Origin of the sequence: Curtobacterium citri, assembly GCF_030362955.1 — a bacterium.
Classification (GTDB): Bacteria; Actinomycetota; Actinomycetes; order Actinomycetales; family Microbacteriaceae; genus Curtobacterium; species Curtobacterium citri.
In genome coordinates, this window is sequence record NZ_JAUCML010000003.1 from 224,957 (window position 1) to 281,040 (window position 56,084).

Consider the following 56,084-nt stretch of genomic DNA (forward strand, 5'->3'; position numbering starts at 1 on the left):
ATCCCGCACCGGTCGTCCCGCCGGGCACCACGCTGCCGGTCTCGTCGCCGGTGACCCGGCCGAGGCCGTTGTAGCCGAAGGTGAGCTCCAGGAAGCTGTTCGTCTGCGAACCGCCGACGTACGGCCGCGCCGAGGCCGGCACGAGCTCGACGATCGCGACCCACCACCCGGCGGAGAGCACCACGGCGAGCGCCGCGGCGAGCAGGTGCCCGACCCGTCGGAGCACCGGTCGGGGCGACGCGACGAGGTACACGCCGACCAGGGGCGGCAGCACGAGGAACGCCTGCAGCTGCTTCGTCAGGAAGCCGAGCCCGACGAGCACCCCCGCCCAGACGACCCAGCGCATCCGACCGGACTCGATGCCGCGGAGCGTCAGGGCGATCGCGCCGACCGTCAGCAGGACGAGGAGCGCGTCCGGGTTGTCGTAGCGGAACATCAGGGTCGCCACCGGGGTGGTCGCGAGGACCGCACCGGCGACGAGCGCGGCTCCGGCGGAGAAGCGCCGCCGGACGATCCGGTACAGGACCGCCACCGACGCCACGCCCATGACCGCCTGCGGTACGAGGATCGACCACGAGTTCAGCCCGAACAGGCGGACGGAGATGCCGATCACCCAGAGGAACGCCGGCGGCTTGTCGACCGTGATGGCGTTCGCGGCGTCGGACGAGCCGTAGAAGAACGCCTCCCAGCTCTGGCTGCCCGCCTGCACAGCCGCGGAGTAGAAGGCGTTGGCCCAGCCGTTGACGCCGAGGTTCACGACGTACAGCACGCCGGTCACCAGCAGCAGGCCGAGGAACGCGGGGCGCTCCCACCGCGCGGCGTCCGCACGACCGCGGACCAGCCCCGCCAGGCGCTCGCGGAGGGCACGTGGCCCCGGGGTCGGTGGCGGCAGGAGGCGCGGGCGCTCGGCGGGGATCGTCTCGGTCATGCCCCCGAGCGTGCGACCCCCACGTGCGCGGATCGTCGGCGCAGCCTTGGACGGCCCTAAGGGACGAGCGACCGGCTCCAGGCGACCTCGCGCGCGAGCTGGCCGGTGGAGCGGAACAGCTCGACCTGGGCCGTCCCGGCGAGGACCGTCGCGAGCTCCTGCCGGTCCGCGGCGACGAAGCCGAGACCCTGCCAGAAGGGGCCGGACCGCCGGCTGAACAGCCAGGCCCGCCGTGCGCCGGCAGCCGACGCCTCGGTCATCGCGAACCGGGCGAGCGCCGCCCCGCGGCCCGAGCCGCGCAGCGTCGGTCCGACGGCCACGCTGCGGAGGAGGACGTGCCTCCCGTCCGGCCCGGTCTCGTAGCCCGTGGTGCCGACGACGGTGCCGGCCGCATCACGGACCGTCCAGAGACGGACGCCCGGATCGGACAGGCCCGCGACCGTCAGGTCGCACGCCGACAGGAAGGCGTGCACCTCGTCGACGTCCTCCGGCCCGACGCGGACCGGCGTCGGCTCAGCGAGCCGCACGGACCGGCGCGCCGGACGCGTGCGACAGCGGCCAGCGGCGGTCGAGCCGCGGGCCCATCACGGTGTCGAGCAGGAACCGACCGACCGGGTACCGGACGGCCCAGTAGGCCCCCACGAGCAGGAACACCAGCGCCGACCACACGTGCAGGACGAGGAGCACCACGGTGACGATGCCGAACAGCACACCGAGGGCCGTGGACATCGACCAGAAGCCGGCGGCGAACCGGTCGCGCGCCGCCTGGTCGGACGCTGCGGCCGCCGCCGCTGCCTCCGTCCGCTCGTCGAGACCGCGGACCCCCGCGTCGAGCGCGGCACCGTCCTCCGCCGCGAAGAGCTCGCGCACCGGCACGTCCAGCGCCCGGGCGATCGCCGACAGCGTCTCGAGGCTCGCCTCGTTGCCCCGCTCGAGCCGTTGCACGGTCCGGACGGCGATCCCGCTCGTCTCGGCCAGTCGTTCCTGGGTCCAGCCCCGCTCGCGTCGGAGGGTGGCGATCCGCATCTCGTTCATGGTGCCGAGCCTAGGAACGCCAGGCACGACAGCACCACGACACGGACACGACAGGCTCCCGACACCTCCCCGACAGCAGGCTCACGCGCCGTTCGGGGCGAACCGGTACCCCATCCCCGACTCGGTCACCAGGTACCGCGGGTGCGACGGTTCCGGCTCGAGCTTCCGTCGCAGCTGCGCCATGTACAGCCGGAGGTACCCGGAGTCGTTGCCGTGCGTCGGGCCCCACACCTCGGTGAGGAGCATCTCGCGCGTCATGAGCCGCCCCGGGTTCGTCACGAGGACCTCGAGCAGTCGCCACTCCGTCGGGGTGAGCCGGATCGCGGGCCCGGTCGGCGGCGTGACCTGCTTCGCGACGAGGTCCACCACGAGGTCCCCGATCGTGACGGTCGGGGTCGCGCCGGCGGTGGCCGCCGCGGTCGCCTGCCGTCGCCCGAGGGCCCGGAGCCGGGCGAGCAGCTCGTCCATCTGGAACGGCTTCGTCACGTAGTCGTCGGCACCGGCGTCGAGCGCGTCGACCTTGTCCGACGAGTCGGTCCGGCCGGAGAGCACGAGCACCGGCACCTGCGACCATGCGCGGATGCCCTCGAGCACCCCGATCCCGTCGAGCCGGGGCATGCCGAGGTCGAGCAGCACGATGTCGGGCCGCTCGGTGATCACGGCGTCGATGGCGGCCCGGCCGTCCCGCGCGGTCGCGACGTCGTACCCACGGGCGGACAGCGTGACGGAGAGCGCCCGGACGAGCTGCGCGTCGTCGTCGGCGATGAGGACCTTCGTGCTCACTTGACATCCACTCCCAGGTGTCCGGCGATCGGCAACCGCACGACGACGGTCAGGCCGCCGCCGGGGGTGTCGTCGACCTCGATCGTGCCGCCCATGCCCTCGGTGAACCCGCGGGCCAGGGCGAGTCCCAGGCCGAGGCCGGTGTCGTTGTCGGTGTCCCCGAGTCGCTGGAACGGCTGGAACACATCGCCCCGCCGGTCCTCCGGGATGCCGGGCCCGTGGTCGGCGACGCGGAGCTCCACACCGCCGCCGAAGGCGCTCGCCGCGACGCGGACCCGGGTGCCCTCGGGGGCGTAACGGCTCGCGTTGGCGAGCAGGTTCACCACCACGCGCTGCAGCAGGCCGGGGTCCGCGAGGACGGGCGGCAGGTCCCCGGGCAGGTCGAGGTCCACGTCGTCCGGGCCGAGCTCGAGCTCGTCGAGCGCGGGGGCGACGACCGTCTCGAGCGCGGTCGGCAGCGGGGTCACGGCGAGCACCCCGGCCTGCACGCGGCTGACGTCGAGCAGGTCGGCCAGCAGCACCGCCAGCTGACGGAGGCTCTCGTCGGCGGTGGTGAGCAGCGCCTCCCGGTCGGCGGCCGACAGCTGGATGTCGGCGGCGTGCAGCGTCTGCACGGCGGCCGAGGCGGCCGCGATCGGCCGCCGCACGTCGTGGCCGACGGCCGCGAGGATCGCGCTGCGGACACGGTCCGCGGCCGCGATGCGCTCCGCGTCGACCGCGGTGCGGGTGAGCCGACGGTGCTCGACGGCGGCGTCGAGCTGCTGCTCCACGACGCGCAGCAACCGGCGCTGGGTCGGGTCGTCGGGTGCGCCCGCGAACTCCAGGACGGCGCCGGACGGGAGGCCCGTGGTGGCGTCCGGCTCCCCCGCGAACGTCCCCGACGTGGCCGGGACCTCGTCTCCCTGCCGGATCCGCACGCCGGTGAACCCGAAGGCCTCGCGCGTGCGGTCGAGCAGCGCCTGCAGGGCGTCGTCGCCGCGGAGGACGCTGCCGGCGATGCCGACGAGGAGCCCCGACTCGGCCGCCGCCCGACGTGCCGTTCGGCTGCGGCGGGCGGACCGGTCGACCACGAAGCTGACGAGGACGGCGCTGATCACGTACATCACGAGGGCCACGAGGTGCCACGGCTGCTGGACGGTGACCATGTAGAGGGGTTGCACGAAGAAGTAGTCGAGGCTCAGCCCGGACAGCACCGCGGTGAAGACCGCCGGCCACATCCCGCCCGTGAGCGCGACGACGAGCACGAGCAGCTGGTACGCGAGCACGTCGACCGTGATGGCGTCCGGGTCGTTGCCGAAGGACAGCAGCCAGGTCAGGAGCGGACCGAGCACGAGCGACACGGCGAACGCCGCCACGATCCGCCCTCGGGACAGGCTGCCGCCGAGCTTCGGCAGCGCGAACCCGCCGCCGGCCCGCTCGTGCGTGACGACGTGGACGTCGATGTCGCCGGACTCGCGGACGACCGTGTTGCCGATCCCGGGCCCGGTCATCGCCGCGGCCAGACGGCTCCGACGACTGACGCCGATGACGATCTGCGTGGCGTCGACCGACCGCGCGAAGCGCACGAGCGTCGACGGCACGTCGTCGCCGACCACCTGGTGGTAGGTGCCGCCGAGCTGCTCGAGCAGGGTGCGCTGCTTGCCGAGGGCCCCCGGGTGCCGTTCGCGCAGCCCGTCGTTCGTCGTGACGTGGACCGCGGCGAGCTCGCCGCCGGCGCTCCGTGCGGCGATGCGGGCACCGCGGCGCAGGAGCGTCTCGCCCTCCGGACCGCCGGTGAGCGCGACGAGGACCCGCTCGCGGGTCTCCCAGCGGTGGTCGATGCCGTGCTCGGCGCGGTAGGCCTTCAGGGCGTCGTCGACCTCGTCGGCGAGCCAGAGCAGGGCGATCTCGCGCAGGGCGGTGAGGTTTCCGAGGCGGAAGTAGTTCGACAGCGCGGCGTCGATGCGGGCGGCCGGGTAGACGAGGCCGTCGGAGAGTCGTTCGCGCAGGGACGCCGGGGACAGGTCGACGACCTCGATCTGGTCGGCGGCGCGCACCACGGCGTCCGGCACGGTCTCCCGCTGCACGGTGCCGGTGATCTCGCGGACGACGTCGCCGAGGGACTGCATGTGCTGGATGTTCACGGTCGAGATGACGCTGATGCCGGCCGCGAGGAGCGCCTCCACGTCCTGCCAGCGCTTCTCGTTCGGGCTGCCGGGCGCGTTCGTGTGGGCGAGTTCGTCGACCAGGGCCACGTCGGGCGCCCGGGCGACCACGGCGTCGAGGTCCATGTCGTCGAGGGCCACCCCGCGGTGCTCGACGACCCGACGGGGGACGACCTCCAGGCCGTCGACGAGCGCGGCCGTGGCGGCACGGTCGTGGGTCTCGACGACGGCGACCACGACGTCGCGGCCCTCGGACCGGAGCCGGTGGCCCTCCTCGAGCATCGTGAACGTCTTGCCGACGCCGGGGGCCGCGCCGAGCAGGACCCGCAGTTTGCCTCGCTTCACGGGCTCATCCTCTCGCTGTTCGCTGCTGGTGCGGTGGTGGGTGGCCGGGGTCGTCCGTGGTGCGGGGCGGCCTCGCACAACCGGAAGCACGTCGCGCCACGCGGTTCCGTGGTTCGAGGTGCTTCCGGTTGTGCGCGCTGCTCCGGCGACCAGCGCTCAGCGTGCGGCGGCCAGCGCCAGGTTCAGCTCGAGGACGTTCACGACCGGTTCGCCGAGGAACCCGAGCTGGCGCGACTCGGTGTGCTCGTCGACGAGTCTCCGGACCGCCGACTCCGACAGCCCGCGGGCCTCGGCGACGCGGGCCACCTGCTGCCGCGCGTACTCCGGGCTGATGTCCGGGTCGAGACCGGAACCGGACGCCGTGACCGCGTCCGCGGGGACGTCCGCGGCGGACACCCCGTCGGCCTCCGCCACGGCGGCCCGACGCTCTTCGATCGACTTCACCAGGTCGGGGTTGTTCGGCCCGAGGTTCGAGCCGGACGAGGCGTTCGCGTCGTAGCCGTCCTCGCCCGCGGCGCTCGGCCGCGACTGGAACCACCGCGCGGACGACGACCCGTCGAACGACTGCCCGATGAGGGACGAGCCCACGACCTTCCCGGAAGAGTCGGTCACCATCGAGCCGTTCGCCTGGTCGTGGAAGGCGGCCTGCCCGACGCCCCACACCGCGAGCGGGTAGGCGACGCCGAGGACGACGGTGGACAGCAGGGTGAGACGGATCGCCACACCGGTGGAACGGAAGAAGGAACGGGAGGAGGAAGCCATGGTTCAGAACCCCGGGATGAGACCGACCACGAGGTCGATCAGCTTGATGCCGATGAAGGGGACGATGACGCCGCCGAGCCCGTAGACGAGCAGGTTGCGTCCGAGGACGGACGACGCCGAGGCCGCCCGGTAGCGCACGCCCCGCAGCGAGAGCGGGATGAGCGCCACGATGACGAGGGCGTTGAAGACGACGGCCGACAGGATGGCCGACGCCGGGCTGTGCAGCCCCATGACGTTGAGCGCCGCGAGGCCGGGGAACGCCAGCTGGAACATCGCCGGGATGATCGCGAAGTACTTCGCGATGTCGTTGGCGATCGAGAACGTGGTGAGCGCCCCGCGGGTGATGAGCAGCTGCTTCCCGATCCGGACGACGTCGATGAGCTTCGTCGGATCGGAGTCGAGGTCGACCATGTTGCCGGCCTCCTTCGCAGCGGTCGTGCCGGTGTTCATCGCCACGCCGACGTCCGCCTGCGCCAGGGCCGGGGCGTCGTTCGTGCCGTCGCCGGTCATCGCGACGAGGTTGCCGCCCTCCTGCTCCCGCTTGATGAGCGCGAGCTTGTCCTCCGGTGTGGCCTCGGCGAGGAAGTCGTCGACCCCGGCCTCGGCGGCGATCGCCTTCGCGGTGCGCGGGTTGTCGCCGGTGATCATCACCGTGCGGATGCCCATGCTCCGGAGCTCGGCGAACCGGGCGGCCATGCCCTCCTTCACGACGTCCTTGAGGTGCACGACGCCGAGCAGCGCGACCGACCCGTCGGGCGAGCGGCGTCCGACGACGAGCGGCGTCCCGCCCTGGTCGGAGACCTCGGCGACGGTGGCGTCGATCGACGCGACGACCGCGGCGTCGGCGGGACCGGCCCAGGCGAGCACGGCCGCCGCCGCGCCCTTGCGGATCTGCGACCCGTCGGCCAGGTCGAGCCCGGACATGCGGGTCTGCGCGGTGAACGGCACCTCGACGGCCCCGGCGGGCAGGCCCGTGGCGGCCCCGGCGGCGAGCGCGAGGTCGACGATCGAGCGACCCTCTGGGGTGCCGTCCGCGGCGCTGGACAGTGCAGCGGCGGCGGTGAGGTCGGCCTCGGTCACCCCGGGCACCGGGACGAAGCGGGAGGCCCGCCGGTTGCCGTACGTGATCGTGCCGGTCTTGTCGAGGAGCAGCGTCGTGATGTCGCCGGCGGCCTCGACCGCCCGGCCGGACATCGCCAGGACGTTGTGCTGCACGAGGCGGTCCATGCCGGCGATGCCGATCGCGGAGAGCAACGCCCCGATGGTCGTCGGGATGAGGCAGACGAGCAGGGCGATGAGCACCGGCACGCTGACGGTCGCGCCGACCAGGCCGGCGATGGGCTGCATGGTCAGGCAGACGATCACGAACACGATCGACAGCGAGGCGAGCAGGATGTTCAGCGCGATCTCGTTCGGCGTCTTCTGGCGGGCCGCACCCTCGACGAGCCGGATCATCCGGTCGATGAAGGTCTCGCCGGGCGTCGACGTGATCCGCACGACGATCCGGTCGGACAGCACGCGGGTCCCGCCCGTGACGGCGCTCCGGTCACCGCCGGACTCGCGGATGACGGGAGCGGACTCGCCGGTGACCGCCGACTCGTCGACGCTCGCGATGCCCTCGACGACGTCACCGTCGCCGGGGATCACCTCGCCCGCGACGACGACCACGACGTCGCCCTTGGCCAGGTCGACCGAGGCGATGTCCTCGGTCTCGTTCGTCAGCGCGGCGGCGTCGGCGGCGTCCCAGCGCAGGACGCGACGTGCCGAGGTCGTGGAGCGGGTCTTGCGGAGCGTGTCGGCCTGGGCCTTGCCCCGCCCCTCGGCGACCGCCTCGGCCAGGTTCGCGAAGACGACGGTGAGCCAGAGCCACACCGCGATCGCCGCGGTGAACACGGACGGTTCGACGAAGGCGGTGACGGTGGTGAGCGCGGCGCCGACCTCGACGATGAACATGACGGGGTTCCGCCACATCAGGCGCGGGTCGAGCTTGCGCAGGGCGCCCGGCAGACCGGCCGCCAGCTGGCGGGGTCCGAACGCGGACGAGCGGGTGACCGGCCGGGAGGCGCTGCTCGCCTCCGCCTCGGCGGTCGCGGTGGACGGGGTGGTCGGGGTGGACACGGGTTCGGTTCCCATCAGGAGAGGGCCTCCGCGAGCGGGCCCAGGGCGAGCACGGGGAAGTAGGTGAGTGCGGTGACGATCACGGCGACCGCACCGAGCAGGCCGATGAACAGCGGCCGGTGCGTGGGCAGCGTGCCGACGGTCGCCGGCACCTTGTCCTGCGCCGCGAGCGACCCGGCGAGCGCCAGGACGAGCGCGATCGGGACGAAGCGGCCGAGCAGCATCACGACGCCGAGCGCGGAGTTCATCCACGTCGTGTTCGCGGTCAGACCGCCGAACGCCGAGCCGTTGTTGTTCGCGCCCGAGGTGAAGGCGTAGAGCAGCTCGGAGAGCCCGTGGTTGCCCGGGTTGAAGATGCTCGTGCCGAGGACCTGCTCGCGGACGCCCGGGATCACCAGGGACAGTCCCGTGCCGAGCAGCACCAGGGTCGGCGTGACGAGGATGTACAGCGCGGCGAAGGTCATCTCGCGGGCGCGGATCTTCTTGCCGAGGTACTCCGGCGTCCGGCCGACCAGGAGCCCACCGATGAACACCGTGATGACGGCGAGCACGAGCATGCCGTAGAGACCGGACCCGACACCGCCGGGGCTGATCTCGCCGAGCATCATGTTGACGAGCGCCATCATGCCGCCGGTCGGCGTGAAGCTGTCGAACATGCCGTTCACCGCACCGGTGGAGGTGGCGGTCGACGTCGTGCCGAACAGGGTCGTGCCGAGGATGCCGAAGCGCACCTCCTTGCCCTCCATCGCGGCACCGGCCGCCTGGGTGGCGCTGCCGCCGCCCGCGAGCTCGGCGATCGACATCACCGAGAGCGACACGAGGAAGATCGCGCCCATCACGGCGAGGATCGCGTACCCCTGGCGGTCGTCCCCGACGAGGCGTCCGAAGGTCCGGGGCAGCGAGAACGGGATCACGAGCATGAGGAAGACCTCGACGAGGTTCGTCCACGCCTGCGGGTTCTCGAACGGGTGCGCCGAGTTGGCGTTGAAGTAGCCGCCACCGTTCGTGCCGAGCTCCTTGATCGCCTCCTGCGACGCGACGAAGCCGTCGGGGATGTGCTGGGTGCCGCCCGCGAGCGTCGTGACGTCCACCCCGCCGCCCCACGACTGCACGACGCCGCCGGCGACCAGCACGATCGCGAAGACGAAGGCGCCCGGGAGCAGGAGCCGACCGGTGCCGCGGACGACGTCGACCCAGACGTTGCCGAGCGTGCCCGACCTCCGGCGTGCGAACCCGCGCACGAGGGCGACGGCGACGGCGAGACCGACCGCGGCGGACAGGAAGTTCTGCACCGCCAGGCCCGCCATCTGCACGGTGTAGCCGACGGTGGCCTCGGGCGAGTACGACTGCCAGTTCGTGTTCGCCACGAAGGACGCCGCGGTGTTGAACGCGAGCGCCGGTCCGACGTTCGGCAGCCCGAGGTCACCCGGCAGCACGACCTGGATGCGCTGCAGCAGGTACACGAGCAGGACCCCGACGGCGCTGAAGAGCAGCACGCCGCGCAGGTACGCGGGCCAGGACTGCTCGGCGTCCGGGTCGACACCGATCACCCGGTACACACCGCGCTCCAGGCGGGCGTGCTTCGTCGGGGTGTACACGCGGGCCATCCAGTCGCCGAGCGGTCGGTACGCGACGACGAGCAGCAGGACGAGCGTGGCGACCTGGGCGATGCCGGCCCAGGTGTCGGCAGCGGAGCCCGCCATCAGAAGCGCTCCGGGTGGACCAGTGCCCACACCAGGTAGACGACCGATGCGATGCCGAGGACGGCGGCGGCGATGGTGACGACGATCACAGTCGCTCCACCCCCTTGGCGATGAGTGCCACCACACCGAACACGGCGAGGACACCGGCGACGACGAAGACGTCGAACACGAGGGACTCCGTAACTTGCTGCGGGCCCGACGCCGGGCGGCGCGGACCGCACCACGTGTGGTGCGGAACCGATGCTGGATCCGACGCCGCGCCTCCAGGCCGCTCCTAACGGGATCCTCACGCCCTTCTAGCGGACGCTTGCGCCGTCCTGACGCCCCGCTGCCGACCGACGGGTCCGACGACCGCTCATCGTTGCTGCACCGCTGCTCCTCCGGTAGGATCGATGCATCACGATCGGCCCGCTCGCCTCACGGCTCGGGCCGATTTTCTCGTCTCCGGGGGTGGGGGAAGCGTGCTGACGTACTCGAAACCCTGGTTGTCCGTCGATGACCAGATCGACCTGATCCGAGCTCGCGGTGTCGTCGTCGACGACCACGCCGGGGCAGCGGACCTCCTGCGCGAGGTCGGCTACTACCGGCTGACCGGGTACCTCTACCCCTTCCGTCGTTCCGGTGTGCGGTCACTCCCCGACGGTCGGCGCGAGGTGGTGGTGGACGACCGCTACCGAGAAGGCACCTCGCTCGCAGAGGCCCACGAACTGCTCTCCTTCGATCGTGCCCTCCGAGTGCTCGTCCTCGAAGCGGTGGAACGGATCGAGGTGGCAGTCCGGACGCGCCTCGCGTACGCGATGGGACGACTCTCGCCGTTCGCGCACGAAGAGCCGTCGACCTTCACGTCCGCCTTCACCGGTCCTCGTGAGGCACACGGCGGCGGGAGCGAGCACCAGGTGTGGCTCGATCGACTCGCTGAACGCCAGGCGCGGTCCGACGAGTCGTTCGTGCGGCACTTCCGCGAGCGCTACGACGGCCGGATGCCGATCTGGGTCGTGACGGAGCTGCTCGAGTTCGGGCAGGTGTCCCGTCTCTACGGCGGACTGCGGAACGATCTGGCCACGGAGGTCGCCAACGCGTTCGACGTCCCCACGAAGCAGCTGATGCGGAGCTGGCTTGCGGCGGTGAACTACGTCCGCAACGTCGCAGCCCACCAAGCGCGGCTGTTCAACCGCAAACTCGTCGTCGCACCGAAGCGACCGACCGCACGCCAGGTACCGGCGCTGGCCCACCTGACGTCCGGGAGTGCACCGAAGCAGTTCGGTGTCTACGACGTCCTCGCGGTGATGGCGCACCTCCTCGACTCGGTGCCGTCGAACGTCGACTGGCAGGAGCGGACGGCGGCGCTCCTGCGCGCGTTCCCGGAGACCACCGTCGTCGATGTCCGCTCGACGGGAACCGATCCCGGATGGCTCACCGAGCCGCTCTGGCACCCGCGCCACCGGGAGCGCGAGGGCTGATCAGCGCGCCGCTGCCGCCCGGAGGCGATCCGCGAGTTCCGCGACCGCCCGCCGCAGTTCCTCCGGCCCCTCGACCCGGAACACCACGGTCGACGCGGCGAACGCCCCGGCCAGGCCCTCCCACGACCAGGACCCCCTGGTGACCCGGCACCGTCCGTCGTCGAGCGGCTCGACCACGGCGTCGTCGGGCAGGTACGGGGCCAGCCGTGCGGCGTCCTCCGCCGTGACGACGACGGACCCGGTGCACGGCCACGCATCGTCACGCTCGGAACCCTTGAAGCGTGCGGACACGAACGCGGCGGGGTCTCCTCCGGGGACCGGACGCGGGTCGAAGGCCAGCCGGGTGCGCATCCGCGGTGCCATCCGGTCCACGCGGTGGGTCCGCCAGTCGTCGTGCTCCGGGTCCCACGACAGCAGGTACCACCGGCCGTTCCGGGCGACGACCGCGTGCGGCTCCACCCGGTGCTGGGTGTCCCGCTCGCCATACCCGAAGCGCAGGACCTCGTGCCGGCGCACCGCCTCGCTGACGGCGACGAGCACGTCCGGGTCCACGCGCGGGCCACCCGGCGCCGTCACCGCGTCCACCAGGTCGACGCGGTTCCGCAGGCGCTCGGGCATGACCTGGCGCACGGTCGCGAGCGCCCGCACGGACGCCTCGGCGATGTCCGCACCGGACGCCGGGGCCACCGCGAGCGCGAGGGCGATCGCGACCGCCTGCTCGTCGTCGAACAGCAGGGGCGGCAGGTCGGACCCCGCTGCCAGGCGGTAGCCGCCAGCCGGGCCGCGGACGGACTCGACCCGGTAACCGAGCTCGCGGAGCCGGTCGACGTCGCGCCGCAGGGTCCGTGGGCTCACGACCAGGCGCTCGGCGAGCTCGTCCCCCGACCACTCGCGGTGCACCTGCAGCAGGGAGAGCAGGGCGAGCATGCGGGAGGACGGATCGGCCATGTCTCCCATCCTCGTCCGAGAAGCGGCCACGATCTGACCGCAATGCCGGTCACACTCGTCCCATGAGCATCGAGACCACGACCCACATCAACTTCGACGGACAGGCCCGCGAGGCCCTCGACTTCTGGGCGGCAGCCTTCGGCGGCACCGTGCAGGCGACCACCTACGGTCAGATGGGTGCCTCGCAGGACCCCGCCTGGGCCGACCGGATCGTCTTCGGACAGGTCACCACCGAGGCCGGCTTCCGCATCATGGCGTTCGACGTCTGGCCGGACCAGCCGTACGACCAGGGGGCGAACGCGTTCTACGTCTTCGTGCACGGCGACGACGCCGACGAGGTCACGAGGTACTGGGAGGCACTGTCCGAGGGCGCCGAGGTCCGGCAGCCGCTCGCCCCCTCGCCGTGGGCGCCGCTCGCCGGGCAGCTGCGCGACCGCTTCGGTGTCGTGTGGCAGCTCGACGTCGCGTCCGAGGCCAGCTGACGGCCGTCGTCAGTCGGCGGCCCGGACCGTGAAGGAGCCGGACGCCGCCGCGCAGCTCCCGGAGGTGTCCGAGCAGGGTGCGTCGTCCCAGTCGGCGATGCCGAACACGGCATCGCCGACCGGGAAGTCCCGCGGCAGCGTCACCGACGCCGACCACGACCCGTCGAACGAGTCCGCGCTGCGGACGGCGACCTCGGGCCCGTCCGCCTGCGGGACGGTGGCGACGACGTGCCACCCACCGTCGGGCACCGGGGCGTCGCAGCGGTCCTCGGAGCGGAGCGTCACGGTGTCCCCCGGCTGCACGGTGACCGGTGCGACGGTCAGGAGCGGGACGCACCAGTCGCGTCCCGCGTCGGCGCTCGACGACGACGTGCACGCCGACAGACCGACCCCGGTCCCGAGCGCCAGCAGGCCCGCGACCACCCCCACGACCCGGAACCCCATGGGCCGACCCTAGGGAGTCAGCGCACCGGCGTCCAGGTGCTCACCGTCACGGCCGCGGTGACGGTCGTCGGCGCGAAGGTGCGCTCGGGGTCCACATGGTGGTGGCTCGGGCCCATGTGGACGACGTCGTGCACGTCGTCGGCCGACAGCTCCATCGTCCACGTGCGGTCCTCGGAGGACCGGAGCGCGAACGACGGCGTCAACGAGTCGTGCAGTCGCCGCTCCTTCTCCGGGTCGACCGCGATGGTCGCCTCGGCGAGCTCCGCCAGGTGGCCGGTCCGCGGGGTCACCACCGCCAGCACTCCCTCGGGGTGCAGCACCCGCGCGTACTCGCGCTGGTTGCGGGGCGCGAAGACGTCCAGCACGACGGCGGCCGCGTCGTCGACGACCGGGAGGCGCTCGGTCACGTCCCCGACGACGGCTCCTGCCCGCGCGTGGACGCGTGCCGCCCGTCGGATCGCCACCGCGGACAGGTCCAGGGCGACCCCGAGGCGGGCAGCGACGGCGTCTGTCGGGGCCGGGTCGGGCCTCCCGTCCGGTGTGCCGTCCAGGGCGTGGGCGAGGTAGGTGCCCGGGCCGGACCCCACGTCGAGGACCACCCCGGGTGCGGTCGTGTCGGCGACCACCGCCGCGAGCGCCCGCTCGACGGGCGCGTAGTGCCCGCGACCGAGGAACCGGATCCGCGCGTCGACCATCGCCGGGGTGTCCGCGGTGAGGGCTCGGCGCTTCGCGGGCAGGAGCGTCAGGTGGCCCTGCTTCGCCTCGTCGAACCGGTGGCCGATCGCGCAGCCGACCGTGCCCGCGGCGACACGACCGAGCGGCTCGGCGCAGACGGGGCAGGCGAGCACAGGGAGCAGGTCGTCGCGCACCGACCCAGCGTACGGGCGTCGACGCGGCGGGCCCTCGGCGCCTCGTTCGGGGGACTCGGAGGGAACCGGCGTCTGATTGCAATGTGCAACTTCAACGACGGTCCCCCTGGTCGGCGCTCCTGCCCGCCTCGGTGGTCGTCGCGACGGCCGCACACGACCTGGACGGCCCCCTCACCGACGAGGAGGACGCCGCCGTCGCCACGGCACTGCCGGCACGCCGCGCGGAGTTCGTCACCGGCCGGGTGCTCGCGTGCCGCGCCCTCGCTGCGATCGGCGTGACGTCCGGATCCGTCGGCGTCGCCCGGAGTGGCGCACCGGAGTGGCCCGAGGGCGTCGTCGGCACGATCACGCACTGCGCCGGTCTCCGCGCGTGCGCGGTCGGGCTGGAAGACCAGCACACCGCGCTCGGCATCGACGCGACGCCGGCCGCGCCGTTGCCCCCCGGGGTGCTCGCGCGCATCGCCGACCCGGCGAGCGCGCCCGTCGCGGCCGGTCTCGCCGCCCTGCGGCGGGCCGGGGTTGAGAGTCCGGACAGCGTGCTGCTGGCCGCGTCCGAGGCGGTCGCGAAGGCACGGACGACGGCGCACGGCGGCTGGTTCGGCATCGACGGCGCGGAGATCGACCTGCGGCCGGACGGCTCGTTCGGCGCCGTCGCCCGACGGGGACCCGCGTTCACCGCGGTCGGACGTTGGGCAGTGGACCGGGGGACGGCGCTGGCGGGCACCACGCTCGCCGAGCGCTGACGTGGGGGCGCGGGGGCGCACCCGTGACGAGGAAGGGACGAGGACGATGGACCAGGGACACGACGAGCAGGACGAGGACACGTCGATCGCGACGGTGTTCGCACGGCACGCGGAGCGCCCGGCGCTCCGGCAGCGGACGGGGACGGCCGTGACCGACACGAGCTACCGCGAGCTCTGGGACCGGGCGGGTGCGCTCGCGGCGGTGCTCGCCGAGACCGTCTCGCCCGGGGACCGGGTGGCGGCACTGGGTGCGGTGAGCGCGGACGGCGTGACGCTCGACCTGGCGTGCGCGATCCTCGGGGCGGTGAGCGTCCCGCTCCAGGCGAGTGCACCGGTCGCGGCGCTCCGCGCGATCGTCGACGAGACCACCCCGGTGTGGCTCGCGGTGTCGGCCGAGCAGGCCGCGACGGCGCGGGCGGTCGTCGAGGCGTCGGACACCGGCCTCCGCACGCTGCTGCTCGACGGCGTGGACACCGGGCACGTCGATGACGACGCGACGGCCGCGGTCCCGACCCTCGACGAGCTCGTGGCCCGGGGCGCCGACCTGCCTCGTCCGACGCCGTGGCGTCCCGCGGCCGGGGAGGACCCGCTCGCGCTGCTGCTCTACACGTCGGGCAGCACCGGGACCCCGAAGGGCGCGATGTACACGCACCGGATGGTGGAGCGGCTCTGGCACGCCCTCCGGCCCGACCACCCCGAGGCCGAGGTCGTCGGCTACGCCTACCTGCCGACGAGCCACCTCACCGGACGGGCCGCACTGCTGGCGACGCTCGGCCGCGGGGGCACGGTCGCCCTCGCCACCTCGACCGACCTGTCGACGCTGTTCGAGGACCTGCGGGTGTTCGCACCGACCGAGCTCGTCCTCGTGCCCCGCGTCGCCGAGATGATCCGGCAGGAGGGCGACCGCGAGGAGCAGCGACGCCTCGCAGCGGACACCGACGCCGCCGCGGGCACCGACGCCGCCGCGGTCCATGCCGCCGTGCAGGCGGACCTGCGGGTCCGGGCCCTGGGCGGCCGCGTGCGCCAGGCGGTCTGCGCGAGCGCGCCGCTGACCCCGGAGCTCCGCGCCTGGGTCGAGGGCTGCCTCGGCACCCCACTGCACGACCTGTACGGCTCGACCGAGGCGGGCAGCATCCTGCGGGACGGCGTCGTCCAGCAGCCGCCGGTCACCGAGCACAAGCTCGTCGACGTGCCGGAGCTCGGCTACCGCGTCACCGACCGTCCCCACCCCCGGGGCGAACTGCTCGTGAAGAGCACGGCCGTGATCCCCGGGTACTTCCACCGTCCGGACGTCACCGCGGCCGTCTTCGACGAGGACGGCTTCTACCGGACCGGCGACGTGATGGCGCAGACCGGACCGGACACCTACGAGTACCTCGACCGACGCAACAACGTCATCAAGCTCTCGCAGGGCGAGTTCGTCGCGGTCTCCGCGCTCGAGGCGACGTTCGGCGGGACGCCCGGGGTCCGGCAGGTCGCCCTGCACGGGGACAGCCGCCACGCGTTCCTGCTCGCCGTCGTCGTCCCCACGGACCCTGGGGCCTCGGAGCGCGACGTCCTCGCCGCCCTGCAGCGCACCGCCCGCGAGCACGGCCTCGCCCCGTACGAGGTCCCCCGCGCCGTGGTCGTCGAGCCGGAGCCGTTCACGGTCGAGAACGGGATGCTCTCGGACGCCCGCAAGCTCCTGCGTCCCCGCCTCACCACCCGCTACGGTGACCGGTTCGCAGCGGTGTACGACGCCGTCGCCGAACAGCAGAGCGGCACCCTCGTCGCGGCACTGCGCGAGCACGTCGAGGACGAGACGACCGTCGACACGGTGGTCCGCGCCGCCCGCGAGTTCCTCGGCGCCGAGGTCTCGACGGAGACCGCCGCAGCCGCCCGCTTCTCCGACCTCGGCGGCGACTCGCTGTCCGCACTGACGTTCTCCGGGATCCTCGAGGACGTCTTCGACGCCGAGGTGCCCGTCGGCGTCATCACCGACCCGACCAACGACCTGGCCGCCGTGGCCGCCTTCGTCGAGCGCTCCGCCGCGGACGACCGGCCCACCGTCACCCGCGTGCACGGTGCCGACCCGACGGTGCTGCGGGCGGAGGACCTGCGCCTCGACCGGCTGCTCGGCACGGTGCCGGACCCGGTGGACCGGGCCGCGTGCGACGCCGGTGTCCGGACGGTCGTGCTGACCGGGGCGAACGGCTACCTCGGCCGCTTCACCGTCCTCGACTGGCTCGAGCGTCTCGCCCCCGTCGGCGGCACGCTCGTCTGCGTCGTGCGCGGTGCCGACGACGTCGACGCGCGCCGGCGCCTGGACGCCGCGTTCGCCGCCGACCCGGCCTTCGCCGCCCGCGTCGCCGAGCTGGACGACGCGCTCGAGGTCATCGCCGGCGACGTCAGCGAGCCGCGGTTCGGGCTCGACGAGGGGCGCTGGCGGGGCCTCGCCGCCCGGTTGGACCTCGTCGCGCACGCGGCCGCCCTCGTGAACCACGTGCTGCCGTACGCCGCCCTGTTCGGCCCGAACGTCGTCGGGACCGCCGAGGCGATCCGCCTGGCGATCGCCGCCGGCAGCGTCCCGGTCACGTTCGTGTCGAGCGTCGCGGTCGCCGGCGGAGCCCGTCCGAGCGCCACCGAGGTCGCCGACCCGGACGCACCGGCCGCCCTCGACGAGCGCGCCGACGTCCGCACCACGATCCCGCAGTGGACGCTCGGCGACGAGTACGCGAACGGGTACGGCGCGAGCAAGTGGGCGAGCGAGGTGCTGCTCCACGAGGCGCACGACCACCACGGCGTCCCGGTCGCGGTGTTCCGCTCCGACATGGTGCTGGCGCACCCCCGCTGGCGCGGCCAGGTCAACCTGCCGGACGTCTTCACCCGCCTGGTCTGGAGCGTGCTCGCCACGGGCCTCGCCCCGGCGTCCTTCGTCCGTCGCGACCCGGACGGCGGTGTGCAGCGGTCGCACTACGACGGGTTGCCCGCGGACTTCACGGCCGCGGCCCTCGACGCGATCGGTGCGTCGGTGACGGAGGGGTTCCACACGTACAACGTCGTGAACCCGCACGACGACGGCGTCTCGCTCGACACCTTCGTCGACTGGCTGGTCGAGGACGGCCACGACGTCGAGCGCGTGACCGACCACGGCGAGTGGGTCGAGCGGTTCCGCTCGGCGCTCGAGGCGATGCCCGACGAGGACCGCGCCCGTTCGGTCCTGCCGCTCCTGCACGCGTTCGCCCTCCCCGAGGAGCCGCACGCCGGTTCCGCGATCCCCGCGGACGCGTTCTCCGCCGCGGTCCGGCGGGTCCGTCCGCTCGGGTCGCCGGACGTGCCGTCCCTCGACCACGCGCTGATCACGAAGGTCGCCGACGACCTCGCCTTCCTGGGGCTGCTCCCGCCGGCGCGCGTCAGCGCGCCCTGACGAGCGGTCGGACCGCCGGACGGGAGGCACGGTGCCGGCCCGCACCGTGCCTCCCGTCCGCAGACCGTCGCGACCGGCCCCGTCAGGGCCTGTCTGACCGGGACCGCCGCTGGCAGGATCGATCGGGTGAAGACACTGGAGTTGCCACAGACCGACCTCACCGCGTCCGACGTCGTCGTCGGCCTCATGCGGATCAACGACATGAGCGACGAGGACATCCGCGCGCTGTACTCGGCGTCACGGGACGCGGGCGTCACCATGTTCGACCACGCGGCCGTCTACGGCGTCTGGCACGGGTGCGAGCAGCGCTTCGGCGAGGCCGTCACCCTGTCGTCGTCCGAGCGCGCCGACATCCAGCTGCAGACCAAGGTCGGCATCCGGCCGACCCCGAACGGCGCGTACTTCGACTTCTCGTACGAGCACATCATCGAGTCCGTGCAGGAGTCGCTCGAGGCGCTGCGCACCGACTACGTCGACGTCCTGCTCCTGCACCGCCCCGACGCCCTGGTCGAGCCGGAGGAGGTCGCGAAGGCCTTCGACGAGCTCCACGCCGCCGGCAAGGTGCACCACTTCGGCGTCTCGAACCACACTCCCGGCCAGGTCGAGCTGCTCAAGCAGCACGTCCGGCAGCCCCTCGCGTTCAACCAGGTGCAGCTGAGCATCACGCACGCGAACGTCATCGCGCAGGGCGTCGTGGCGAACATGGGCGCCCTCGACCAGTCGGTCGACCGCGACAACGACATCCTCAACCACGCCCGGATGAACGGCATCACCCTGCAGGCCTGGTCGCCGTTCCAGAAGGGCTTCTTCGACGGCGTCTTCCTCGGCGACCGCGAGCAGTACGCCGAGCTGAACGACGTCCTCGAGGAGGTCGCCGCGGTGCACGGGGTCACCCCGACCGGCATCGCGGTGGCGTGGATCACCCGGCACCCGGCGCACTTCCAGGTCGTGCTCGGCACGACGAACCCGCAGCGCGTCCGGGACTCGGCCGCGGGGTCGGACGTCGTGCTCTCGCGCGAGGAGTGGTACCGGATCTTCACGGCCGCGGGGCACACCGTCCCCTGACCGGCCGCCGCAGCCCGGCCGTTGCCGGGCACGCCCCGCACAACCGGAGGCACCTCGCGCCGCGCGATCACGTGGCGCGAGGTGCCTCCGGTTGTGCACCGGCACGTCGCGCCACGAGATGGCTCCGGCTCTGGCTCCGTGCCGCTAGTCGGCCGTCGGCGCGCTCGGCACGTGCACGTCCGTGGGCGACACCCGCGCCGGGTCGGCCGAGGCGCCACCGACGACGTCGAACGAGATGCCGAGCTCGGCGGCGGTCTCCTCGTCGAGTTCGAGCCCGTCCTGGCTGACCTGGTCCTCTGGGATGGCACGACCCTTCGACGGGTCCCACGAGTTCGCGAACGACATGCGGACGAGCATGCCGCCCGCGGCTGGCAGCGAGGTGGCAGTGCGCCCGGGGTGGCAGTGCGCCCGAGGTGTCAGAGGTCCTCGGGGTGCAGCCGGTCGCCGGCCTCGGGCCGACGGAACACCGGACCGCCGCCGGCCTCGTCCTCGTCCTCGTGGGAGACCGGCGAGACGGCGGGGTCGGCGGAGTCGGGCCCGACGTCGGCGCCGCGGTCCTCCTCGACCTCGACCTCCGTCTCGGTCTCGTCCCGGTCCGGCACCGTCCCGTCCACGGGGAGGTCGGCGCCGGGCTGCTGCGGATCGAACGGTGTGCTCATCGACATGACCGGAGCATGCTCCCGGCGGGTGAACGCGGGGTCAACGCTGTCCGTCCGCCGCGATCAGTTCGAGTTGCGTGAGCGGGATCGACGACATCGCGGTGAACGAGAACACGTCCCCCCGCGCCACGGACCGGAACACCCGGGTCTGCCCCGCGTGCTCGAAGACCGCGTCGTGCACGACCGACTCCCGGTCCCCGAGCGTCGTCCGCCACGAGTACGTCCCCGGCTCGGCGACCGTGACCGTCACGAGCGACGCGTCGGCGCCCGGCGTCGGCACCGACAGGGTCTCGCCGGGTGACAGCACGCGCACCGTCCTGCCGGTGTCGTCGGTCAGGGGCGAGGCACCGGCGGGCAGCAGGTCGACGGGGACGTCCCGGTACCCGTGCACCTCGGACGCGGAGACCGGCCGGGTGTCGGACGCCCATCCGGTCGGTTCCTCGGACAGCGTGAACACGATGCGGGACGCGGCGACGACGACCTCGTGCGGGATGCTCACCGACGTCCAGGGCGAGCCGTCGACCGTCACCGACGCGACGTACGCACCCGTGGAGCCGTCGGCGACCTCGATGATGGTGGGCTGCCCTCCCGGCTGCTGCAGCACCGTCCGCCGGACCGACGGCGGCACGAGCACGTACGTGCCGGTCGACGGCACCAGCGGGTACAGGCCGATCGTCGCGAAGACGTACCAGGCGCTCATCTCGCCGTTGTCCTCGTCGCCCGGGTACCCCTGCCCGAGGTCGGAGCCGACGAACAGCCGTTCGAGGCACTCCCGGACGATCCGGTGTGCGTCGTCGTGCCGTCCCGTGAACATCGGGAAGAACGGGATGTGGTGCGCGGGCTGGTTGGACAGCCCGAGCATGCCCATCCGGACGTCCCGTGCCTCGGTCATCTCGTGGATGGCGAAGCCGTAGGAGCCGGACCGGTCGGTCGCGCCGGTCTCGGGCGTCGCGAAGAACGCCTCGAGCGCCGCGTCGAAGCGGGCCGGGCCGCCGTGCAGGTCGACGATCCCGGCACCGTCGTGCGGCGCCGTGAAGGCGGTCCCCCACGCGTTCGTCTCGGTGTAGTCGTCGCCCCAGTCGCGCGGGTCGAACGCCGCGCCGCCCCGCCACGACCCGTCCGGGTCGCGTCCGATGAAGAAGCCGCGCTCCCGGTCGAAGACGTTCCGGTACTGCAGGGAGCGGCGGGCGAACCACTCCGCCTCGGCCTCGTACCGGCTGAGGTCCTCCGGCGTCGTGGCGCGCGAGGCGAGCAGGCCCGCCATCACCCCGATCCCCCAGTCGTTGATCGCCGCGTCGAGGGTCCAGCTCATCCCCTCGGAGGTCGCCGTGTCGACGTGGCCGCGGAAGGCGGCCGGGAGGCTCCCCTTCCGCCCGACACGCTCGTCCCGCGGGGGGACGGTCGCGTTCCGCACCGCGCTGCGGTACGCCTCCGTCAGGTCGAATCCCGGCACGCCCTTCACCGCGAGGTCCGCGAAGACCGTGTCGCTCGTGGTGCCGGTCATCACGTCCTCGGCACCGGGGGCGCTCCACCGGGGCGTCCACCCGCCGTCGTGGAAGTGCTCGACGAACCCCTGCGCGAGGGCGCCCGCCGTGTCCGGGGTGAGGAGCGCGAGCAGCGGCCAGGCGGTCCGGTAGGTGTCCCAGAACCCGTTCGTCGTCGTGAACGGTCCCTCGACGACCTCGGGCCCGGGCTCGTCGCGGATCGGGTCGACGAGCACCGACCCGTACGGGGAGCGGTGCCGCGGGACGCCGTCGCGGGTGGTCTCACCGGCGTGGTTCGGGTACAGGAAGAGCCGGTACAGCCCGGAGTACAGGCTCGTGAGCTGGTCGGGGGTCGCCCCCTCGACGGTGCACGTGGCGAGCTCCGCCGTCCACTCCTGCTCGGCGTGCGCGAGCACCGCGTCGACGGATCCGGCGGCCGCCGCGTTCGCCCGGGCGTCCTCGATCGAGACGGTCGAGATCCCGACGACCACGTCGGCGGCGCCGGCGGTGCTGATCCAGCCACCGAGCACGTCGCCGTCCACCGTGGTGTGGTCGGCGGTCGCGCCGCCGACGCGCACGTGCAGGTGGTGCGGCGGGGTGCCCGGACGGTCGTCCAGCACGCACTCGACGACCGCGGTGCCGTGCTCGAGCGACACGGTGACGTCGGCGACACGGCCGTGGTGGTCGAGCACGACGGAACGCGTACCGGTGAACCGGAAGCCGAGCGCGAAGTCGTGCGCCGTCATCGTCGCCGTGACGCCCTGGTCGAGGGCGACCCGGTACCGGTGCGGGCCGTCCTCTTCCTCGTCGTGGTCGAAGCCGAGCGCCCGGGCCACCCGGTCGGTGTCCGGGACGTCGAGCGGCGAGGGCATCACCTGGAAGACCCCGCGGTCCCCCATCCAGGGCGAGGGGATGTGGCTCGTGGCGAAGGCCTGCAGCGCGGGACGCACGCGGCCGTCCTCGGTGACGACGCTGTGCTCGTGGTACGCGTACGGCCACCGGTTGCTCGACGCGTCGGTCATCGGCAGGCCGAACACCCCGCCGTGCGGCAGCCCGACGAGCGGAGCGGTGTTGCCGCGGGAGAACCGGGACGAGGCCTGCGTGCCGCGGGTCGTGCGGACGTGCCCGAGCGGGGTGTCGGGGACCGGAGGGGCTGGGGCGATCCGGACGTCGTCGAGCCAGCCGCGCAGGGCGGGCCGCGCGTCGGCGGACGGGGGCAGCGTGGCGGCGCCGAGCCGCGCCTCCAGGCGGTCGACGACCCGTCCCGCGAACGGCGTGAGGTCGACCGCACGACGGTTCCACTGGTCCACCCACTGTGTGCGGGCCGCGGCCTGCGCGTCCGACGTCAGGGCGGTGCCGTACTGGTCCGTCGCGGTGCCGCCGACGCGCGAGCCGTCCGTGAACACGACGTCGACCACGAAGGCGGTGGCGTCCCAGAAGTGTGCGAGGTCGGCCTCGTCCGGTTCGTCGTGGCCCTCGGGCAGGGTGCGCTCGGGGAACCAGACCCACGACAGCTCGTCGCCCACCGCGACGGTCCGTCCGGCGAGCTCCGGGACGACGGCCACGACCTCGTCCGCACCGTCGGGTCGTTCGACCAGCCAACCCTCGGCCGAGGTCCAGCCGACGCCGTTCGGGGCCGCCACGGCCGTCGTCGGGCCACCGCTCCGTCGCAGTTCACGCACCCGGCAACCCTATTTGCTCCACCGTGTCGACGAAAGCCTGACCGAGCCGCGTCAGCCCTTGCCGTGTCCCTTGCCCGGGCCCTCCGTCAGCGACCCCACGGTGGTGTCGACCGTCGTGTCGGCCGCCCCGGTGCCGTCGCCCTTGTCCTTGCCCTTGCCCTTGCCCTTGCCGCTGTTGCTCCCCGGCCCGTTGCCGTTGCCGTTGTTCCCGGTCCCGCCCTGCGGTCCCTGCACGGGGTTCGACGCCGGACCGCCCGGCTGCGGGCCGACCGTCGGGTCGTCCACGGGCTGGCTGGGCTGCTGCTCGGGCTCGCTCGGCTCCTGCGACGGCTCGCTCGGCTGCTGCTCCGGCTCACTCGGCTCCTGCGACGGCTGGCTGGGCTGCTGCTCCGGCTGACTCGGCTGCTGCTCCGGCTCGCTCGACTCGTCGGACGGGGTCGAGGACTGCCCGGACTCGGTCGGGGCGGGGGTGGTGTCGTCCCCGCGGTCCAGGGCGGCCAGCGCGACGCCGATCCCGGCGAGCACGAGGAGCACGACGACGACCGCGGCGATGATCGGCCCGCGGCGCCGCTTCGACCCGTCGTCGGCGGTGGCCGCGGTCCTTCCGGGCCCACCCGTACCGCCCGCTCCCGCGCCCGCAGCCGCACCGCCCGCAACCGCACCGCCGGCGGCGGCACCACCGGCGGCCGCGCCGCGCTGGGTGCCGAGCACCGTCGTGGCCACGTCGTCCTGCCCGGTGGGCCGAGGGGTGGGTGTCGTCCGGTCGTACGCCCGCGTGGCGTCGTCCGGACCGCCCGCCGCGGCCGCGGTGGGCATCGCCCGGGTCGCCTCGTCGGCGGATGCGGCGGCGGCTGCTGCGCCACCGGCGCCGAGAGCGGCACCGCCGACCGCGGCCGCGCCCGCCGCAGCGGGGGTGAGGGCTCCGGGGGCACCGGGCAGCAGCTGCGTGGCCGGCGCGCTCCCGTCGCGCTCGAGGGCCCGCAGGCGCCGTGCCGCCTCGGCCGCGGTCGGCCGCTCGGCGGGGTCCTGCGCCGTCATGACGTGCAGGAGCGTGCGCCAGGCGGTGGGCAGGTGCTGGTCGATGACCGGACCGCGGGTGAGCCGCGCGGTGGCCGACTCGACGGCGGTGCCGGGGAAGGGCCGCTCGCCGGTCAGGCTCTGCAGGAGCATGAGCCCGAGGGCGTAGACGTCGGCCTGGCCGGTGATCTCGCGCCCGAGCACCTGCTCGGGGGCGATGTACGCGGCGGTGCCGATGACGGTGCCGGTCCCGGTGACGCGGGCGGCGTCGCGGAGCAGGGCGATGCCGAAGTCCGCGAGCTTGACGTGCTCGCCGTCGCTCTCCAGGAGCACGTTCGCCGGCTTCACGTCGCGGTGCACGATGCCCTGCGCGTGCACCGCCGCCAGGCCCTCGGCGACCTGCGCACCGACCCGGGCCGTGGTCGTCGTGTCGAGGGGTCCCTCGCGCAACCGGGTGTCGAGGTCGCTGCCGGGGACGAGCTCCATGACGAGGTACGAGTCGCCGTCGACGTCGTCGAGCGCGGCGTCGTAGAGGGTCACGAGCGAGGGGCTGCGGAGCGCGGCGAGGGTCTGGATCTCGGCCTCGGCGCGGGCGCGTTCCCCGTGGTCGACGGCACCGATGCGGAAGACCTTGACGGCGACCTCGCGGCCGAGCTGCTCGTCGACGGCGCGGTACACGGACGCCATGCCCCCGTGCCCGAGCGTGCCGGTGACGCGGTACCTGCCGCCGAAGACCCGATCTGCCATGCCGGGCAACCTACCGTGGCGACCTGACCGGGCATGCCGCCGAGGTGTGCCTGCCCGCTCCCCGACGACGTCGGTGCGGGTGCGCTCCCGCGTTCAGCGGACCGTCCCGTCCGACCGGTCCGCTGCACCACGGGTGGACGGCCGCGTGCGCTGCTTGACGGGTTCGGCACCGCGGTGCAGCGCAGTCAGGTACAGCCGGTGTGCGGTGACCACGAGCGCGAGCCACGCCAGCCCGAGGGCCCACGCCGCCAGGACGTCCGTCGTCCAGTGGTGCCCGAGGAACACCCGCGAGACGCCGATCGACAGCACGAAGAGCGTGCCGACGACGATGGTCCACACCCGGGTCACCGTGCGCGACTGCCGCAGGATGAGCAGGTACACGATCGTGCCGACCACCACGGTCGCGTTGAGCGTGTGGCCCGACGGGAACGAGGGCGAGTGCTCGTACGGCGGCACGGCGTCGGACAGCGGCGGCCGGGCGCGACCGATCAGGTCCTTGCCCGCGATCGTCATGAGGAGCGACCCACCGCTCGCCGCGACGAGCAGTACCAGGGGCGTCCACGCACGCCGCTGGACGGTGAAGCCGACGAGGAAGCAGAAGGCGACGATCGGCATCCCGATCGTGCCGGCGATGTCGGTCCACCACGTGACCGCCTGGTCCGCGAACGGGGAGCGCAGCGTGAGCATCCAGTCGAGCACGGGCCGGTCGAGCACGGCGACGTCGTCGCCCTCGCGGACGGCGTCGTACACGCCGGAAGCGGCCCAAGTGGCGACGACGGCGATGCCCATCCCGACCAGGAGCGTCAGGACGAGGACCGGCAGGGCGCCGTAGCGGCGGCCGAGCGCAGCCCAGGCCTCGGCGGTGGCGTGACCGGCCCGCGACCGCCACGAGGTCAGGTCGACCTCGCCGAGGTGCCGGTCCTCGGCGACCGCGGAGCGCTCGGCCCGGGTCACCTGCTGCGCGGCGGTGTCGTCGTGGTGGTGTGGCTCCATCGACCCACCCTGCCCGGACCCGGCTGCGAGCACGTGCGTGCGTGCTCAGTCCTTCGCGGCCCCGTAGTCCCGCACCGTGGAGACCGACAGCGGGAACACCACGGGGAAGTCCCGGAAGAGCAGCCGCCCGGCGTCCACCGCCGCCGCCCGGACCTGCTCGGCGACGAACGCGGCGTGCTCGACCGGCGTGTGCACCACGATCTCGTCGTGCACGAAGAACACCAGGTGCGGCCCGGTGGTCACCGGGCCCGGGAACCGCGTCGCGAGCCGGGTCCGCAGCGACCCCATCCACGCGAGCGCCCACTCGGCCGCGGTCCCCTGCACCACGAAGTTCCGCGTGAACCGTCCCCAGCTCCGGGCACGGGACTCGACCGCCCGCTGCTGGGCGGTCGTCCCGTCCACCGACCACGCCCGGTTGCGGGCGGCGAACCAGGCCTCGTCCGGCACCGGCGAGGTCCGACCGAGCAGCGTCGTGACGGGCTCCCCGCGTTCCCCCGCCCGGGCGGCCCGGTCGACCAGGCCGAGCGCGGCCGGGAACGCGCGCGCGAGCCGGGGCACGAGTCGGCCGGCGTCGCCCTGGGTCGCGCCGTACATCGCGCCGAGCATCGCGCCCTTCGCCTGCTGCCGGGTCTCCACCGCGCCCGAGGCCACCACGCCGTCGTACAGGTCACGCCCGTCGCCCGCCGTCGCCATCGCCCGGTCCCCCGCCATCGCGGCGAGCACCCGCGGCTCGAGCTGCGCGGCGTCCGCGACGACGAAGGCCCAGCCGTCGTCGGCCACCACGGCGCCGCGGACCGTCTTCGGCAGCTGCATCGCACCGCCACCGTCCGCCGCCCACCGACCGGTGACGACCCCGCCGACGACGTACTTCGGGTGGAAGCGGCCGTCCTGCACCCACTCGTCGAGCCAGGCCCAGCCGTTCGCGGTGAGCAGACGCGACAGGCGCTTGTACTCGAGCAGCGGGGCGATCACCGGGTGCTCGAGCTCCTGCAGCTCCCACTTCCGCGTGCTCGCCACCATCAGCCCCGCGGCCCGGAGCGACCGGAGGACGTCGGTCGGCGAGTCCGGGTTGAGCCCCGGGTCGCCGAGGTGTCCGCGGATCACGACCGCGAGCTCCTCGAGCCGACGCGGGCGCACCCCGGCCGGCACCCGCGGCCCGAGTGCGTCCTCGAGCAGGCGCTCGTGCACGTCCGCCCGCCACGGCAGGCCCGCGTGCAGGATCTCGGCGGCGACGAGTGCGCCGGCGGACTCCGCGGTGGTGAGCAGGCGCAGCGCGCCGGGCGTGGTCGAGGTGGCGACCGCGTCGAGCTGGCGGCGGAGCTCGGCGACCGTGTCCGCCGCGTCGTCGGCGGGCGCGACGGTGAAGAGCGCGTCGTCGAAGAGCGACGCCTGCGTCGCACGGGTGGGACGGGCCTCCTGGCCGGGGGCGTCCCACGTGTCGGACGGGAGCCGCGCGAGGGCCGTGTCCCGCGCGGCGAGCGCACTGCGCAGGATGCGGCGGCACAGCCGCAGGTCGGTGCAGCGGGCGACGCGGCCGCCGGCCGCCAGGACCGCCGGGTACCAGCGGGCCGTGTCGTCCCAGACCCAGCGGACGTCCGGTCCGTCGTGCGCCGCGACGAAGGCCGGGAGGCGCGGGTCGTCCAGCCGGGTCGGCTCACCCGCCGGCTCCCCAGCGTCGGTCAGGGGCGTCGCCGTGACGCCGCCGTCGACGCGGTGGAGGACGAGGTGCACCCGTCGATCTTCCCCCGGACCACCGTCCCCGCCGGACCGTGGGTCAGTCGGCGTGGTGCGGGTCCTGCGCCGCGTCCGTGCGGGGGTCGGTGCCGGCGGCGTCGCCCGGGCGGACCGCCGCGGTGTCGGCGACGTCGATGCGGACGTCGCCGTCCTCGGCGCGCGAGACCTCGACCCGGGGATCCGCGTCGTGCTCGTCTGAGCCGGACATGCGCCGGAAGGTGTCCTGCCGCCGTTCCTCGAAGGACATGTCGACCCCGTCGTCGAGCTCGTCGTGGTCGGGCTGGTCGGGCTGGTCGGGGAGGTCGTGGCCGGTCGCGCTCATGGTGCCGACCGTACGCGCGCGCGACCCGGAGGACCGTCCGCAGGAGTCGAGGAGCGCTCGTCGATTGTGTGCGTGATCTGGACAACCGGCAGGATGTCGGCATGCAGATCGACGCCACAGGAACGATGCCCTGGCGTCCGGTGACCCCGGACGACGTCCCGATGCACGCCGTGGTGCGCTACGAGGACCGCGGCCGGTCGGTCCTCGGCACCGCCGTCGACGTCCTCGACGCGCACGGCCGCCCATCGCTCATCGTGCTCGACGACGACGGGCAGCGGCACGTGGCGCCGTGCGACGTCACGCTCGAGATGCGGGTCGACTGACCGCTCAGCAGAGCGGGACGTTCACCGCCAGACCGCCCATCGCGGTCTCCTTGTACTTCGTCGACATGTCGGCACCCGTCTGCCGCATCGTCTCGACCACCTGGTCGAGCGACACGTGGTGCACCCCGTCGCCGCGCATCGCCATCCGCGCCGCGTTGATCGCCTTGTTCGCCGCGATCGCGTTCCGCTCGATGCACGGGATCTGCACGAGCCCGCCGATCGGGTCGCAGGTCAGGCCGAGGTTGTGCTCCATCGCGATCTCGGCGGCGTTCTCCACCTGCTCGGGACTGCCGCCGAGGACCTCGGCGAGCCCGGCGGCGGCCATCGACGCCGCGGACCCGACCTCGCCCTGGCAGCCGACCTCGGCGCCGGAGATCGACGCCCGCTCCTTGTAGATCGAGCCGACCGCCCCCGCCGTGAGCAGGAACCGGACCACGGCGTCGTCGCGGTCCTCCGGTGCGATCTCGGAGACGTAGGTGAGCGCGTAGGAGAGCACCGCCGGGATGATCCCCGCGGCACCGTTCGTCGGCGCGGTCACGACCCGGCCGCCCGTGGCGTTCTCCTCGTTGACCGCCATCGCCGTGAGGTTCACCCACTCCATCGCGAAGAGCGGGTCGTGGTGCGGGTCGTCCCGGGTGAGCTGCTCGTACCAGTTCGCGGCACGCCGACGCACGGCGAGGCCGCCCGGCAGGGTCCCGGTCCGGCGGATGCTCCGGTCGACGCTCTCGCGCATGACGTCGTGCACGTGCAGGAGCCCCGCACGCACGTCATCCACGCCACGGATCACGGTCTCGTTCGCCAGTGCGATCCCGCTCACGGGCAGGCCCGTCGCGGCGCAGGCGGCGAGGAGCTCGGCGCCGCTCGAGAACGGGTACGGCACGGCGTCGTCGACGGGGATCGCGGCCTCGGCCACGGCTCCCTCGGTGTCGCTCGTGACGAAGCCGCCGCCGATCGAGTAGTAGGTCTCCTCGGCGAGCACGGCACCGGCGGCGTCGGTGGCGGTCAGCCGCATCGCGTTCGGGTGCCGCGGCAGCATGGTGAGGGGGTGCAGCACGATGTCGGCCTGGCGGAACGGCACCGTCGCGCCACCGGCCAGTCGCAGTGACCCGGTGCGCTCGAGGTCCTCGAGCGCCGCGACCATCTCGTCGGGGTCGACCGTCTCGGGAGCGGACCCCATCAAGCCGGCGAGCACCGCGCCGAGGGTGCCGTGCCCCTGCCCGGTCGAGGCGAGCGAGCCGTACAGGTGAACGTCGATCCCGGCGACCGGTGCGTCGACGACCGCGGCGGCGAAGGCGGCCCCGGCTCGCATCGGCCCGACGGTGTGGGAACTCGACGGGCCGATCCCGACGCTGAACAGATCGAACACGGAGACCGGCACCCCTGCACACTAACCCGTCCGGACGGGCAGCCTCGGAGCCGGCAGCGCGTGGACCGCTCCATCGGCGGCAGCGTGGGACACTCGTGCCATGCCCATCCTCAACAAGGACATGCAGGTCTGCATCTCGCTCGCGGCCCGCCCGAGCAACATCGGCACGCGCTTCCACAACTTCCTCTACGACGAGCTCGGGTTGAACTTCGCGTACAAGGCCTTCACGACGACCGACCTGCCCGGCGCGGTCGCCGGCATCCGCGCGCTCGGCATCCGCGGCTGCTCGGTGTCGATGCCGTTCAAGGAGGCGGTCATCCCCCTCGTCGACGTGATCGAGGACTCCGCCGAGGCGATCCGGTCGGTCAACACCGTGGTGAACGACGACGGCGTGCTCACCGCGTCGAACACCGACTACGAGGCCGTCGCCGCCCTGCTCCGCACGCACGAGGTCGACCCAGCCGCCCGCGTGGTCCTGCGGGGTTCCGGTGGCATGGCGAAGGCGGTCACCGCGGCGTTCCGCGGCGCGGGCTTCGACCACCTCACGGTCGTCGCGCGGAACACGACCGCCGGCCCCGCCCTCGCCGAGCAGTACGGCTTCGACTGGGTCCCCGTCGAGCAGCAGGCGCCGGAGGCCGACGTGCTCGTGAACGTCACGCCGCTCGGCATGCGCGGGGCCGACGAGGACACGCTGGCCTTCGAGCAGGACCGCATCGACGCCGCGTCCACGGTCTTCGACGTCGTGGCGTTCCCCGCCGAGACCCCGCTGGTCCGCGCCGGACGCGCGTCCGGCACCCGGGTCGTCACCGGCGCCGAGGTCATCGCGCTCCAGGCGGCGCGCCAGTTCGAGCGCTACACGGGCGTCGCCCTGACGGACGACCAGGTGCAGCGCGCCAGCGCGTTCAGCCGCGCGGAGTGACGGCGGCGCGGCCCTCCGCGATCCAGCGCAGTCGGCGGATGCCCTCGTGGTTGCGGATCCAGATGCCCGGCTGGGCGAGGAACCCGGGGACGAACGACACCGCTCCGCGAACGAACTCCTCGCGCAGGGTCACCCGGCAGCCGCGCGGGTGGGGTTCGACGTCGACCTCGACACGGGCCTCGCCGAACGGCCAGCCCCGCGCCTCGATGACCAGGCGCCGTGGTTCGTCCACCTCGAGCACCGTGGTGGTGTCGTCGATGACGAACGGCCAGATGCCGAACGAGTGGTGCAGCTCGCTGCCGACGGCGGGCCACGAAGGGTCCTGGCCGCGCATGCGCGAGGCGCCGACCACCCAGGTCGGGTAGAGCCAGCCGTCGCGGAGCACGTCGAAGACCTGCTCCGGGGTGCAGTGCATGATGCGGACGTTCTTGGCCACGGTTCAGTCCTCCGGTTCGAGGTCGACGTGCTCGGACAGCCCGAAGGTGTGCGTGAGGGCACTGCGGGCGGCGTGCCACCCCGCCATGCCGTGCACCCCCGGGCCGGGTGCCGACGCCTCCGAGCACAGGTACATGCCGCCGCCCATGCGCCAGGGGTCGGACGACAGGACGGGCCGCTTGACGAGCTGCCAGAAGCTCGCGGCCCCGGCGGCGATGTCGCCGCCGACGTAGTTGGGGTTGTACTCGCCCATCTGCACGGCCGTGCGGCTGGCCGACCGCAGGATCGTGTCGCGGAAGCCGGGGGCGAACCGCTCGACCTGCCGGACGATCGCGTCCGTGGGGTCGACGTCGGATCCCGCAGGCACGTGCGCGTACGCCCAGAAGACGTGCTTCCCGCGCGGCGCACGACCCGGGTCGACGACGGTCGGCTCCGACCCGAGCACGTACGGCCGCTCGGCGTGCTGCCCGTTCGCGACCGCACGCTCCGCCGCGGCGATCTCCGCCCGGGTACCGCCGATGTGGACCGTCCCCGCCCGGCCCAGCTCCGTGTTCGTCCACGGCACCGGGTCGGACAGTGCGAAGTCGACCTTCGCCGCCGCGTTGCCGAACCGGAAGCGTCGGAGGGCGCCGCGCTTCGGGGTCGGGATCTGCTTCCCCGCGATGCCGAGCATCCCCGGCACGCTCGTGTCGAAGAGCACGGCCTTCGCCGGGGTGAGGTCGGCGAGCGAACGGACCTCGCGACCGGTCTCGATCGTGCCGCCGTGGGCGACGAGGTCCGCGGCGAGCGCATCGACGATCGCCTGGCTGCCGCCGATCGGCACCGGCCACCCGCGGCCGTGCGCGTACGAGCCGAGCGACAGCGCAGCGGCGGCCGTGGACAGCGACGGCATGTGCTGGATGGAGTGCGCCGCGACGCCGGACACCATCGCCGGTGCCACCTCGTCGCGGAAGCGCAGGTTCCACGCGGCGCTCCCCTGCTCCAGCGCGCGCAGGCCGAAGCGCGCCACGGTCAGCGGGTGCCGCGGCACGTGCAGGAGCGCGTCGGTGGCGAAGTCGGCGACCTGGTCGGCGTTGCCGGACAGCGGCGCCATGAGGTTGCGGAACGCGGGACCGTCGACGCCCAGCGCCTCGGCCGTGCGCTCGAGGTCCCGGTAGGCGATGCCGGCACGGCCGCCGTCGAGGGGGTGGCCGTACTGCACGTCGGGCAGCCGGAGCTCGATGCGGTCCTCCATCCGGAAGCGCCGGAAGAACTCGGACTGCAGCGCCATCGGGTGCACGGCCGAGCAGACGTCGTGGTGGAAGCCCGGCAGCGTGAGCTCCGCCGTGCGGGCGCCGCCACCGATCGTGTCGTTCCGTTCGACGACCTCGACCGACAGACCGGCCCGCGCGAGCGTCACCGCTGCCGCGAGCCCGTTCGGTCCGGCACCGACGACCACCGCATCAACCATGGCCCGAGCCTAGGGTCCCGTGCTTCCGTGCTCGGTCAGACGACCGTTCCGCCGCGGGACGCCCGACCGCGCTGGCTGCCCGTTCCTTCCCAGAACGCCTGTGATGGCTGGTGGAACCGGGCATGCCTGGTGGAACGGAAGGACCAGGTACGCCCGAGAGGACCAGGTACGCCCGGAACGACCAGGGCCACGCGCCGCTCCCGGGCGGGGGCCGGTGAGGGTCAGGGGCGCGCGCTGTCCGCGTCCGCGGGGTCGGTGCCGTCCTCGGCCCCGTCCCCCTCGTCCGGCTCGTCGGCGTCCGCCGGCGTGTTCGCGGGCGACCCCGCGCCGGTCGGGTGCTCGGCGAGCAGTGTCGCGAAGTCCTCGTCGAGCATCTGCTGCAGGCGCTCGTCGCGGCCGACCTCGTAGTCGTCGGCGGGACGCTGCGCCCACCCGAGCCGTCCGACCACCGTCGTGCCGATGTCGTCCCAGGCCCGTGCCCGGGCGTGCAGGACGATGCCGTCGACGAAGCCCTGGTCGTCGCGACGCCGGTCGAGCATGGTGGCGAGCTGCTCGTAGGTGGCCTCGCGCGTCCGGAGCTTCAGGTCGTCGCCCCGCTTGTAGTCGTGCTGGTGGCGCGAGCGGCCCTTCTGCTTGCTCGAGGTCGCACGGATCTCCCGCATGCGGGCGGCGTCGCCGCGCTGCTCCTCGGCCATCCGGTGCAGTTCCTCGCGGGTCGCCTCGGCGATGAGCGCGTGGTCGAAGTACCCCTGGTCGCGGAGTGCGTTCGTGATGATCCGGTTCGCCACCGCGACGGTCACGGCCGCCCGGGCGATGAGGAAGCCCTCGTCCACGGCCCGCTTGAGCTCGACCTGGCTCACGGGTCGGTCGCGGACATCGTGCTTGGTGCGTCGTCCGAACAGGGCCATGCTCCGACGATACCGGCGTGCGGCCGTCCGTCCGCAGGCTGACCCCGGATCCCGCCGCGGACGGACGCGGCTCGCTCGCCCGGCCCGTAGCGTCGAGTGCATGACCACCACGCAGACCCTCCCCCGTACCGGCCTCGGCACCGCGAGCCTCGTGCTCGGCATCTGCTCGCTGCTCGCCGGGTGGACCTTCTTCGCACCGGTCGTCGGCCTCTGCCTCGGCATCGCCTCACGGAGCCGCGAGCCGATGGCCCGCAGCCGTGCGGGCTGGGGCATCCTCCTCAACCTCGTCGCGCTGGCCGTGTGGATCCTCGCCCTCGTGCTGGTCGTCGCCTTCGGGGGCCTGGCGGTGTTCGCGAGCTTCGCCCAGACCCACTGAGCTGAGCAGACCCACTGCGCCGCTCAGACCCGCTGCGCCGAGCAGATCCGCTGCGCCGCGCCGGTCAGAGCACCAGGCCGTAGACCGCGACGTCGACCCGGCGGTCACCGAGCGGCAGCGCGCTGCGGAGCGTCCCCTCGTGCGCGAACCCGAGGCGCTCCGCGAGACGCCGGCTGCGCTCGTTGTCCACCCCGGTCCGGATCTCGACCCGGGCACTCCCCCGCTCGCGGGCGACCTCGACGAGCGCGGCGGCAGCCCGGTGCGCGATCCCCCGCCCCTCCGACCCGGCGTCGACCCAGTACCCGAGCGACGCCTGGCCGAGGTACGGGTCGAGCGCGAGCGAGGCGGACCCGACGATCCGTCCCGCGGAGCGGACGACGCACGGCACCGCCCGGTCCATCGCGTACCGGCCGAGCAGCTGCTCGGTGTGCAGCACCAGGGCCTCGCGGGTCACCGGTCCCCACGCCCACGGCTCGGCCGCGCGGAGCCGCTCGAGGTTCGCCGCGACGAGGTCGTGCACGGCGTCGACGGTGCTGAGGTCGCGCAGCGTGAGCGCGCACCCGTCGCCGAGGTCCCGTCCTGAAGCCGCCACGCTCCCGACACTAGGCACCGGCACGCCCGCACGTCCGGTGCACCCCTGCAAGCTTGCGCACCCTGCAGATCCGGGCCTCCGACAGCTACAGTGACGCCATGTCCGACACCGCGTCCGCACCGGCTCCCGCGCTGGGCCTGCGCGACCGCAAGCGCCTCGAGACGCGTCGCCGCATCGCCCGCGCCGCCCGGTCCCTCGTCCTCGAGCAGGACCTCGAGCGCACGACCATCGAGCAGATCGCCGCGCGCGCGGACGTCTCCCCGCGGACGTTCTTCAACTACTTCGCCAGCAAGGAGGACGCCGTCCTCGGGCACACCGAGGTCGACCTCTCGCCCGAGGCGCTCGACGCCCACCTCGCCGCGGTGTCCGGCCGGCCCGTCGTCGAGGCCGTGGTCGACCTGGCGTTCCTGGTGTTCGGCGAGTCCTTCGGCGACGAGCGCGAGCGCACGGACCGCAAGGAGGTCATCGTGCGCTTCCCGCAGCTCGTGCGCCGGCAGGTGGCCCGGATGACGACGGTGGCCGAGGCGATGACCGGCGCTGTCCGGACGATCCTGGCGCGCGATCCGGCGTGGGGGCCCGAGGCGGCGACGCCCGAGGCGGCCGAGATGCTCCTGGGCATGTGCATGACCGGGCTGCGCAGCGCGGCCCGCCACGAGGGCTCGGACCCCGTCGAGGTGCGCGCCCGACTCGTCGCGACCATCCGCGACACCGCCACCCGCCTCGACGCGGCCTGACGCGGACCGGCCCCGCGCAGACCGGCGCACCCGGCGACCGCGACGCGACCCCGTGGACGGCGGGAGGCGCGCCACCCACCGGCACCGCGCCTCCCGTCCGGACCTGCAGGAGGTCCCGACCACCCGACGATCCGACCACCCGACCACCCGGTCAGGGCGCCGTGATGAAGCCCTCGTCGACCATCCAGTCGAACGCGACGTCCGCCGGCTCACGCCCCTCGACGTCCACCTGCCGGTTGAGCTCCTGCAGCACCTCGTCGGTCAACGCGGGCGAGATCTGGTCGTACACGTCGCGGAGTTGCGGGTACTCCTCGAGCGTGGCCGAGTCGATCACCGGCGCGACGTTGTAGGCCGGGAAGAAGCCACGGTCGTCCTCGAGGACGGTGAGCCCGAGCGACTTGATGCGCCCGTCGGTGGTGAAGACCTCGCCGAAGTTGCACTTGCCGCGGTCCGTGGCCGTGTACACCGTCCCGGTGTCGAGGATGCTGACGTTGCTCGTCGGCACGCCGTCCTCCCCCGAGCCACCGAGCTCCAGGCCGTACTTCTCGAGCATCGGCTTGAAGCCGTCCGCACGCGAGTTGAACTCCGACTCGACGCAGAACGTGCGCTGGTCGACCGGGAGCTTCGTGATGTCCGACAGCGTCTGCACGTCGTCGAGCTCGGGGACGGCCTCGTCGCGCACGGCGAAGGCGTACGTGTTGTTCATCGGCGCGGGTTCGAGCCAGGTCAGACCGTTGCCGGCGTCCTCGTCCTTCACCGCCTGCCACTGCTCGGTCTTGTCCGGGATCCCCTGGTCGTGCGCCATGAACGTCAGCCAGGCGGTGCCCGTGTACTCGTACGTCACGTCGGCGCTGTGCGAGGTCATCAGCTCGCGGACGGCGACGGAGCCGGGCACGTTGGTCTCGTCGGTCACGTCGAACCCGGCGGCCTTCGCGGCGAGCACGGCGATCTTCCCGAGCACGAGCTGCTCGGTGAAGTTCTTCGACGTGACGGTCAGGTGGACGTCGTCCGGCAGGTCGTCGATCCGCTGGATCGAGCCGGGTGCGGCGCCCGGTACGAAGGACGCGGCCGGCTGCAGGCCGCAGCCGGTCAGGACGAGGGCGCTCGCCCCCGCCACGGCGGCTGCGGCGAGCGCGCGGCGACGGACGGACGGACGGGAGGCACGGCTCACGCCCGGCACGTCGGTGCGGCCCGCGGGGCGGTGCGGCCGAACGGCGTGCGGCTGGGCGTCGTGCGGCTGGACGGCGTGCGGCTGGTCGTCGTACGTCATCGGAGTCCCTTCGGTCGTGCGACGGTCTCGACCACGCGGCCGATCCAGTCGATGGTCAGGGCGAGGAGCGCGACGAGGAGCGCCCCGGAGACGAGCACCGCGGGCAGGAACAGGTTCACGCCCGTGGTGATGAGCAGCCCGAGGCCACCCGCACCGACGAAGGTCGCCAGGCTGGCGGTGCCGACGAGCAGGACCAGGGCGGTCCGGATGCCCGAGAGCATGACCGGCACGGCGAGCGGCAGCTCCACCTTGAGCAGGACGGCGAACGCGCTCATGCCCATGCCGCGACCGGCCTCGACGAGCCGGTCGTCGACGCTCTGCACGCCGAGCATGGTGTTCCGCAGCACCGGCAGGATCGCGTAGAGCACGAGGGCGACCACGGCCGACCAGCTGTTCAGCCCGAGCCAGGCGGCGAGCAGCACGATGAGCCCGACCGCCGGGGCGGCCTGCCCGAAGTTGGCGACCGCGATGACGGCGGTGCTCGCCCGGCGGAACGGCCCGCGGGTGAGCAGGATGCCGAGCGGGATGCCGATGACGAGCACGAGCACGGTCGCCTGCAGCGTGAGCACGAGGTGCTGCCCGGTCAGGTCGAGGATGCTCGACGGGTTGAGCGTGCTGCGCTCGGTGGCGGAGAGGTCGGCTGTGGCCAGCCACACCGCGAACCCGGCGAGGACGACGAGGATCGCGATCGGCTGGACGAGCAGGCCCTTCCAGGGGGTCCGCTCGCCCGTGGCGGGCCCGGCGACGGCGGCGGTGCTCACCGGTCGTCCTCGGCGGCACCGGTGCGGGCCGCGTGCTCGTCGTTCCGCTCCTCGATCGTGACGGGCGACGACGGCAGCGTCTCGATCGGGTTCGTGTTCGTGCCGACCGGGGCGTACGCCTGGTCGGACGCGGCGGCGGCCCGGGACCGGGTGATCGCGTCCATGACGGTCTCGACGGTGATGACGCCGCGGAACGCCTCACCGCGACCGGTGACCAGCGCGGCACCGGCACTCGAGACGAGCATGGTGTCGAGCGCGTCGTTGAGCGTCGCGGCCTCGCCGACCACGGGCAGGTCGGGCTCGACGCCCTCGGGCACCCGGGTCAGGCGCTCGAGCTGGCGGCGGCTCGGCCAGCCGACGGGGCGCTGGCGGCGGTCGACGACGACGGCGTGCTGGTGGCCGCCGGCCTCGTCCATGCGCTGCAGCACGGCGCGGGTCTCCTCGCCGGCCGAGCACGTGACGGCCGAGGCGAGCTCGACGTCACGCACGCGGTTGAGCGTCAGCTGCTTCAGCCCGGCGCCGGAGCCGATGAAGTTCTCGACGAACTCGTTCGCCGGCTCGGCCAGGATCCGCTCCGGGGTGTCGTACTGCACGATGTGCGCACCCTCGGTGAAGATCACGATCCAGTCGCCGAGCTTCACGGCCTCGTCGAAGTCGTGCGTGACGATGACGATGGTCTTGTGCAGCTCCTCCTGGATCCGGAGGAGCTCGTCCTGCAGGCGCTGCCGGGTGATCGGGTCGACGGCACCGAAGGGCTCGTCCATGAGCAGCACGGGCGGGTCGGCGGCGAGCGCGCGGGCCACGCCGACACGCTGCTGCTGACCGCCGGACAGCTCCCGCGGGAACCGGTCGCGGTAGGTGTCGGGGTCGAGGGACACCAGGTCGAGGAGCTCGTCGACGCGGGCGGCGATCTTCTCCTTCGACCAGCCGAGCATCTTCGGCACGATCGCGATGTTCGCCGCGACGGTCATGTGCGGGAAGAGCCCGCCCGCCTGGATGACGTAGCCCATGCGGCGACGGAGCTCGTCGCCGTCGATGCTCGTGACGTCCTCGTCGCCGACGACGATGCGGCCCTCGGTGGGCTCGATGAGCCGGTTGATCATCTTCAGCGTGGTGGTCTTGCCGCAGCCGGAGGGACCGACGAGCATGACGACCTTGCCGGCCGGGATCTCGAGCGTGATGCCGTCGACGGCGGGCTTCTGCTGCCCCGGGTAGCGCTTGGTGACCTCGTCGAGCAGGATGCTGCGACCGGTGACGTCGCCCTCGGGTGCGGTGGTGGTGGCGGGGTCAGTGCTGGACACGGATACCTCTCGGGGTGGTCAGGCGGCCGAGGCCGATGAGGAGCAGGTCGAGGACGAGGGCGAGCAGGACGACGCCGACCACGCCGATGACGACGGAGTTCAGGGCGTTCGCGCCGCCGAGCCGGGAGAGCCCGGAGAAGATGAAGCCGCCGAGGCCGGGGCCGAGCGCGTAGGCGGCGATCGCGGCGATGCCCATCACCATCTGCGCCGACACCCGGACGCCGCTGAGGATGATCGGCCACGCCATCGGCAGCTCGACCTGCAGCAGGGTGCGCATCCGGCTCATGCCGATCCCCCGCGCCGACTCGACGACGGTCGGCGGGATCTCGGCGAGGCCGACGACGGCGTTCCGCAGGATCGGCAGCGTCGCGAAGAACACGACCGTGACGACCGACGGCACGACGCCGAAGCCGAGCGGCACGATGAGCAGCCCGATGACCGCGAAGGACGGCAGCGTCAGCCCGATGGCCGACACCCCGTTCGCGATCGACGTGAGCTGCGGACTGCGGTAGACGAGCGTGGCGAGCACCACGGCGATGAGCGTGGCGAGCACGGTGCACTGGACGACCAGCGAGAAGTGCTGCCACGACGAGAACCAGATCTGGTCCCATCGCTCCACGACGTACTGGAGCACGGGTGGGCCCCTTCCTGGTGGGCTGGACGCCCCACAGGACGGGGCACGGACCCGACCGACCGTACGCAGGGCGACCCCCGCTTGTACAACGACAAGGACGCCGAAGCTGCGGATCCTGCGATTCCGCCCAGGAGGAAAGCCCAGGTCACGAGGGCAGCGCCCCGCACTGCCTGGGAGAACGGTAACGATGTCGAGCGGCGGTCGACTACCGGTCGTGCTCGGCCAGCCCCGCCCGCTCGGCGATGTCGACCAGGTGCGCGCGCCAGTCGGCCCACTCGGCGGCGGTCTTGTCGGCGAGGTTGCCGTCCCCGTCGCCGGCCAGACCGTCGAGCATCTCGCGCACGACGTCGGCGTGCCCCGCGTGCCGCGCGGTCTCGTACGCCAGGTGCACGAGGATCCGGTGCAGCGTCACGTCGCGACGGTCCTCGGGCCACCACGGGACGACCCCGCGGGCGTCGAGGTCGAGCGCCCCGATGGTCGCGTCGGCGTGCGCGGCGCTGCGGTGGTGGAACGCGACGACGTCCGCGGTGGTCTCTTCGAGCGAGGCGTACATGTCCTCGCCGTCCCACGACTCGAGCCACGCGGGCGGGTCGGGCAGCGGACGGTCGAACACGAGCCCGAGGTAGCCCGCCTGCACCCCGGCGACGTGCTTGACGAGCCCGAGCACGTTGGTGCCGGTCGGGGTGAGCGGCCACCGGGCCTGCCGCTCCGCCAGGCCGTCGAGCTTGGCGAGCAGCGCGGCCCGGTGCTTCCGCAGGTAGCGGTGCAGCGTGTCCTTCACCATCGCCGCGTCCGTCGTCGGGGCGGAGCCCTCGTCGGACAGCGCCGACAGGCCACTCGCCGCGATCGACGGCGACGGTGCGGCCGGGGTCACCTGCGGGACGGCGTCGGTCACGTCGTCGGGACCGCCGTCCGCCGCGCCTGGACGCGCGCGGCCTCGTGCACGGCGACGCGCTCCGCGGTGAGGAGCAGCGAGGCCACCTCGGTCGCGGTGCGGTCCGTGCCGTCGTTCCAGCTCGTCAGGTCGCGGACGCGGGCCATCCGGATGTCCGGCGCCGGGCACCAGGCGACGGCCTGCCCCTCGTCGGCCGCGAGGGCGTGCCAGACCAGGTCGAGCGCCCGCTGCACCTGCTGCGAGTGCACGACCTGCGGACCGCCGGCGGCCGAGACCACGGCGCCGACCAGGCACGCTGCCACGAGCGGACGGCCCTGGGCGTCCATCGTCGCGGCGCTCGCGGCCTTCCGCACGCGACCGTGCTCGTCGAGGTAGGCGAACCAGGAGTGCTGGATCCACCCGCGCTCGACCACGCCGCGCGCGTCGGTCAGGAGCCGCTGGAGGTCGTCGAGCTCGTGCAGGTGCGCGACCAGTCGACGGTCGCGGGCGACGGCCCGACGGGCGGCGAGGCGGTCGAGCAGGCCGCGGACGCCGGCACGCCCGGGAGCGTTCGGACCCCGGCGGTCGGACCGGGTGGACGGGGCGGGGGTGGCGTCGGTGTCGACGTCGTGCGGGGCGTGGAACTCGAGGGTCATCAGGCCCCTCCGATCTCCGGTGCACGGTCAGGTGAGGGAACGATAAGCCCCGGTGCCCTCAGTCGTCCAGCACCGCGTCGATCGCGGCGGCCGCGGTCGTCCGGAACGCGTCGTCGTCGGTGACGGCGAGCGCCGACGCGAGCGACACCGCCCAGCCGCGGGCGCGTGTCCAGGTGGCCGCGTCGGCGGGGACGAGCGCGGCGAACGCGCGCCGTCCCGCACGGTCGAAGGTCAGCCACCGCGTCGCGAGGTCGACCGCCGGGTCGCCCGAGGTCACGTCCCCGAAGTCGACCACGGCGGACAGGTGCTCGTCGCCGAGCGGCTGCCGCTGGACGAGCAGGTTGAAGGGGTGCAGGTCGCCGTGCACCCAGACGGGAGGCCCGGTGTGCGTCGGCTCGCCGGCCGCGGTCCGCCAGAGCGCCGCCAGCTCGGCCGCCCGGGGCACGTCGGCCGTCGCCAGTCGCGTCAGCACCGCGTCCGTGCGGGTCGCCAGCGGGACCGCGCGGACCGGGTTCACGGGGGCGTCGGCGGGGGCGGGCACGTGCAGCCGGTCGAGGAACGCCGCGAGCGTCCGCGCCACCGCCTCCCCCTGCGGGCGCTCCCCGGCGGGACGGCCCGGCAGCCAGGGCACGACGCTCCAGGTCCACGGGTACCCGAGCGCCGGTCGGCCGGTGCGGACCGGCTCGGGGACCGCCACCACCCCGCCGACCCGGGCGGCGATGTCCGGCAGCCAGCGCTGTTCGTGGGCGACGAGCCGTGCGGCCGCCGCGCGCCGGGGCAGCCGCACGGCCAGGTCGTCGCCGGCACGGACCACCACGTTGTCCCAGCCGCTCGCGACGACCCGCAGTGGTCGGTCGGCCAGGTCGGGGTGCTGGTCGCGGAGCAGGGCGGCGACGAGGGCCACGTCGATGCGGTGCTCGGCTGCCGGGGTCGCCACGGGCCCAGGGTAGCGGGGTCGCCGGTCCGGGCCGGGCGGTCCCGCGAACTGGGGCTGCTCGCGGAAACGTACTCCGCGGTATCCTCGTGGCACAGCGACGTGGGTGTCCCTGGGGGGACCCGCGTCGCCCTCAGTCGACCGGGTCCCCGGCACCGTCCGCACACGCGGCCGGTCCCGGTGGGTCCGGCGCGATGATCGCCACCAGCCGTGGCACCTCGGCCCGTGTCCGTTCCGTCCCGATCGCGCTGAGCAGGACCGTCCAGAGCTCCCGAAGGCGCTCGTACAGGTCGGCGCGGTCGCGCAGCACGTCCGAGATCATCTGGACGCCCGCGACCGCGGGGTTCACCACGCGTCCGACGAGCTCGGGGTCCCACGACGGGTCGACCTCACCCGCGTCCACTGCGCGGCGGACGAGGTCGGCGGTGTGCCCGACCCAGTGGTCGTACGGGTGCTCCCGCGGGATCGCCCGCGCGTTCGGGTCGGCGGTCAGGCGCAGACCGGCGCGCACGACGACCTCGCTGGTCATCTGCGCGGCGACGCCCTGCGACATCCACATGAGCGACTCGAGCGGCGACGCCACCCGGGCGGCGGCCGCCGCGGCGTACCGGCGCGAGACCTCGTCCTGCGCCGCGATCACCGCGCTCGCCGTGTCGGCCTTCGACCGGAAGTGGAAGTAGAGCGCGCCCTTGGTCATCCCGGCCCGCTCGGCGACCCCGTCCATCGACGCCCCGGCGTAGCCGCGCTCGTCGAACTCCGCGGCGGCGGCCTCGATGAGGGCCGCCCGCGTCGCCACCGCCCGATCCTGCCTGCCCCGGCCGTCCTGCGCCATGCCGTCGATGGTAACCAGCGGAGCCGGTCGGAAGGAGGCCCTCAGGGGACCCCCCGGCGCGCTGTCGTACCGTGACCGGCATGGACGGATGGCGGAACCCGCGACGCTGGGCCCGGACGGGACGGTGGCTGCTGCTGCCGATCGCGGTGCTCGACTGGGTGGCGCTCACCCCGCAGCCCGTGGTGGTCGTCGCCTTCCTGCTCGCGGTGCTCGGGTTCGCCGGGCTCGCCGCGGCCCTGGTCGTCCGGATGCTGCACGGCCCGCGCGGGGCGATGGCCGGGCTCGGCGTGGTGCTGCTGCTCGGCGGTCTCGTCGTGCTCGGGACCGACCCGTTCCCCGGCACGGTCCCGTTCCTCGACCCGTGGTGGCCGGCGGCGATCACGCAGCCGCAGGTGGTCGGCAGCGCGTACTGGAAGACCGCGGGGCTCGGCGTCGAGCTCGCCGGTGTGGCGCTCCTGGCGACCCTGCTCGTGGCGGCGGCCACCGGACGACCGGCACCGCGCGCCCGCTAGCCCGCTGCGTCCGTCAGTCCACAGCGTTCGTCAGTCCGCAGCGCCCGTCAGTCCGCAGCGGGCCGGGTGAGCACGACGACGGTGACGTCCGCGGTCGTCCGGTCGGTGGGGACCAGTGCCCGGACGTGGTCGACCAGGTCGTCGGGGTGCGCCGCGGCGACGGTCGCGAGGCCGTGCGCGTCCCCGACGCCGTCGAGCCCGAGGGTGCCGTCCGTGACGAACACGACGCGGTCGCCGGGCGCGAGGTCGAGGGAGGACACGCTCCGCTGGACCCCGCCGGACCGCAGGCCGAACGGCAGGTCCGTGGACCGCAGCGGGGTGACGGTGCCGCCGGACAGGTGCAGCGCCTCCCCGTGGCCGGCGTCCACCCACTCGGCGTGACCCGACGTCGGGTCGAACCGCAGGTGCAGGAGCGAGCCGACGGCGCCGGCGGTCGACAGGTCGGGGGTGAGCTGTGCCTCCAGGCCGGCGACCGCGTCGCGGAGCGGCAGGTCCGTCCGGGCGACCACGGCCGCGCGGACCGAGGCGGCGAGGAGCGCCGAGGCGCGACCGGCTGCGGTCACCGTGCCGACGGTGACGTGCACCGAGCCGTCGGCGGCGGTGCGCCAGTCGGCGAGGTCGCCGCCGTCCTCGTCCGCCACGACGAGCCCCGTGACCGACGCACCGGGGACGGTGACCGGGTCCGGCACGAGCCCGGCGAGCACCCGCTGGACGCGGCCGCGCTCGATCGAGTACCCGAGCTCCCGCTCCGCCCAGCGGGCGAGGTCGCCGAGGAGCGCGAGGTCCTCGTCGGAGAAGACCCGCGGCTCGGCGTCCATCACGCAGAGGGTGCCCACGCGCGTGCCGTCCGGCATGGTCAGCGGGGCGCCCGCGTAGAACCGGATGCCGTACTCGGTCACCGCTCGCGACTGCGCGAACCGCATGTCGAGCGCGGCGTCCGGGATCACCATCGGCTCGGGGCTCAGCACGGTCGTCGCGCAGAACTGCTCGCTCGCGGGGACGCTCGTGCCCTGCTGGAACCCGAACGTCGACTGCGTGGTGACGAGGTCGTGGTGGACGAGGTTGAGGAAGGTGAGCGGGACGCCGAAGGCCTCGTGGGTCATGCGGGTGATGCGGTCGAAGCGCTCCTCCGGGCCGGAGCCCAGGACCTCGAGCGCCTCGATCACCGCGGTGCGCCTGTCCGCACCGGCGAGATGGTTGGTCACGCCTCCTGTGTACCCGACCCACCGCTGAGGAACCAGTCCCGCGGGTGGGGGTCGGCCGTCAGCTGCCGGCGCTCGGACGTGGGAGCGGCCCAGGCTGCGGCGTTGGCGAGCACCCGCTGGACGTCCGCGTGGTGGTACACCGGGTACTCCTGGTCGCCGGGCGAGAAGTAGAACACCCGGCCGAGACCCCGGCGGTAGGCGACCCCGGAGCGGAAGACCTCGCCGCCGGCGAACGTCGACAGGAAGACCTCCTCGTCCGGGCGCGGGATGTCGAAGTACTCGCCGTACATCTCCTGACGGTCGATGACGATCGGGTGCGGGACGCCCGCGGCGATCGGGTGCTCGGGTGCGATCGTCCAGACGAGCTCCCGCTCGCCGTCGTTGCGCCACTTCAGGGAGCACGTGGTGCCCATCAGCCGGGTGAACGGCTTCGAGTAGTGCCCGGAGTGCAGGACGACGAGCCCCATGCCGGCGTGGACGGCCTCGACCACGCGGGTGACCACCTCGTCGGACACGTCCTGGTGCGCCACGTGGCCCCACCAGAACAGCACGTCGGTCGTGGCGAGCCGCTCGGCGGTCAGGCCGTGCTCGGGCTCCTGCAGCGTGGCCGTGGACACGGACGCCCCGGGGTGTTGCTCGCGGAGGGCGGCGGCGATCACGGTGTGCATGCCGTCGGGGTAGTGCCCGAGCACGGTCGCGTCGCCGCGGCTCTCGTGCACGTTCTCGTTCCAGACGACGATGTTCAGGGGACGGCTCTCGGTCGGCGCTGACATGACGACGACGCTACCCGGTGTCGGGTCGAATCGATACGACCGGCCGTGTGTCGGGAGTCTCCCCGGCAGGGTGCGCGACCATGTCGGCATGACTCCCCGATCCCTGTTCCGCGCCGCCGCCGTGGCCGAACTCGTGACCTGGACGCTGCTCATCGCCGGGATGGTGCTGAAGTACGCGCTCGACGCCGGCGACTGGGGCGTGCGCATCGGCGGGAGCATCCACGGCTTCGTGTTCCTGGCCTACCTCGTGGTGACGACGGTCGTCGCGGTGAACCAGCGCTGGTCCGTCGGGGCGCTCGTGCTCGGCTGGGCGAGTGCCGTCGTGCCGTACGCCACGGTGCCGTTCGAGGTCGCGGTCGCCCGGCGCGGCATGCTCGAGGGGCCCTGGCGACGGACCGCCGACGAGCGGTCCGGGGTCTGGGACCGCCTGCTCTTCTTCGTGGTGCGTCGGCCCGGGGTGTCGGCGGCGATCGGGGTCGTGGCGGTCGCGCTGGTGTTCTCGGCGCTGCTGGTCGTCGGTCCCCCGGTCCCGAAGGGCTGACGCGGCAGGCCTAGCACGCGCGGCGCGCGGCCTCCGACCGCCGAGGTTCCACGACTTGCCGCTCAGGTTCGTCGAGGTTCCGCTCGAGCGCTGGATCTGCCTCGAGAGTGCAGAATTCGGGAACCTCGAGTGCGCGGCGGCGGCGGGGCAGGCGGCACGACGACGGACGGGAGGCGCGGTGCCAGCCGGCACCGCGCCTCCCGTCCGTCGTCGGTGCGCGTCTACAGGGTGGCGAGCGCCTCGTTGAACGTGGCGGACGGCCGCATCACGGCGTTCGTCTTGGCGCTGTCGGGGCGGTAGTAGCCGCCGATGTCGGCGGGCTTCCCCTGCACGGCGACGAGCTCCTGGACGATCGTCTCGCCCTGCTCGTCCAGCGTCGACGCCAGGCTGCGGAAGGCCGTTGCGAGCTCGGCATCCTCGGTCTGCCGGGCGAGCTCGTCGGCCCAGTACTTCGCCAGCCAGAAGTGACTGCCGCGGTTGTCGATCGAGCCGAGCTTGCGACCCGGGGACTTGTCCTCGTCGAGGAACGTGCCCGTGGCGCGGTCGAGCGTGTCCGCGAGGACCTTCGCCCGGGCGTTCCCGGTCACGCCGGCGAGGTGCTCGAACGACACCGCGAGCGCGAGGAACTCACCGAGGGAGTCCCAGCGCAGGTAGTCCTGCTCGACGAGCTGCTGCACGTGCTTCGGGGCCGAACCGCCGGCACCGGTCTCGAACAGGCCGCCGCCACCGAGGAGCGGGACGACGGAGAGCATCTTCGCCGAGGTGCCGAGCTCCATGATCGGGAACAGGTCGGTGAGGTAGTCGCGGAGCACGTTGCCCGTGACCGAGATGGTGTCCTCGCCGCGGCGGATGCGCTCGAGCGAGAAGCGCATGGCGTCCTCGGGCGCCATGACCTCGATCTGCAGGCCGTCGGTGTCGTGGTCGCCGAGGTACGTCCGGACGAGCCCGATGAGGTTCGCGTCGTGGGCGCGGGTCTCGTCGAGCCAGAACACGGCGGGCGAGCCGGTGGCACGGGCACGGGTGACGGCGAGCTTCACCCAGTCGCGGATCGCGATGTCCTTGGTCTGGCAGGCGCGCCAGATGTCGCCCTGCTCGACGTCGTGCTCGATGACAGTCTCGCCGGAGCTGGTGACGACGCGGACCTTGCCGGCGGCCGGCAGCTCGAACGTCTTGTCGTGCGAGCCGTACTCCTCGGCCTTCTGTGCCATGAGTCCGACGTTGGGCACCGAGCCCATGGTCGACGGGTCGAAGGCGCCGTTGGCACGGCAGTCCTCGATGACGGCCTGGTAGATGCCGGCGTAGCTCGAGTCCGGGATGACCGCGAGGGTGTCGTGCTCCTCGCCGTCCGGGCCCCACATGTGGCCGGAGGTGCGGATCATCGCGGGCATCGAGGCGTCGACGATGACGTCGCTCGGCACGTGCAGGTTCGTGATGCCCTTGTCCGAGTCGACCATGGCGAGCTCGGGGCCGGCGTCGATGCCGTCGGCGAACGCCTGCTTGATCTCGGCACCGTTCGGCACGCTGTCGAGCCCGGCGAGGATCGAGCCGAGGCCGTCGTTCGGGTTCAGGCCGGCGGCGGCGAGGTCGGCGCCGAAGCGCTCGAAGACGCTCGGGAAGAACGCGCGGATGACGTGGCCGAAGATGATCGGGTCGGAGACCTTCATCATCGTGGCCTTGAGGTGCACCGAGAACAGCACGCCCTGCTCCTGTGCGGCGGCGATCTGGTCGCGGAGGAATGCCTCGAGCGCGCGGACGTGCAGCACGGTGCCGTCGACGACCTCGCCCGCCAGGACGGGGACCGCCTGCTTGAGCACGGTGGTCTCGCCGTCGGCCGCCACGAACTCGATCGTCAGGGAGTCGTCGGCCGGCGCGATCCACGACTGCTCGTTCGAGCGGAAGTCGTCCTTGCCCATCGTCACGACGTTCGTCCCCGAGTCGTGGCTCCAGGCACCCATGCGGTGCGGGTGCTTCTTCGCGTAGTTCTTCACGGAGAGCGGTGCGCGGCGGTCCGAGTTGCCCTCGCGGAGCACCGGGTTCACGGCGCTGCCCTTGGTGCGGTCGTAGCGGGCGCGGACGTCGCGCTCCTCGTCCGTGGTGGGCTCGTCGGGGTAGGCGGGCAGGTCGTAGCCCTGCGCCTGGAGCTCCTTGATCGCGGCCTTGAGCTGCGGGATCGACGCCGAGATGTTCGGCAGCTTGATGATGTTCGCCTCGGGCTGCTTCGCGAGCTCGCCGAGTTCGGCCAGGGCGTCGTCCAGGCGCTGCTCGTCACTGAGCCGCTCCGGGAACTGCGCGATGATCCGGCCGGAGAGCGAGATGTCGCGGGTCTCGACGTCGACCCCCGCGGTGCGTGCGAACGCCTCGACGACCGGCAGGAACGAGTGGGTGGCGAGGAACGGTGCCTCGTCCGTGAGGGTGTAGATGATCTTGGCCATGCTGGCGGGTACTCCCTTGTTCGACCGTCGGTACGTCCACGCTACTCGCGGCGCGGGATGTCTCGACATCAAGATACATGGGCCCTCCGGCGACAGCCAGGCTGGCCCCCGACGCGTCAGACGGTGATGCGTCAGACGGCGACGCGTCAGACGGCGACGCGTCAGACGGTGATGCGGAACACGCGCACGCCGGCGGCACGGAGTCCCGCCGTGCCGAGCCGCGTGCGCATGCTCCGGAACGGACGCTTGAACCCGGACGTGGCGGACGCGATCCCGATCTGGTGCAGGACCTCGGACGTGAGCGTGCGCTCGACCTTCGGCGCGAGGCGGGTCACACCGGACACCGTGACGACGATCCGGACGGCGTGGGGGGCGAGCAACGGCGCGATGAGCTCGGCTGTCTCCTGCGCGCGGTGGAACGCCGGGTCCTCGCCCGGGCGGCGGATGGCGATGACCGCGAGGTCCGCGTCCGCGTGGTCAGCGACCTCGTGCACGTCGTCGACCCCGACGACCCGCATCCGCGACGCGTCGACGCCGGCCCGCACGGCGGACGTCCGGAGCACCGGCAACAGGTCCTGCGTCCCGGCGAGCACGACCTCGGCGGTCGCGAGGTCGATGGGTTCGTGCCGTTCCCGCGGCGTTCGGGCCATGGCGCAGGTCCTTCCGGTCGCTGGACCCAGACACTACCGATCCGTCGCCCAGCGGGTCCGCAGGCAGGGTGACGCGTCAGCGGACTGTCAGCCGTTGTGTAACGAGGAGATCACGGAAAGGCCTGTACAAAGCGACAGACTCGTGCAGAATGGTCTGCGGCCATGACGACGACACACGACACCGACCAGCAGCCGCCGGAGACCCCGGTCGTGCACCTGTCCCGTCGCGCTGCCCTCGAGGCCGAGCGCGCAGCAGCCAGGAAGCCCGCCCGACGCGCCCGCGCTCCCCGCTCCCCGCGCAGCACGGCGGTCCTGCCCGCCACCGCCGCGGCGGTCGCTCCGGACACCGCAGCGACCACCGCAGCCGAGCCGGCACCGGCACCAGCCGAGGCAGCAGCAGCGCCGCAGGTGCTCCCCACGGAGAGCCGGCCCGGTCGACGAGCGACCACGGCGCGCGTGGCCACCGAGCACGTCGATGCCCGCATCACGAAGGTCGTCCGCCGCCGCCCCGCCGCGATCACGACCGCCACCACCGTCCGCGCGCCCCGCACGTCCCGCTCGAACCGCGCGAGCCGCATCACCCTGACGAGCGCCGCCGCCGCCCTGGCCATGTTCGCCGCGTCCGCGATGCCCGCGCACGCCAGCGCCGGCACGTCGACCGCGACCTCCACCCTCGCGCCGCAGGTCCGCACCCAGGACTACGCCGTCACCCAGGCGGTCACGGCGAGCGCCCTCGACCGTGACGACTTCACCGTCAACGAGGCCCAGAAGGTCGTCGTCGCGGCCACCGGCGGCTCGGCCGACGGCGTGGGGGCCGACGGCTCCGTCTCCGCCGGCGGCGAGGTCCGCTCGCCGTTCCCGGGTCCGGTCCGGATGAGCTCCGGCTTCGGCTACCGCGCGGCCCCGTGCGGCGCGTGCTCCTCGCTCCACCAGGGACTCGACTTCAACCCCGGCATGGGCGCTCCCATCGGCGCCGTGGCGGCGGGGACCGTCCGGGTCTCGGGCACGTACTTCTCCTACGGCAACACCGTGATCATCGACCACGTGATCGACGGACGCCGGGTCTCGACCCTGTACGGCCACATGATCCCCGGGTCGTCGCCCCTCCGGGCCGGCGACACCGTGGCGGCCGGGCAGTTCATCGGCAGCGTCGGCTCCTCGGGCGTCTCGACGGGTGCACACCTGCACCTCGAGGTCCTGATGGACGGCGTGACGCCCATCGACCCCGAGGCCTGGCTCGAAGCGCGGATCGGTCGCTCGCTCACCACCTGACCCGGTCGGACGCTCGCCGGATGCCCAGCGCCCGCGCAGCACCGACGCGGCTGCCTCCCAGCCAACCTGTGCACAATCACAGCATGGACGATCACCACAGACCGCCCGCCCGTCGTCGACCCTCGGTGGTGTCCCGCTGATGGACGCCGACACCTGGATCGCCTTCGGGCTCGTCATCCTCTTCGTGCTCGTCGGTGGCGTGTTCGCCGCCGCCGAGATCGCCCTCGTGTCGCTCCGCGAGTCGCAGCTCCAGCAGCTCGAACGCCGTGGCAGCCGCGGGGCCCGGGTCGCTGCCCTCGGTCGTGACCCGAACCGCTTCCTGTCCGCCGTGCAGATCGGTGTGACGGTCGCCGGGTTCTTCTCCGCCGCCTACGGTGCGTCCTCGATCGCGCCGGACGTCGCGCCGCTGCTGTCGGGTCTCGGACTCGACCAGGGTGCCGCCGAGGCCGTGGCCCTCGTGCTCATGACCCTCGTCATCGCGTACCTGTCGCTCGTCTTCGGTGAACTCGTGCCGAAGCGCCTCGCGCTGCAGCGCGCCGAGGGCTTCTCGATGGCGGTCGCCCCGACGCTGGACCGCTTCGCGATCGTGATGCGCCCGGTCATCTGGGTGCTGTCGGCGACCACGAACGCCGTGGTCCGGCTGCTCGGCGGCGACCCGAACGCCCGCAGCGAGTCGATGAGCACCGAGGAGCTCCGCGGCCTGGTCGAGGACCACGACGCCATCGACGCGCAGGGCCGCCGCATCGCCCGGAGCGCGCTCGACGCCGGCGACCGGATCCTGCGCGAGTCGATGCGGCCCTGGTACGACGTGTCCACGATCGACGCGTCGGTGTCCATCGCCGAGGCCACGGACCACGCCATCGAGGAGGGGCACACCCGCTACCTGGTCACCGAGGGTTCGCGCGACGACGTCGCCGGCTTCGTGCACCTGCGGGACCTGCTCCGGCCGGCCGACCCGGCCGCGTCCGTGTCGACCCTCGTGCGGCCCGTCCTCGCCATGCCCGAGACGAAGTCGCTGTCGAGCGCGATCGCCGACATGCGGACCGACGGCCACCAGATCGCCCTCGTCGTCGACGAGTACGGCGGCAGCGCCGGCATGGTCACGCTCGAGGCCCTGCTCGAGGACCTGGTCGGCCGGATCCGGGACGAGTACGACCCGCCGGCCGCCGAGTCGGACGGGATCGACGGTGCCACCGTGCTCGAGGACCTGGCCGCGGACGGCGGCCCGCAGCTGCCGGACGGCGACTACGAGACCGTGGGTGGCCTCGTGCAGGTCCACCTCGACCGGGTGCCGGAGGTCGGCGACGTCGTCGACGTCGGCGAGCACCGGCTCGAGGTCACCGAGATGGACGGCCACCGCGTCGCGCGCGTCCGGGTGACGCCCGCTGCCGCGGCGGCTCCGGCCGGACCGGCACGCACGGCCCCGCCGGCCGTGTAGCCGGGTCACCGCCGGACGGGAGGCGCGGTGCGGGCGGGCACCGTGCCTCCCGTCCGCGTTCCGGTCACCTCCCACCGCGACGGCCGCGCCGTCCACGGGTACCGCTGGTGCCTGTCGCCGCTCGGGTCCGGCCACGTACGCTCGTGCCCATGGGTATCGACGTGCGCAACGAGATCCGTGACTTCCTGTCCTCGCGGCGGGCGCGGCTCACCCCGGACGAGGTCGGCATGCCGTCCTTCGGCGGAGGGGTGCGTCGCGTGCCGGGCCTGCGTCGGCACGAGGTCGCGATGCTCGCCGGCGTGAGCGTCGACTACTACACGCGACTCGAGCGTGGCTCGCTGAAGGGCGTCTCGGACAGCGTGCTCGAGGGCCTGGCCGGCGCCCTGCAGCTCGACGAGGACGAACGCGTGCACCTGTTCGACCTCGCCCGGCTGGCGAACGCCGGGGTCAAGGTCATGCACCGGAACGTCCCGACCCGGGTGCGTCCGGGCGTGCAGCGCCTGCTCGACGCGATCACCGGTGCCCCCGCGTGGGTGCGCAACGAGCGCGGCGACGTCGTCGCGACGAACGAGCTGGGCCGCGCGCTGTACGCGCCGATGTTCGCGGGCCCCGGCCGACCGGTGAACACCGCACGGTTCACCTTCCTCGACCCCGCCGCCCGCGACTTCTTCCCGGACTGGGCGGCCACGGCGCGCGAGGCCGTCGCCGTGCTGCGGGCCGCCGCGGTGGCGAACCCCTGCGAGCCGGGCCTGGTCACGCTCGTCGGCGAGCTGTCGACGCGGAGCGAGGAGTTCCGGTCCTGGTGGGCAGCGCACGACGTGCGGATGCACCGACGGGGCGGCAAGCGGATCGCACACCCGATAGTCGGCGAACTGCAGCTCGACTTCGAGGCGCTCGAGCTCGTCGCGGACCCCGGTCTGACGATGTTCACGTACTCGGCGGAGCCGGGCAGCGAGTCCGAGCGGTCGCTGGCGCTGCTGGGGACCTGGGCCGCGACGGAACGGTCCGAGCGGCTCGCCGCCGTGCGCGCGGGCGACGCCGAGCAGGCCGACTGAGCGTCGGGTGGGTCCTCGTCAGGAGGCCGTCGGGCCCGACGGCCGGTCCGGGGCGCCGGTGACGCCGGGACCGTCGGTGCCCTCGTCGCCGAGCGTGTCGACGAGCGCGTCGACACGGAGCCGATCGATCCGCAGCTCCTTCTCGGTCGCCGTCAGCCACAGCACGCGGATCGCGGCGAACACGAGCACGACGAGTGCGACGACGAGCACGAGCGCCAGCAGCACGACACCCAGGTAGACGAAGCTGACGACGGCGAATCCCCCGGAGACCATGCGTCGACGCTAGCAGGGAGCCTCCGTAGGGTGGGGCGGTGACGACGATGCCGACGGACGAGGACCGAGCGTCGCTCCTGCGTCGGTACCGCCGCCCGGAGCCGACGTTCGTCCGCGCGGTCGCGAAGGCCCTCGGTGACGCCCGCACCGTGCGCGAGGTCCGAGGGGGCCCGGTCTCGTACGTGCCCGCGGACCGCGAGCTCGTCGCCGACGGGGATGCCGATGCCACGCTGCTGACCTTCCCGGCCGAGGACACGCTCGCCGCAGTCGCGCTGCCCACCGGTGGCCGTGTCGTGGTGCTCGCGCGCGACCCGGACCGCCTCCGTGCCGGGTGGCTCGCCGAGTATGCACCCGACGTGGTCGCCGCCGAGGCCGCCACGCTGCCGACGATCGACCGGCTGGTGACGCTCGTCGGGCCGTCCGTCGACGTCGTGCGCCTGCCGGTGCCGTTCACGTGCGTGGACGGCTTCGGTGAGGGCTACTACGCGCGGCCGGAACGGCTCCTCGACGCCGACGTCCGGGCCGCCGACCCCGCGTGGAGCCTGGTCGACGACCTGACCGCTCGCCGATCGATCGCCGCCCTGCGGAACGCGCTCACGTCGGGCGAGTGGGACGCGCGCCACGGTGCGCTCCGTCGGCAGCCCGCGCTCGACGGGTCGGTCGTCCTGCTGCGGCCTGGCGCTTGACCGGGCTGCCGGCGCGACACGCCCGGCTTGACACGTCGTCGTAGGCTGGACACGTGAGTCAGCAGGAGGTGGTCGGCGCCCGGAGCGCCGGCATCAGGGCGTGACGCCCCCGGCTGTGCCGTCCGGCACGGCCGCCGTCGTCGAACCCTGACCACCCACCCCCTCGTCCCGCGCGGCGCACTCGCGCCCGGGCCCCGTCGAGAGCGACCACACTGTGCTGCCCATCAGCGAGAAGACCATCCGTTCCTCCTTCGTCAACGCCTCCCGCAAGGAGGTCACCGACCTCACCCTGCCCGCCGACCTCGACTCCCTCGACTGGGAGGCGCTCGACTTCCTCGGCTGGCGCGACCCGAAGACCCCCCGGCGTTCGTACGCGGTCGTGCCCACGCTCGAGGGCGACCTCGTCGGCGTGCTGTTCCGGCAGGCCGAGGCGTCGCCGCGGTCACGGGCGCAGTGCTCGTGGTGCCAGGACGTCACGCTGCCGAACGACGTCGTGTTCTCCGCCGCGAAGCGCTCGGGCAAGGCCGGTCGGAACGGGAACACCGTCGGGACACTGGTCTGCCAGGACTTCGAGTGCTCCCGGAACGTCCGGCGCCCGGTGCCGCCGGCGTACGAGGGGTTCGACGTCGAGGCCGCCCGCCTGCGCCGGATCGAGGACCTGCAGCTGCGCGCGGCGTCCTTCGTCACCGAGCTCTGACGCCCGGGCACCCGAAACGCCCGCGTAACGCGGTCTGCCTAGGGTGAGGCGCGTGGACCTCAGCGACTTCGACTCCGCCCCCGCCGCCGACGCCCGGACGACCGCCCTGGGGTGGGCAGCGGTCCCCGCGTGGGCCGACGCCCTCGTGGCCGGACGCCCGTACCGGTCGGTCCCGACGCTCGTCGCGGCGGCGACCGAGGCGGCGGCAGCGTGGACCGCGACGGACCTCGACACCGCGCTCGCCGAGCACCCCCGCATCGGCGAGCGCACCACCGAGCCGACGTCCGCCCGTGAGCAGGGGGCGATGGCCACGGCGCAGGACGACGTCGCGGCGGCGATCGCCCGCGGGAACGCCGCGTACGAGGAGCGGTTCGGCCGGGTCTTCCTCGTGCGTGCTGCCGGTCGGACGCCGGAGGAGCTCCTCGCCGAACTCGAACGGCGGCTCGCCGGGGACCCGGAACCCGAGGTCGCCGAGGCCACCGCCGCCCTCGCCGACATCGCCGTGCACCGCATCCGGGCGACCTTCGGCGTCCCGCACCTCACCACGCACGTGCTCGACGCCCGGACCGGCACCCCGGCCGCAGGTGTCGCGCTGACGCTGCGGACGGCCGAGGGCGAGGTCCTGGCGACCGGCGAGACCGACGCGGACGGCCGCGCCGGGCTCGGTCCGGACGTGCTGCCGCAGGGCGAACTGGAACTCCGGTTCGACACGGGCGCCCACCACCGTGCGACCGGTGTCCCGTCGTTCCACCCGTACGTCGTCGTGGCGTTCACGGTGTCCGGGACCGACCACCTGCACGTCCCCCTGCTGCTCAGCCCCTTCGCCTACAGCACCTACCGCGGCAGCTGACCAGGCGGTCGGCCGGCGGCCGAGCCTCGCCCAGGCGGACACGTTCGCGGTCCAGGTGCCGCGAACGTGTCCGCGGAGCCGAGTCTCGCGGGAGCGGCCGGCGGCGGGACGGACGGGAGGCCCGTGGCGGGGTCGCCACGGGCCTCCAGTCCGCCTCCTGGTCGCGTCAGCGACCGATGGACGACATGTCGGGGTAGCGGTCGCCGGTCGGGACGGGCAGCGCCGACAGGCGCGCGAGCTGGTCGGCGGAGAGCGAGACGTCGGCTGCGCCGACGTTCTCCTCGAGCCGCGAGACCCGCTTCGTCCCGGGGATCGGGACGACGTCGTCGCCCTGCGCGAGCAGCCAGGCGAGCGCGACCTGCCCCGGCTTCGCGCCGACCTCGTCCGCGATCTCCTTGACCTCGTCGACGATCCGCATGTTCTCCGCGAAGGCCTCCTGCTGGAAGCGGGGGTTCTGCTTCCGGAAGTCGTCGTCGTCCAGGTCGGACGGCTTCGTGATGGCCCCGGTGAGGAAGCCGCGGCCGAGCGGGGAGTAGGGCACCAGGCCGATCCCGAGCTCGCGGAGGGTGTCGAGCACGTCGCCCTCGGGGTCGCGCGTCCACAGCGAGTACTCGCTCTGCAGCGCGGTGATGGGGTGCACGGCGTGGGCCTTGCGGATGGTGGCCGCCGACGCCTCGGACAGGCCGATGTGCCGGATCTTGCCCTCCTGCACGAAGCCGGCGAGCTGGCCGACGACGTCCTCGATCGGGACGTCCGGGTCGACGCGGTGCTGGTAGTAGAGGTCGATGTGGTCCGTGCCGAGGCGGCGGAGCGATCCCTCGAGGGCCTCGCGGACGGACTCCGGGGCGCTCGAGATGCCGCGCTGCTGGGTCGGCGTCTCCTCGCCGGCCTCGTGCCGGTAGAGGCCGAACTTCGTGGCGATGACGACCTGGTCGCGGCGGTCGCCCAGGGCACGGCGGAGGAGGTCCTCGTTCGTGTACGGGCCGTAGGCCTCGGCGGTGTCGAAGAGGGTGACGCCGAGGTCGATCGCGCGGTGGATCGTGCGGATCGACTCGTCGTCGTCGGAGCCGGCGCCCGAGTAGAAGGCGCTCATGCCCATGGTGCCGAGGCCGATCGGACCGACCTCGAGGTCTGCGAGCTTGCGTGTCTGCATGGTGCCGGTCTACTCCCGGCGACTCCTCGCCAGGGGGGTACCACCACGGCTACGCTGTCAGGACGGACAGGGGGTCCGTGCGGAAGGGGAACGCCGTGATCGTCTTCGTGATCGTCATCGCCGTCGTGGTGGTCATCGCCGCCCTGCTCGTGGTGCTCGAGGTGCAGAACGTCCGACGCCGCCGGGCGCTGTCGCACCTGGAGCCCGTCGACCCGCGCGTCGGCGAGCGCGCGATGACCGAGGCATCGGCCGCCCACGCGGTCACCGAGGGGACGGCCAAGGCCGCACACCCGGGGATCACCGGCGGCG

At 73.4% G+C, this 56,084-nt stretch carries 56 protein-coding genes (2 of these 56 running past the window's edge); 18 read left to right on the forward strand and 38 right to left on the reverse strand.

Annotation, left to right across the window (positions count from 1 at the left end; genetic code table 11):
- From QUG92_RS05905 to QUG92_RS05945, 9 genes are all read right to left on the reverse strand, one after another.
- Window positions 1-928 carry the 5' end (the start) of a glycosyltransferase family 39 protein gene (locus QUG92_RS05905; RefSeq protein WP_289458045.1) on the reverse strand. It extends 1,148 nt beyond the left edge of the window, so the window shows 928 of its 2,076 coding nt (coding positions 1-928); the start codon lies at window positions 926-928; its stop codon lies off the left edge, out of view.
- Window positions 929-984: 56 nt separating this feature from the next.
- Window positions 985-1,455, reverse strand: coding sequence for a GNAT family N-acetyltransferase (locus QUG92_RS05910; protein WP_289458046.1), 471 nt, complete (start codon window positions 1,453-1,455; stop codon window positions 985-987).
- Window positions 1,442-1,963: a helix-turn-helix domain-containing protein gene (locus QUG92_RS05915; protein WP_289458047.1), complete on the reverse strand. Its 522-nt coding sequence runs from the start codon at window positions 1,961-1,963 to the stop codon at window positions 1,442-1,444. The genes QUG92_RS05910 and QUG92_RS05915 overlap by 14 nt, the downstream gene beginning before the upstream one ends.
- Before the next feature lie 81 nt (window positions 1,964-2,044).
- On the reverse strand, window positions 2,045-2,746 hold the full coding sequence (locus QUG92_RS05920; protein WP_182045305.1) for a response regulator: 702 nt from the start codon (window positions 2,744-2,746) through the stop codon (window positions 2,045-2,047).
- Entirely contained in the window at window positions 2,743-5,235 is a 2,493-nt protein-coding gene (locus QUG92_RS05925) for an ATP-binding protein (RefSeq protein WP_182045304.1), read from the reverse strand. Before QUG92_RS05925 ends, QUG92_RS05920 begins: the two co-directional genes overlap by 4 nt.
- A 156-nt stretch (window positions 5,236-5,391) precedes the next feature.
- Window positions 5,392-5,997 (reverse strand): potassium-transporting ATPase subunit KdpC, encoded by a 606-nt coding sequence (kdpC, locus tag QUG92_RS05930; RefSeq protein ID WP_289458048.1) that lies wholly within the window; start codon window positions 5,995-5,997, stop codon window positions 5,392-5,394.
- Between the two features lie 3 nt (window positions 5,998-6,000).
- The gene (gene kdpB / locus QUG92_RS05935; RefSeq protein ID WP_289458049.1) at window positions 6,001-8,130 is read right to left on the reverse strand and encodes a potassium-transporting ATPase subunit KdpB; all 2,130 of its coding nucleotides are present in this window, start codon (window positions 8,128-8,130) and stop codon (window positions 6,001-6,003) included.
- Complete coding sequence (gene kdpA, locus QUG92_RS05940; protein WP_289458050.1) at window positions 8,130-9,818, reverse strand: potassium-transporting ATPase subunit KdpA; 1,689 nt, start codon at window positions 9,816-9,818, stop codon at window positions 8,130-8,132. The genes kdpB and kdpA overlap by 1 nt, the downstream gene beginning before the upstream one ends.
- Window positions 9,818-9,907: a potassium-transporting ATPase subunit F gene (locus tag QUG92_RS05945; protein WP_058729515.1), complete on the reverse strand. Its 90-nt coding sequence runs from the start codon at window positions 9,905-9,907 to the stop codon at window positions 9,818-9,820. The genes kdpA and QUG92_RS05945 overlap by 1 nt, the downstream gene beginning before the upstream one ends.
- Before the next feature lie 396 nt (window positions 9,908-10,303).
- Between QUG92_RS05945 and QUG92_RS05950 the strand changes: the two genes are divergently transcribed.
- Complete coding sequence (locus QUG92_RS05950; RefSeq protein ID WP_289458051.1) at window positions 10,304-11,278, forward strand: Abi family protein; 975 nt, start codon at window positions 10,304-10,306, stop codon at window positions 11,276-11,278.
- Here QUG92_RS05950 and QUG92_RS05955 read toward each other — a convergent pair whose 3' ends face one another.
- Window positions 11,279-12,226 (reverse strand): helix-turn-helix transcriptional regulator, encoded by a 948-nt coding sequence (locus tag QUG92_RS05955; RefSeq protein ID WP_289458052.1) that lies wholly within the window; start codon window positions 12,224-12,226, stop codon window positions 11,279-11,281.
- A 62-nt stretch (window positions 12,227-12,288) separates the two neighbouring features.
- On the opposite strand from QUG92_RS05955, the gene QUG92_RS05960 reads away from it, so the two are divergent.
- The gene (locus QUG92_RS05960) at window positions 12,289-12,708 is read left to right on the forward strand and encodes a VOC family protein (protein ID WP_289458053.1); all 420 of its coding nucleotides are present in this window, start codon (window positions 12,289-12,291) and stop codon (window positions 12,706-12,708) included.
- Window positions 12,709-12,717: 9 nt separating this feature from the next.
- Here the strand turns inward: QUG92_RS05960 and QUG92_RS05965 are convergent, their stop codons facing one another.
- Together QUG92_RS05965 and QUG92_RS05970 are read right to left on the reverse strand one after the other, a co-directional pair.
- A complete protein-coding gene (locus tag QUG92_RS05965) occupies window positions 12,718-13,152 on the reverse strand; it encodes a hypothetical protein (protein WP_289458054.1) in 435 nt (144 codons plus the stop codon).
- Window positions 13,153-13,169: 17 nt separating this feature from the next.
- A complete protein-coding gene (locus QUG92_RS05970) occupies window positions 13,170-14,021 on the reverse strand; it encodes a putative RNA methyltransferase (RefSeq protein WP_289458055.1) in 852 nt (283 codons plus the stop codon).
- 83 nt (window positions 14,022-14,104) lie between these two features.
- On the opposite strand from QUG92_RS05970, the gene QUG92_RS05975 reads away from it, so the two are divergent.
- The 3 genes from QUG92_RS05975 (at window position 14,105) to QUG92_RS05985 (ending at window position 19,235) form a co-directional block, all read left to right on the forward strand.
- Complete coding sequence (locus tag QUG92_RS05975) at window positions 14,105-14,764, forward strand: 4'-phosphopantetheinyl transferase family protein (protein ID WP_289458056.1); 660 nt, start codon at window positions 14,105-14,107, stop codon at window positions 14,762-14,764.
- A 46-nt stretch (window positions 14,765-14,810) separates the two neighbouring features.
- The gene (car, locus tag QUG92_RS05980; RefSeq protein ID WP_289458057.1) at window positions 14,811-18,170 is read left to right on the forward strand and encodes a carboxylic acid reductase; all 3,360 of its coding nucleotides are present in this window, start codon (window positions 14,811-14,813) and stop codon (window positions 18,168-18,170) included.
- Window positions 18,171-18,296: 126 nt separating this feature from the next.
- Window positions 18,297-19,235 (forward strand): aldo/keto reductase, encoded by a 939-nt coding sequence (locus QUG92_RS05985; protein ID WP_289458058.1) that lies wholly within the window; start codon window positions 18,297-18,299, stop codon window positions 19,233-19,235.
- Between the two features lie 144 nt (window positions 19,236-19,379).
- Here QUG92_RS05985 and QUG92_RS05990 read toward each other — a convergent pair whose 3' ends face one another.
- From QUG92_RS05990 to QUG92_RS06020, 7 genes are all read right to left on the reverse strand, one after another.
- Complete coding sequence (locus QUG92_RS05990; RefSeq protein ID WP_182045293.1) at window positions 19,380-19,580, reverse strand: hypothetical protein; 201 nt, start codon at window positions 19,578-19,580, stop codon at window positions 19,380-19,382.
- 71 nt (window positions 19,581-19,651) lie between these two features.
- A complete protein-coding gene (locus tag QUG92_RS05995) occupies window positions 19,652-19,894 on the reverse strand; it encodes a hypothetical protein (protein ID WP_182045292.1) in 243 nt (80 codons plus the stop codon).
- Window positions 19,895-19,934: 40 nt separating this feature from the next.
- On the reverse strand, window positions 19,935-23,060 hold the full coding sequence (locus tag QUG92_RS06000) for a GH92 family glycosyl hydrolase (protein WP_289458059.1): 3,126 nt from the start codon (window positions 23,058-23,060) through the stop codon (window positions 19,935-19,937).
- 51 nt (window positions 23,061-23,111) lie between these two features.
- Window positions 23,112-24,824, reverse strand: a complete 1,713-nt coding sequence (locus QUG92_RS06005) for a serine/threonine-protein kinase (protein ID WP_289458060.1) — start codon at window positions 24,822-24,824, stop codon at window positions 23,112-23,114.
- Between the two features lie 93 nt (window positions 24,825-24,917).
- A complete protein-coding gene (locus QUG92_RS06010) occupies window positions 24,918-25,817 on the reverse strand; it encodes a phosphatase PAP2 family protein (RefSeq protein ID WP_289458061.1) in 900 nt (299 codons plus the stop codon).
- 45 nt (window positions 25,818-25,862) lie between these two features.
- On the reverse strand, window positions 25,863-27,548 hold the full coding sequence (locus tag QUG92_RS06015) for a bifunctional 3'-5' exonuclease/DNA polymerase (protein WP_289458062.1): 1,686 nt from the start codon (window positions 27,546-27,548) through the stop codon (window positions 25,863-25,865).
- A 43-nt stretch (window positions 27,549-27,591) separates the two neighbouring features.
- A complete protein-coding gene (locus QUG92_RS06020; protein WP_289458063.1) occupies window positions 27,592-27,873 on the reverse strand; it encodes a hypothetical protein in 282 nt (93 codons plus the stop codon).
- A gap of 101 nt (window positions 27,874-27,974) precedes the next feature.
- On the opposite strand from QUG92_RS06020, the gene QUG92_RS06025 reads away from it, so the two are divergent.
- Window positions 27,975-28,196 carry a hypothetical protein gene (locus tag QUG92_RS06025; RefSeq protein WP_069713188.1) on the forward strand — a complete coding sequence of 74 codons (222 nt, stop codon included), beginning with the start codon at window positions 27,975-27,977 and terminating at the stop codon, window positions 28,194-28,196.
- Between the two features lie 4 nt (window positions 28,197-28,200).
- Here QUG92_RS06025 and QUG92_RS06030 read toward each other — a convergent pair whose 3' ends face one another.
- Complete coding sequence (locus QUG92_RS06030) at window positions 28,201-29,574, reverse strand: L-serine ammonia-lyase (RefSeq protein WP_289458064.1); 1,374 nt, start codon at window positions 29,572-29,574, stop codon at window positions 28,201-28,203.
- Window positions 29,575-29,662: 88 nt separating this feature from the next.
- On the opposite strand from QUG92_RS06030, the gene QUG92_RS06035 reads away from it, so the two are divergent.
- Window positions 29,663-30,481, forward strand: coding sequence for a shikimate 5-dehydrogenase (locus QUG92_RS06035; protein WP_289458065.1), 819 nt, complete (start codon window positions 29,663-29,665; stop codon window positions 30,479-30,481).
- Here the strand turns inward: QUG92_RS06035 and QUG92_RS06040 are convergent.
- From QUG92_RS06040 to QUG92_RS06050, 3 genes are all read right to left on the reverse strand, one after another.
- A complete protein-coding gene (locus QUG92_RS06040; protein ID WP_289458066.1) occupies window positions 30,465-30,917 on the reverse strand; it encodes an SRPBCC family protein in 453 nt (150 codons plus the stop codon). The two genes, QUG92_RS06035 and QUG92_RS06040, sit on opposite strands and share 17 nt — an antisense overlap.
- Window positions 30,918-30,920: 3 nt before the next feature.
- The gene (locus QUG92_RS06045; protein WP_289458067.1) at window positions 30,921-32,366 is read right to left on the reverse strand and encodes a phytoene desaturase family protein; all 1,446 of its coding nucleotides are present in this window, start codon (window positions 32,364-32,366) and stop codon (window positions 30,921-30,923) included.
- A 221-nt stretch (window positions 32,367-32,587) separates the two neighbouring features.
- Window positions 32,588-33,274 carry a hypothetical protein gene (locus QUG92_RS06050; RefSeq protein ID WP_182045284.1) on the reverse strand — a complete coding sequence of 229 codons (687 nt, stop codon included), beginning with the start codon at window positions 33,272-33,274 and terminating at the stop codon, window positions 32,588-32,590.
- A 100-nt stretch (window positions 33,275-33,374) separates the two neighbouring features.
- On the opposite strand from QUG92_RS06050, the gene QUG92_RS06055 reads away from it, so the two are divergent.
- Complete coding sequence (locus QUG92_RS06055; RefSeq protein ID WP_182045283.1) at window positions 33,375-33,650, forward strand: hypothetical protein; 276 nt, start codon at window positions 33,375-33,377, stop codon at window positions 33,648-33,650.
- 64 nt (window positions 33,651-33,714) lie between these two features.
- Here QUG92_RS06055 and QUG92_RS06060 read toward each other — a convergent pair whose 3' ends face one another.
- Entirely contained in the window at window positions 33,715-34,242 is a 528-nt protein-coding gene (locus tag QUG92_RS06060) for a GNAT family N-acetyltransferase (RefSeq protein WP_182045282.1), read from the reverse strand.
- Between the two features lie 98 nt (window positions 34,243-34,340).
- On the opposite strand from QUG92_RS06060, the gene QUG92_RS06065 reads away from it, so the two are divergent.
- A complete protein-coding gene (locus tag QUG92_RS06065; RefSeq protein WP_083263980.1) occupies window positions 34,341-34,976 on the forward strand; it encodes a TetR/AcrR family transcriptional regulator in 636 nt (211 codons plus the stop codon).
- 151 nt (window positions 34,977-35,127) lie between these two features.
- On the opposite strand, the gene QUG92_RS06070 is transcribed toward QUG92_RS06065, so the two are convergent.
- The 8 genes from QUG92_RS06070 to QUG92_RS06105 all read right to left on the reverse strand — a co-directional run bounded on the left by QUG92_RS06070 (window position 35,128) and on the right by QUG92_RS06105 (window position 42,202).
- Window positions 35,128-36,246, reverse strand: coding sequence for a glycine betaine ABC transporter substrate-binding protein (locus tag QUG92_RS06070; protein ID WP_182045281.1), 1,119 nt, complete (start codon window positions 36,244-36,246; stop codon window positions 35,128-35,130).
- On the reverse strand, window positions 36,243-37,007 hold the full coding sequence (locus tag QUG92_RS06075) for an ABC transporter permease (RefSeq protein ID WP_182045280.1): 765 nt from the start codon (window positions 37,005-37,007) through the stop codon (window positions 36,243-36,245). The genes QUG92_RS06070 and QUG92_RS06075 overlap by 4 nt, the downstream gene beginning before the upstream one ends.
- Complete coding sequence (locus QUG92_RS06080; RefSeq protein WP_182045279.1) at window positions 37,004-38,308, reverse strand: ABC transporter ATP-binding protein; 1,305 nt, start codon at window positions 38,306-38,308, stop codon at window positions 37,004-37,006. Before QUG92_RS06080 ends, QUG92_RS06075 begins: the two co-directional genes overlap by 4 nt.
- On the reverse strand, window positions 38,295-38,942 hold the full coding sequence (locus tag QUG92_RS06085) for an ABC transporter permease (protein WP_069713178.1): 648 nt from the start codon (window positions 38,940-38,942) through the stop codon (window positions 38,295-38,297). The genes QUG92_RS06080 and QUG92_RS06085 overlap by 14 nt, the downstream gene beginning before the upstream one ends.
- Before the next feature lie 205 nt (window positions 38,943-39,147).
- Window positions 39,148-39,837 (reverse strand): DinB family protein, encoded by a 690-nt coding sequence (locus QUG92_RS06090; RefSeq protein WP_289458068.1) that lies wholly within the window; start codon window positions 39,835-39,837, stop codon window positions 39,148-39,150.
- Window positions 39,834-40,472 (reverse strand): DUF6197 family protein, encoded by a 639-nt coding sequence (locus QUG92_RS06095; RefSeq protein WP_182045278.1) that lies wholly within the window; start codon window positions 40,470-40,472, stop codon window positions 39,834-39,836. The genes QUG92_RS06090 and QUG92_RS06095 overlap by 4 nt, the downstream gene beginning before the upstream one ends.
- A 58-nt stretch (window positions 40,473-40,530) precedes the next feature.
- Window positions 40,531-41,409, reverse strand: a complete 879-nt coding sequence (locus QUG92_RS06100) for an aminoglycoside phosphotransferase family protein (RefSeq protein WP_289458070.1) — start codon at window positions 41,407-41,409, stop codon at window positions 40,531-40,533.
- A gap of 130 nt (window positions 41,410-41,539) precedes the next feature.
- Complete coding sequence (locus QUG92_RS06105) at window positions 41,540-42,202, reverse strand: ScbR family autoregulator-binding transcription factor (protein ID WP_289458071.1); 663 nt, start codon at window positions 42,200-42,202, stop codon at window positions 41,540-41,542.
- Between the two features lie 116 nt (window positions 42,203-42,318).
- Here QUG92_RS06105 and QUG92_RS06110 point away from each other — a divergent pair, with 116 nt between their 5' ends.
- The gene (locus QUG92_RS06110) at window positions 42,319-42,750 is read left to right on the forward strand and encodes a hypothetical protein (RefSeq protein WP_141718994.1); all 432 of its coding nucleotides are present in this window, start codon (window positions 42,319-42,321) and stop codon (window positions 42,748-42,750) included.
- A gap of 47 nt (window positions 42,751-42,797) precedes the next feature.
- On the opposite strand, the gene QUG92_RS06115 is transcribed toward QUG92_RS06110, so the two are convergent.
- Both QUG92_RS06115 and QUG92_RS06120 read right to left on the reverse strand, forming a co-directional pair.
- Window positions 42,798-43,955: a PP2C family protein-serine/threonine phosphatase gene (locus QUG92_RS06115; RefSeq protein WP_182045275.1), complete on the reverse strand. Its 1,158-nt coding sequence runs from the start codon at window positions 43,953-43,955 to the stop codon at window positions 42,798-42,800.
- Window positions 43,952-44,728: a ThuA domain-containing protein gene (locus QUG92_RS06120; RefSeq protein ID WP_182045274.1), complete on the reverse strand. Its 777-nt coding sequence runs from the start codon at window positions 44,726-44,728 to the stop codon at window positions 43,952-43,954. The genes QUG92_RS06115 and QUG92_RS06120 overlap by 4 nt, the downstream gene beginning before the upstream one ends.
- A gap of 88 nt (window positions 44,729-44,816) precedes the next feature.
- On the opposite strand from QUG92_RS06120, the gene QUG92_RS06125 reads away from it, so the two are divergent.
- Window positions 44,817-45,269 (forward strand): DUF3817 domain-containing protein, encoded by a 453-nt coding sequence (locus QUG92_RS06125; protein ID WP_182045273.1) that lies wholly within the window; start codon window positions 44,817-44,819, stop codon window positions 45,267-45,269.
- Between the two features lie 221 nt (window positions 45,270-45,490).
- Here QUG92_RS06125 and QUG92_RS06130 read toward each other — a convergent pair whose 3' ends face one another.
- Window positions 45,491-47,701 carry an NADP-dependent isocitrate dehydrogenase gene (locus QUG92_RS06130; RefSeq protein ID WP_289458073.1) on the reverse strand — a complete coding sequence of 737 codons (2,211 nt, stop codon included), beginning with the start codon at window positions 47,699-47,701 and terminating at the stop codon, window positions 45,491-45,493.
- A 161-nt stretch (window positions 47,702-47,862) separates the two neighbouring features.
- The gene (locus tag QUG92_RS06135) at window positions 47,863-48,351 is read right to left on the reverse strand and encodes a hypothetical protein (protein WP_069713170.1); all 489 of its coding nucleotides are present in this window, start codon (window positions 48,349-48,351) and stop codon (window positions 47,863-47,865) included.
- Between the two features lie 162 nt (window positions 48,352-48,513).
- On the opposite strand from QUG92_RS06135, the gene QUG92_RS06140 reads away from it, so the two are divergent.
- From QUG92_RS06140 to QUG92_RS06150, 3 genes are all read left to right on the forward strand, one after another.
- Window positions 48,514-49,623: a M23 family metallopeptidase gene (locus QUG92_RS06140; RefSeq protein WP_289458074.1), complete on the forward strand. Its 1,110-nt coding sequence runs from the start codon at window positions 48,514-48,516 to the stop codon at window positions 49,621-49,623.
- Window positions 49,624-49,762: 139 nt separating this feature from the next.
- Window positions 49,763-51,061 carry a hemolysin family protein gene (locus QUG92_RS06145; protein ID WP_289458075.1) on the forward strand — a complete coding sequence of 433 codons (1,299 nt, stop codon included), beginning with the start codon at window positions 49,763-49,765 and terminating at the stop codon, window positions 51,059-51,061.
- 149 nt (window positions 51,062-51,210) lie between these two features.
- Window positions 51,211-52,116, forward strand: coding sequence for a helix-turn-helix transcriptional regulator (locus QUG92_RS06150; RefSeq protein ID WP_182045269.1), 906 nt, complete (start codon window positions 51,211-51,213; stop codon window positions 52,114-52,116).
- An 18-nt stretch (window positions 52,117-52,134) separates the two neighbouring features.
- Here the strand turns inward: QUG92_RS06150 and QUG92_RS06155 are convergent, their stop codons facing one another.
- Entirely contained in the window at window positions 52,135-52,389 is a 255-nt protein-coding gene (locus tag QUG92_RS06155; RefSeq protein WP_289458076.1) for a hypothetical protein, read from the reverse strand.
- A gap of 47 nt (window positions 52,390-52,436) precedes the next feature.
- Here QUG92_RS06155 and QUG92_RS06160 point away from each other — a divergent pair, with 47 nt between their 5' ends.
- From QUG92_RS06160 to uraD, 3 genes are all read left to right on the forward strand, one after another.
- Window positions 52,437-53,075: an SAM-dependent methyltransferase gene (locus QUG92_RS06160; RefSeq protein ID WP_289458388.1), complete on the forward strand. Its 639-nt coding sequence runs from the start codon at window positions 52,437-52,439 to the stop codon at window positions 53,073-53,075.
- Window positions 53,076-53,289: 214 nt separating this feature from the next.
- Window positions 53,290-53,772, forward strand: coding sequence for an FBP domain-containing protein (locus tag QUG92_RS06165; protein WP_182045267.1), 483 nt, complete (start codon window positions 53,290-53,292; stop codon window positions 53,770-53,772).
- A 52-nt stretch (window positions 53,773-53,824) separates the two neighbouring features.
- Window positions 53,825-54,622 (forward strand): 2-oxo-4-hydroxy-4-carboxy-5-ureidoimidazoline decarboxylase, encoded by a 798-nt coding sequence (gene uraD / locus QUG92_RS17105; RefSeq protein ID WP_310648873.1) that lies wholly within the window; start codon window positions 53,825-53,827, stop codon window positions 54,620-54,622.
- 166 nt (window positions 54,623-54,788) lie between these two features.
- Here the strand turns inward: uraD and QUG92_RS06180 are convergent, their stop codons facing one another.
- Complete coding sequence (locus QUG92_RS06180) at window positions 54,789-55,775, reverse strand: aldo/keto reductase (protein ID WP_182045266.1); 987 nt, start codon at window positions 55,773-55,775, stop codon at window positions 54,789-54,791.
- 95 nt (window positions 55,776-55,870) lie between these two features.
- Here QUG92_RS06180 and QUG92_RS06185 point away from each other — a divergent pair, with 95 nt between their 5' ends.
- On the forward strand, window positions 55,871-56,084 hold the 5' portion of the coding sequence (locus QUG92_RS06185; RefSeq protein WP_182045265.1) for a hypothetical protein. The gene runs 20 nt beyond the window's last position; the window shows 214 of its 234 coding nt (coding positions 1-214); its start codon is at window positions 55,871-55,873; the stop codon falls past the right edge of the window.

What these genes read in the sequence shown, in the direction of transcription:
- QUG92_RS06120 (WP_182045274.1), bottom strand. Translation starts at nt 44,728, where the DNA reads ATGTCAGCGCCGACCGAGAGCCGTCCCCTGAACATCGTCGTCTGGAAC.
- QUG92_RS06010 (WP_289458061.1), bottom strand. Translation starts at nt 25,817, where the DNA reads ATGGAGCCACACCACCACGACGACACCGCCGCGCAGCAGGTGACCCGG.
- QUG92_RS05965 (WP_289458054.1), bottom strand. Translation starts at nt 13,152, where the DNA reads ATGGGGTTCCGGGTCGTGGGGGTGGTCGCGGGCCTGCTGGCGCTCGGG.
- kdpC (WP_289458048.1), bottom strand. Translation starts at nt 5,997, where the DNA reads ATGGCTTCCTCCTCCCGTTCCTTCTTCCGTTCCACCGGTGTGGCGATC.
- QUG92_RS06140 (WP_289458074.1), top strand. Translation starts at nt 48,514, where the DNA reads ATGACGACGACACACGACACCGACCAGCAGCCGCCGGAGACCCCGGTC.
- QUG92_RS06095 (WP_182045278.1), bottom strand. Translation starts at nt 40,472, where the DNA reads ATGACCCTCGAGTTCCACGCCCCGCACGACGTCGACACCGACGCCACC.
- QUG92_RS06150 (WP_182045269.1), top strand. Translation starts at nt 51,211, where the DNA reads ATGGGTATCGACGTGCGCAACGAGATCCGTGACTTCCTGTCCTCGCGG.
- QUG92_RS06180 (WP_182045266.1), bottom strand. Translation starts at nt 55,775, where the DNA reads ATGCAGACACGCAAGCTCGCAGACCTCGAGGTCGGTCCGATCGGCCTC.
- QUG92_RS06050 (WP_182045284.1), bottom strand. Translation starts at nt 33,274, where the DNA reads ATGGCCCTGTTCGGACGACGCACCAAGCACGATGTCCGCGACCGACCC.
- QUG92_RS06110 (WP_141718994.1), top strand. Translation starts at nt 42,319, where the DNA reads ATGGACGGATGGCGGAACCCGCGACGCTGGGCCCGGACGGGACGGTGG.
- QUG92_RS06070 (WP_182045281.1), bottom strand. Translation starts at nt 36,246, where the DNA reads ATGACGTACGACGACCAGCCGCACGCCGTCCAGCCGCACGACGCCCAG.
- QUG92_RS06045 (WP_289458067.1), bottom strand. Translation starts at nt 32,366, where the DNA reads ATGGTTGATGCGGTGGTCGTCGGTGCCGGACCGAACGGGCTCGCGGCA.
- QUG92_RS05960 (WP_289458053.1), top strand. Translation starts at nt 12,289, where the DNA reads ATGAGCATCGAGACCACGACCCACATCAACTTCGACGGACAGGCCCGC.
- QUG92_RS06025 (WP_069713188.1), top strand. Translation starts at nt 27,975, where the DNA reads ATGCAGATCGACGCCACAGGAACGATGCCCTGGCGTCCGGTGACCCCG.
- QUG92_RS05955 (WP_289458052.1), bottom strand. Translation starts at nt 12,226, where the DNA reads ATGGCCGATCCGTCCTCCCGCATGCTCGCCCTGCTCTCCCTGCTGCAG.
- QUG92_RS06160 (WP_289458388.1), top strand. Translation starts at nt 52,437, where the DNA reads ATGCCGACGGACGAGGACCGAGCGTCGCTCCTGCGTCGGTACCGCCGC.
- QUG92_RS06035 (WP_289458065.1), top strand. Translation starts at nt 29,663, where the DNA reads ATGCCCATCCTCAACAAGGACATGCAGGTCTGCATCTCGCTCGCGGCC.
- QUG92_RS06155 (WP_289458076.1), bottom strand. Translation starts at nt 52,389, where the DNA reads ATGGTCTCCGGGGGATTCGCCGTCGTCAGCTTCGTCTACCTGGGTGTC.
- kdpA (WP_289458050.1), bottom strand. Translation starts at nt 9,818, where the DNA reads ATGGCGGGCTCCGCTGCCGACACCTGGGCCGGCATCGCCCAGGTCGCC.
- QUG92_RS06020 (WP_289458063.1), bottom strand. Translation starts at nt 27,873, where the DNA reads ATGAGCGCGACCGGCCACGACCTCCCCGACCAGCCCGACCAGCCCGAC.
- QUG92_RS06055 (WP_182045283.1), top strand. Translation starts at nt 33,375, where the DNA reads ATGACCACCACGCAGACCCTCCCCCGTACCGGCCTCGGCACCGCGAGC.
- QUG92_RS06125 (WP_182045273.1), top strand. Translation starts at nt 44,817, where the DNA reads ATGACTCCCCGATCCCTGTTCCGCGCCGCCGCCGTGGCCGAACTCGTG.
- QUG92_RS06145 (WP_289458075.1), top strand. Translation starts at nt 49,763, where the DNA reads ATGGACGCCGACACCTGGATCGCCTTCGGGCTCGTCATCCTCTTCGTG.
- QUG92_RS06065 (WP_083263980.1), top strand. Translation starts at nt 34,341, where the DNA reads ATGTCCGACACCGCGTCCGCACCGGCTCCCGCGCTGGGCCTGCGCGAC.
- QUG92_RS06005 (WP_289458060.1), bottom strand. Translation starts at nt 24,824, where the DNA reads ATGGCAGATCGGGTCTTCGGCGGCAGGTACCGCGTCACCGGCACGCTC.
- QUG92_RS05995 (WP_182045292.1), bottom strand. Translation starts at nt 19,894, where the DNA reads ATGAGCACACCGTTCGATCCGCAGCAGCCCGGCGCCGACCTCCCCGTG.
- QUG92_RS06130 (WP_289458073.1), bottom strand. Translation starts at nt 47,701, where the DNA reads ATGGCCAAGATCATCTACACCCTCACGGACGAGGCACCGTTCCTCGCC.
- QUG92_RS05990 (WP_182045293.1), bottom strand. Translation starts at nt 19,580, where the DNA reads ATGTCGTTCGCGAACTCGTGGGACCCGTCGAAGGGTCGTGCCATCCCA.
- kdpB (WP_289458049.1), bottom strand. Translation starts at nt 8,130, where the DNA reads ATGGGAACCGAACCCGTGTCCACCCCGACCACCCCGTCCACCGCGACC.
- car (WP_289458057.1), top strand. Translation starts at nt 14,811, where the DNA reads ATGGACCAGGGACACGACGAGCAGGACGAGGACACGTCGATCGCGACG.
- QUG92_RS06135 (WP_069713170.1), bottom strand. Translation starts at nt 48,351, where the DNA reads ATGGCCCGAACGCCGCGGGAACGGCACGAACCCATCGACCTCGCGACC.
- QUG92_RS05915 (WP_289458047.1), bottom strand. Translation starts at nt 1,963, where the DNA reads ATGAACGAGATGCGGATCGCCACCCTCCGACGCGAGCGGGGCTGGACC.